Source organism: Litoreibacter albidus, from assembly GCF_900107015.1.
Taxonomy (GTDB): domain Bacteria; phylum Pseudomonadota; class Alphaproteobacteria; order Rhodobacterales; family Rhodobacteraceae; genus Litoreibacter; species Litoreibacter albidus.
In genome coordinates this window covers 2,501-58,095 of the sequence record NZ_FNOI01000001.1, presented here as the reverse complement: position 1 = coordinate 58,095, position 55,595 = coordinate 2,501, and the positions used below count along the sequence as shown (strand labels likewise).

57 protein-coding genes, 1 tRNA gene and 2 rRNA genes (1 of these 60 cut by a window edge) are annotated in these 55,595 nt (G+C 57.8%); 27 read left to right on the top strand and 33 right to left on the bottom strand.

The genetic code is table 11. From position 1 onward, the window contains the following. Positions 1 to 1,087 carry the 3' portion of an FAD-dependent oxidoreductase gene (locus BLW66_RS00315; protein WP_089943282.1) on the top strand. Its footprint begins 95 nt before the window's first position, so the window shows 1,087 of its 1,182 coding nt (coding positions 96–1,182); its start codon lies beyond the left edge, outside the window; it ends in the stop codon at positions 1,085 to 1,087. On the opposite strand, the gene BLW66_RS00310 is transcribed toward BLW66_RS00315, so the two are convergent. Further along, complete coding sequence (locus tag BLW66_RS00310) at positions 1,084 to 2,067, bottom strand: YcjF family protein (RefSeq protein ID WP_089943280.1); 984 nt, start codon at positions 2,065 to 2,067, stop codon at positions 1,084 to 1,086. The genes BLW66_RS00315 and BLW66_RS00310 overlap by 4 nt on opposite strands. Continuing rightward, positions 2,064 to 3,467 (bottom strand): YcjX family GTP-binding protein, encoded by a 1,404-nt coding sequence (locus BLW66_RS00305; RefSeq protein WP_089943276.1) that lies wholly within the window; start codon positions 3,465 to 3,467, stop codon positions 2,064 to 2,066. Before BLW66_RS00305 ends, BLW66_RS00310 begins: the two co-directional genes overlap by 4 nt. A 94-nt stretch (positions 3,468 to 3,561) precedes the next feature. On the opposite strand from BLW66_RS00305, the gene truA reads away from it, so the two are divergent. Then, on the top strand, positions 3,562 to 4,374 hold the full coding sequence (gene truA, locus BLW66_RS00300) for a tRNA pseudouridine(38-40) synthase TruA (protein WP_089943273.1): 813 nt from the start codon (positions 3,562 to 3,564) through the stop codon (positions 4,372 to 4,374). Here the strand turns inward: truA and BLW66_RS00295 are convergent. The 3 genes from BLW66_RS00295 to BLW66_RS00285 all read right to left on the bottom strand — a co-directional run bounded on the left by BLW66_RS00295 (position 4,371) and on the right by BLW66_RS00285 (position 6,929). Then, positions 4,371 to 5,054, bottom strand: a complete 684-nt coding sequence (locus BLW66_RS00295; RefSeq protein WP_089943270.1) for a hypothetical protein — start codon at positions 5,052 to 5,054, stop codon at positions 4,371 to 4,373. The two genes, truA and BLW66_RS00295, sit on opposite strands and share 4 nt — an antisense overlap. Positions 5,055 to 5,244: 190 nt before the next feature. After that, on the bottom strand, positions 5,245 to 6,006 hold the full coding sequence (locus BLW66_RS00290; protein ID WP_089943267.1) for an ABC transporter permease: 762 nt from the start codon (positions 6,004 to 6,006) through the stop codon (positions 5,245 to 5,247). Then, positions 6,003 to 6,929, bottom strand: coding sequence for an ABC transporter ATP-binding protein (locus BLW66_RS00285; RefSeq protein ID WP_089943264.1), 927 nt, complete (start codon positions 6,927 to 6,929; stop codon positions 6,003 to 6,005). The genes BLW66_RS00290 and BLW66_RS00285 overlap by 4 nt, the downstream gene beginning before the upstream one ends. A gap of 271 nt (positions 6,930 to 7,200) precedes the next feature. Here BLW66_RS00285 and BLW66_RS00280 point away from each other — a divergent pair, with 271 nt between their 5' ends. Then, on the top strand, positions 7,201 to 7,515 hold the full coding sequence (locus BLW66_RS00280) for a hypothetical protein (protein ID WP_089943261.1): 315 nt from the start codon (positions 7,201 to 7,203) through the stop codon (positions 7,513 to 7,515). Here BLW66_RS00280 and rpe read toward each other — a convergent pair. Beyond that, positions 7,512 to 8,189 carry a ribulose-phosphate 3-epimerase gene (gene rpe, locus BLW66_RS00275; RefSeq protein ID WP_089943258.1) on the bottom strand — a complete coding sequence of 226 codons (678 nt, stop codon included), beginning with the start codon at positions 8,187 to 8,189 and terminating at the stop codon, positions 7,512 to 7,514. The two genes, BLW66_RS00280 and rpe, sit on opposite strands and share 4 nt — an antisense overlap. A gap of 131 nt (positions 8,190 to 8,320) precedes the next feature. On the opposite strand from rpe, the gene deoC reads away from it, so the two are divergent. Next, a complete protein-coding gene (gene deoC / locus BLW66_RS00270; protein ID WP_244508518.1) occupies positions 8,321 to 9,307 on the top strand; it encodes a deoxyribose-phosphate aldolase in 987 nt (328 codons plus the stop codon). Positions 9,308 to 9,311: 4 nt separating this feature from the next. Continuing rightward, the gene (locus BLW66_RS00265) at positions 9,312 to 11,612 is read left to right on the top strand and encodes an aldehyde dehydrogenase family protein (RefSeq protein WP_089943255.1); all 2,301 of its coding nucleotides are present in this window, start codon (positions 9,312 to 9,314) and stop codon (positions 11,610 to 11,612) included. Between the two features lie 168 nt (positions 11,613 to 11,780). Here BLW66_RS00265 and BLW66_RS00260 read toward each other — a convergent pair whose 3' ends face one another. The 9 genes from BLW66_RS00260 to BLW66_RS00220 form a co-directional block, all read right to left on the bottom strand. Then, positions 11,781 to 12,437: a DUF1523 family protein gene (locus tag BLW66_RS00260; RefSeq protein ID WP_342027806.1), complete on the bottom strand. Its 657-nt coding sequence runs from the start codon at positions 12,435 to 12,437 to the stop codon at positions 11,781 to 11,783. Positions 12,438 to 12,450: 13 nt separating this feature from the next. Then, positions 12,451 to 12,720 (bottom strand): hypothetical protein, encoded by a 270-nt coding sequence (locus BLW66_RS00255; protein WP_342027805.1) that lies wholly within the window; start codon positions 12,718 to 12,720, stop codon positions 12,451 to 12,453. Further along, on the bottom strand, positions 12,717 to 14,081 hold the full coding sequence (locus tag BLW66_RS00250) for a DUF6638 family protein (RefSeq protein WP_089943252.1): 1,365 nt from the start codon (positions 14,079 to 14,081) through the stop codon (positions 12,717 to 12,719). Before BLW66_RS00250 ends, BLW66_RS00255 begins: the two co-directional genes overlap by 4 nt. Next, positions 14,078 to 14,317 (bottom strand): hypothetical protein, encoded by a 240-nt coding sequence (locus BLW66_RS00245; protein WP_089943249.1) that lies wholly within the window; start codon positions 14,315 to 14,317, stop codon positions 14,078 to 14,080. The genes BLW66_RS00250 and BLW66_RS00245 overlap by 4 nt, the downstream gene beginning before the upstream one ends. Positions 14,318 to 14,400: 83 nt before the next feature. Beyond that, a complete protein-coding gene (locus tag BLW66_RS00240) occupies positions 14,401 to 15,036 on the bottom strand; it encodes a toll/interleukin-1 receptor domain-containing protein (protein ID WP_089943247.1) in 636 nt (211 codons plus the stop codon). Beyond that, positions 15,033 to 16,964 carry an AAA family ATPase gene (locus BLW66_RS00235; RefSeq protein ID WP_089943244.1) on the bottom strand — a complete coding sequence of 644 codons (1,932 nt, stop codon included), beginning with the start codon at positions 16,962 to 16,964 and terminating at the stop codon, positions 15,033 to 15,035. The genes BLW66_RS00240 and BLW66_RS00235 overlap by 4 nt, the downstream gene beginning before the upstream one ends. Before the next feature lie 37 nt (positions 16,965 to 17,001). Further along, positions 17,002 to 18,132 (bottom strand): hypothetical protein, encoded by a 1,131-nt coding sequence (locus tag BLW66_RS00230; protein ID WP_089943239.1) that lies wholly within the window; start codon positions 18,130 to 18,132, stop codon positions 17,002 to 17,004. 51 nt (positions 18,133 to 18,183) lie between these two features. Beyond that, positions 18,184 to 19,260 carry a hypothetical protein gene (locus BLW66_RS00225; RefSeq protein ID WP_089943237.1) on the bottom strand — a complete coding sequence of 359 codons (1,077 nt, stop codon included), beginning with the start codon at positions 19,258 to 19,260 and terminating at the stop codon, positions 18,184 to 18,186. A 120-nt stretch (positions 19,261 to 19,380) separates the two neighbouring features. Then, positions 19,381 to 20,175: an alpha/beta hydrolase gene (locus BLW66_RS00220; RefSeq protein WP_089943234.1), complete on the bottom strand. Its 795-nt coding sequence runs from the start codon at positions 20,173 to 20,175 to the stop codon at positions 19,381 to 19,383. A gap of 60 nt (positions 20,176 to 20,235) precedes the next feature. Here BLW66_RS00220 and BLW66_RS00215 point away from each other — a divergent pair, with 60 nt between their 5' ends. Further along, a complete protein-coding gene (locus BLW66_RS00215) occupies positions 20,236 to 20,772 on the top strand; it encodes an RNA polymerase sigma factor (RefSeq protein ID WP_089945563.1) in 537 nt (178 codons plus the stop codon). Further along, complete coding sequence (locus BLW66_RS00210; RefSeq protein WP_089943230.1) at positions 20,773 to 22,698, top strand: vWA domain-containing protein; 1,926 nt, start codon at positions 20,773 to 20,775, stop codon at positions 22,696 to 22,698. Positions 22,699 to 22,765: 67 nt separating this feature from the next. Here the strand turns inward: BLW66_RS00210 and BLW66_RS00205 are convergent, their stop codons facing one another. The 5 genes from BLW66_RS00205 to BLW66_RS00185 form a co-directional block, all read right to left on the bottom strand. Next, positions 22,766 to 23,320 carry a F0F1 ATP synthase subunit B gene (locus BLW66_RS00205; RefSeq protein ID WP_089943227.1) on the bottom strand — a complete coding sequence of 185 codons (555 nt, stop codon included), beginning with the start codon at positions 23,318 to 23,320 and terminating at the stop codon, positions 22,766 to 22,768. A gap of 3 nt (positions 23,321 to 23,323) precedes the next feature. After that, on the bottom strand, positions 23,324 to 23,854 hold the full coding sequence (locus BLW66_RS00200) for a F0F1 ATP synthase subunit B' (protein ID WP_089943223.1): 531 nt from the start codon (positions 23,852 to 23,854) through the stop codon (positions 23,324 to 23,326). Positions 23,855 to 23,946: 92 nt separating this feature from the next. Next, complete coding sequence (locus BLW66_RS00195; protein WP_073142444.1) at positions 23,947 to 24,183, bottom strand: F0F1 ATP synthase subunit C; 237 nt, start codon at positions 24,181 to 24,183, stop codon at positions 23,947 to 23,949. A 46-nt stretch (positions 24,184 to 24,229) separates the two neighbouring features. Then, the gene (locus BLW66_RS00190) at positions 24,230 to 24,988 is read right to left on the bottom strand and encodes a F0F1 ATP synthase subunit A (RefSeq protein ID WP_089943220.1); all 759 of its coding nucleotides are present in this window, start codon (positions 24,986 to 24,988) and stop codon (positions 24,230 to 24,232) included. A 4-nt stretch (positions 24,989 to 24,992) separates the two neighbouring features. Next, a complete protein-coding gene (locus tag BLW66_RS00185) occupies positions 24,993 to 25,319 on the bottom strand; it encodes an AtpZ/AtpI family protein (protein ID WP_089943217.1) in 327 nt (108 codons plus the stop codon). Between the two features lie 252 nt (positions 25,320 to 25,571). Here BLW66_RS00185 and BLW66_RS00180 point away from each other — a divergent pair, with 252 nt between their 5' ends. Next, positions 25,572 to 25,895: an ArsR/SmtB family transcription factor gene (locus BLW66_RS00180; protein WP_089943214.1), complete on the top strand. Its 324-nt coding sequence runs from the start codon at positions 25,572 to 25,574 to the stop codon at positions 25,893 to 25,895. 6 nt (positions 25,896 to 25,901) lie between these two features. Here the strand turns inward: BLW66_RS00180 and BLW66_RS00175 are convergent, their stop codons facing one another. Both BLW66_RS00175 and BLW66_RS00170 read right to left on the bottom strand, forming a co-directional pair. Then, positions 25,902 to 26,777 carry a DMT family transporter gene (locus BLW66_RS00175; RefSeq protein ID WP_089943211.1) on the bottom strand — a complete coding sequence of 292 codons (876 nt, stop codon included), beginning with the start codon at positions 26,775 to 26,777 and terminating at the stop codon, positions 25,902 to 25,904. Between the two features lie 47 nt (positions 26,778 to 26,824). Then, positions 26,825 to 27,712 (bottom strand): LysR family transcriptional regulator, encoded by an 888-nt coding sequence (locus tag BLW66_RS00170; RefSeq protein ID WP_342027804.1) that lies wholly within the window; start codon positions 27,710 to 27,712, stop codon positions 26,825 to 26,827. Positions 27,713 to 27,871: 159 nt separating this feature from the next. Between BLW66_RS00170 and BLW66_RS00165 the strand changes: the two genes are divergently transcribed. The 9 genes from BLW66_RS00165 (at position 27,872) to trmD (ending at position 34,038) form a co-directional block, all read left to right on the top strand. Then, on the top strand, positions 27,872 to 28,393 hold the full coding sequence (locus BLW66_RS00165) for a hypothetical protein (RefSeq protein WP_089943207.1): 522 nt from the start codon (positions 27,872 to 27,874) through the stop codon (positions 28,391 to 28,393). A 195-nt stretch (positions 28,394 to 28,588) separates the two neighbouring features. Then, entirely contained in the window at positions 28,589 to 30,091 is a 1,503-nt protein-coding gene (ffh, locus tag BLW66_RS00160) for a signal recognition particle protein (RefSeq protein WP_089943203.1), read from the top strand. Further along, positions 30,088 to 30,600, top strand: coding sequence for a GNAT family N-acetyltransferase (locus BLW66_RS00155; RefSeq protein ID WP_089943200.1), 513 nt, complete (start codon positions 30,088 to 30,090; stop codon positions 30,598 to 30,600). The genes ffh and BLW66_RS00155 overlap by 4 nt, the downstream gene beginning before the upstream one ends. A 1-nt stretch (position 30,601) precedes the next feature. Next, a complete protein-coding gene (locus BLW66_RS00150) occupies positions 30,602 to 31,204 on the top strand; it encodes a GNAT family N-acetyltransferase (protein WP_089943197.1) in 603 nt (200 codons plus the stop codon). After that, on the top strand, positions 31,197 to 31,490 hold the full coding sequence (locus BLW66_RS00145) for a chorismate mutase (protein WP_089943194.1): 294 nt from the start codon (positions 31,197 to 31,199) through the stop codon (positions 31,488 to 31,490). The genes BLW66_RS00150 and BLW66_RS00145 overlap by 8 nt, the downstream gene beginning before the upstream one ends. Positions 31,491 to 31,536: 46 nt before the next feature. Continuing rightward, on the top strand, positions 31,537 to 31,950 hold the full coding sequence (gene rpsP, locus BLW66_RS00140) for a 30S ribosomal protein S16 (RefSeq protein WP_089943190.1): 414 nt from the start codon (positions 31,537 to 31,539) through the stop codon (positions 31,948 to 31,950). A gap of 8 nt (positions 31,951 to 31,958) precedes the next feature. Further along, positions 31,959 to 32,588 carry a 5,6-dimethylbenzimidazole synthase gene (gene bluB, locus BLW66_RS00135; RefSeq protein ID WP_089943187.1) on the top strand — a complete coding sequence of 210 codons (630 nt, stop codon included), beginning with the start codon at positions 31,959 to 31,961 and terminating at the stop codon, positions 32,586 to 32,588. A gap of 139 nt (positions 32,589 to 32,727) precedes the next feature. Next, on the top strand, positions 32,728 to 33,234 hold the full coding sequence (gene rimM, locus BLW66_RS00130) for a ribosome maturation factor RimM (RefSeq protein WP_089943184.1): 507 nt from the start codon (positions 32,728 to 32,730) through the stop codon (positions 33,232 to 33,234). Then, on the top strand, positions 33,235 to 34,038 hold the full coding sequence (trmD, locus tag BLW66_RS00125; protein ID WP_089943181.1) for a tRNA (guanosine(37)-N1)-methyltransferase TrmD: 804 nt from the start codon (positions 33,235 to 33,237) through the stop codon (positions 34,036 to 34,038). Here the strand turns inward: trmD and BLW66_RS00120 are convergent. Then, positions 34,035 to 35,063 (bottom strand): NADP-dependent oxidoreductase, encoded by a 1,029-nt coding sequence (locus BLW66_RS00120; protein ID WP_089943178.1) that lies wholly within the window; start codon positions 35,061 to 35,063, stop codon positions 34,035 to 34,037. The two genes, trmD and BLW66_RS00120, sit on opposite strands and share 4 nt — an antisense overlap. 365 nt (positions 35,064 to 35,428) lie before the next feature. On the opposite strand from BLW66_RS00120, the gene rplS reads away from it, so the two are divergent. The 3 genes from rplS (at position 35,429) to BLW66_RS00105 (ending at position 37,596) form a co-directional block, all read left to right on the top strand. Beyond that, a complete protein-coding gene (gene rplS, locus BLW66_RS00115; protein ID WP_089943175.1) occupies positions 35,429 to 35,803 on the top strand; it encodes a 50S ribosomal protein L19 in 375 nt (124 codons plus the stop codon). A gap of 11 nt (positions 35,804 to 35,814) precedes the next feature. Next, positions 35,815 to 36,036 (top strand): 50S ribosomal protein L31, encoded by a 222-nt coding sequence (gene rpmE, locus BLW66_RS00110; protein WP_089943172.1) that lies wholly within the window; start codon positions 35,815 to 35,817, stop codon positions 36,034 to 36,036. A gap of 747 nt (positions 36,037 to 36,783) precedes the next feature. Next, positions 36,784 to 37,596 carry a division plane positioning ATPase MipZ gene (locus BLW66_RS00105; protein WP_089943169.1) on the top strand — a complete coding sequence of 271 codons (813 nt, stop codon included), beginning with the start codon at positions 36,784 to 36,786 and terminating at the stop codon, positions 37,594 to 37,596. A gap of 115 nt (positions 37,597 to 37,711) precedes the next feature. Here the strand turns inward: BLW66_RS00105 and BLW66_RS00100 are convergent, their stop codons facing one another. From BLW66_RS00100 to hemP, 6 genes are all read right to left on the bottom strand, one after another. Further along, on the bottom strand, positions 37,712 to 38,782 hold the full coding sequence (locus BLW66_RS00100; RefSeq protein WP_089945559.1) for a DUF1513 domain-containing protein: 1,071 nt from the start codon (positions 38,780 to 38,782) through the stop codon (positions 37,712 to 37,714). Between the two features lie 7 nt (positions 38,783 to 38,789). Beyond that, positions 38,790 to 39,803, bottom strand: coding sequence for an imelysin family protein (locus tag BLW66_RS00095; protein WP_089943167.1), 1,014 nt, complete (start codon positions 39,801 to 39,803; stop codon positions 38,790 to 38,792). Next, positions 39,800 to 41,278 (bottom strand): di-heme oxidoreductase family protein, encoded by a 1,479-nt coding sequence (locus BLW66_RS00090; RefSeq protein WP_244508517.1) that lies wholly within the window; start codon positions 41,276 to 41,278, stop codon positions 39,800 to 39,802. Before BLW66_RS00090 ends, BLW66_RS00095 begins: the two co-directional genes overlap by 4 nt. Positions 41,279 to 41,349: 71 nt before the next feature. Further along, positions 41,350 to 42,612, bottom strand: coding sequence for an imelysin family protein (locus BLW66_RS00085; RefSeq protein ID WP_089943164.1), 1,263 nt, complete (start codon positions 42,610 to 42,612; stop codon positions 41,350 to 41,352). 13 nt (positions 42,613 to 42,625) lie between these two features. Next, positions 42,626 to 43,117 carry a hypothetical protein gene (locus BLW66_RS00080; RefSeq protein WP_089943161.1) on the bottom strand — a complete coding sequence of 164 codons (492 nt, stop codon included), beginning with the start codon at positions 43,115 to 43,117 and terminating at the stop codon, positions 42,626 to 42,628. Further along, a complete protein-coding gene (hemP, locus tag BLW66_RS00075) occupies positions 43,114 to 43,281 on the bottom strand; it encodes a hemin uptake protein HemP (RefSeq protein ID WP_089943157.1) in 168 nt (55 codons plus the stop codon). Before hemP ends, BLW66_RS00080 begins: the two co-directional genes overlap by 4 nt. Before the next feature lie 692 nt (positions 43,282 to 43,973). Here hemP and BLW66_RS00070 point away from each other — a divergent pair. The 7 genes from BLW66_RS00070 to BLW66_RS00040 all read left to right on the top strand — a co-directional run bounded on the left by BLW66_RS00070 (position 43,974) and on the right by BLW66_RS00040 (position 51,158). After that, the gene (locus BLW66_RS00070; RefSeq protein ID WP_089943154.1) at positions 43,974 to 44,177 is read left to right on the top strand and encodes a Flp family type IVb pilin; all 204 of its coding nucleotides are present in this window, start codon (positions 43,974 to 43,976) and stop codon (positions 44,175 to 44,177) included. A 75-nt stretch (positions 44,178 to 44,252) separates the two neighbouring features. After that, positions 44,253 to 45,455, top strand: coding sequence for a CpaE/TadZ family protein (locus BLW66_RS00065; protein WP_089943151.1), 1,203 nt, complete (start codon positions 44,253 to 44,255; stop codon positions 45,453 to 45,455). Further along, positions 45,452 to 47,038, top strand: a complete 1,587-nt coding sequence (locus BLW66_RS00060; RefSeq protein ID WP_089943148.1) for a TadA family conjugal transfer-associated ATPase — start codon at positions 45,452 to 45,454, stop codon at positions 47,036 to 47,038. The genes BLW66_RS00065 and BLW66_RS00060 overlap by 4 nt, the downstream gene beginning before the upstream one ends. 3 nt (positions 47,039 to 47,041) lie before the next feature. Then, positions 47,042 to 47,983, top strand: a complete 942-nt coding sequence (locus BLW66_RS00055; RefSeq protein WP_089943145.1) for a type II secretion system F family protein — start codon at positions 47,042 to 47,044, stop codon at positions 47,981 to 47,983. Beyond that, a complete protein-coding gene (locus BLW66_RS00050; RefSeq protein WP_089943141.1) occupies positions 47,976 to 48,947 on the top strand; it encodes a type II secretion system F family protein in 972 nt (323 codons plus the stop codon). Before BLW66_RS00055 ends, BLW66_RS00050 begins: the two co-directional genes overlap by 8 nt. A gap of 17 nt (positions 48,948 to 48,964) precedes the next feature. Beyond that, positions 48,965 to 49,384: a TadE/TadG family type IV pilus assembly protein gene (locus BLW66_RS00045; protein ID WP_170833347.1), complete on the top strand. Its 420-nt coding sequence runs from the start codon at positions 48,965 to 48,967 to the stop codon at positions 49,382 to 49,384. Next, complete coding sequence (locus BLW66_RS00040) at positions 49,374 to 51,158, top strand: pilus assembly protein TadG-related protein (RefSeq protein WP_170833346.1); 1,785 nt, start codon at positions 49,374 to 49,376, stop codon at positions 51,156 to 51,158. Before BLW66_RS00045 ends, BLW66_RS00040 begins: the two co-directional genes overlap by 11 nt. Positions 51,159 to 51,175: 17 nt before the next feature. Here BLW66_RS00040 and BLW66_RS00035 read toward each other — a convergent pair whose 3' ends face one another. The 4 genes from BLW66_RS00035 to BLW66_RS00020 all read right to left on the bottom strand — a co-directional run bounded on the left by BLW66_RS00035 (position 51,176) and on the right by BLW66_RS00020 (position 55,395). Beyond that, a complete protein-coding gene (locus BLW66_RS00035) occupies positions 51,176 to 51,727 on the bottom strand; it encodes a helix-turn-helix transcriptional regulator (RefSeq protein WP_089943132.1) in 552 nt (183 codons plus the stop codon). Positions 51,728 to 52,097: 370 nt separating this feature from the next. Continuing rightward, positions 52,098 to 52,174 (bottom strand) — tRNA-Met (locus BLW66_RS00030). Positions 52,175 to 52,273: 99 nt separating this feature from the next. After that, positions 52,274 to 52,388: ribosomal RNA gene (rrf, locus tag BLW66_RS00025) — 5S ribosomal RNA — on the bottom strand. A 173-nt stretch (positions 52,389 to 52,561) separates the two neighbouring features. After that, positions 52,562 to 55,395, bottom strand: a 23S ribosomal RNA gene (locus BLW66_RS00020). Positions 55,396 to 55,595 lie beyond the last annotated feature (200 nt).

The window sequence follows — 55,595 nt, the reverse complement described above, 5'->3', positions numbered from 1 at the left end:
CCAGTTCGACCGACCGCGTCCTGTTGGCTCCGGTCTGGTGATCCAGCCCGTCGGGCAAGCCGTGCTAGATGAGATCGGCGCGGGTGACGCCGCGCGCGCGAAGGGCAACGCGATCCGGCGTATGCTGGGGCACGAGGCCAACTCTGGCCGCCGCGTATTGGACGTGACCTATGACCACGACCCTGCGGGCACACACGTGGGGCTGGCCATTCACCGTGCATCGCTATTTGACGCCATATTTCAGGCGGCGCTTGGCGCGGGTGTTACCATAACCGCATCCCATCGGCTGATTGGCTTCAGGGATCGGCACTTGCACTTTTCTGACCACGCACCTCAGGGGCCGTTCGATTTGGTCATCGACAGCTCCGGCGTGTCGTCGCCGCTGTCCCAGATGCGTGCGAAACCGCTGCCATATGGTGCGATTTGGGCCACCGTTCCGTGGCGGGACTGCGGCCTCCCGAAAGACCAACTGACCCAAGTGTATCGCCGCGCCGACCGGATGATCGGCATCATGCCATCTGGCACCTTACCAGGATCGGACGTCGCACAAGCGTCTATTTTTTGGTCCATGCCGCGGGGAGCGCACGCCGCGTGGTACGCGGCCCCCATTTCGGATTGGCAGGCCGAGGTCGCGCAACTTTGGCCTGACGCAGCCCCGATTTTCGAGCAAATCACCGACCACGACCAAATGACGATGGCGCGTTATGCGCACGGCACGCTGCGCAAACCTTACGGCGAGAACCTCGCGATTATCGGGGATGCGGCGCACAAGGCGTCTCCGCAACTGGGACAAGGGGCGAATATGGCGATGCTGGATGCCGCCGCCTTGGCCCGTGCGATTGCCCAATATCCGCTGCAAGACGCCCTGCCCGCCTATGCGATGGCGCGGCGCTGGCATGTGCGCATTTATCAAGCGATGTCGTGGGCCTTCACGCCGCAATACCAATCGGACAGCCGCATTTTGCCAGCTGTCCGTGACCACATCCTGTTTCCGGCAAGCCAGATCCCACCCATCCCGCACCTGCTGACACGTCTTGTGCGCGGGAATATGATCCCGCCGATGGCGTCCCTGACACCTCGCGATTAGCCAGCGGGGAACAGCCCCGTTAGCGCGCGGCGCACCAGCCCCGTGACTGACGGGCGGTCTTGCGTCACATAGGGCAACGGGCGGCACACATCCATCGCCGCAACCCCGACGCGGGCAGTTAATGCGCCGTTGATTACGCCTTCCCCGAAGCGACGCGACAGTTTTGAGAGCACCCCGCCCCCCGCGATGGAGCCGATCAGATCGTCGCCCACCGCGACGGCGCCAGTTGCCACCAGATGCGTAAGCACAGCCCGCGTAAGGCGCCAACTGCCCAAGGTGCCTGAACGCCCGCCATAGATTTCGGCAATGCGCCGGATCATGCGCAGGTTTGAGGTCAACGCGGTCACAAGATCAGCCAGCGCCAAGGGTACGATCGCCGTGACCGTGGCGACCCGTCGCGCCGCCGCCTCCACCTCTTGACGCGCTAAGGCATCGAGCGGGGCAAGCAATTGCATCTCTGCCACGCCCAGCACCGCGTCCGCATCAAAGCCGTCGGCACTGCGCGCGGTGACCGCTGCGCGACCCGCCTCCAGTTCAGGGCGGTGCGCATAAAGCGTCATCAGCCGCGTGGATACCGCGCGTGATGCAGTCAGATCCCCCCCCGCCAGCGCCGCATCTGCGTCTTTTCGCAAACCGTCGATCTTTTTCAACCGGCCGATGGCCAGCCATTCCTTACCCGCAATCAGCAGCAAGGAGAGGACAAAAAGCCCAGTCAGCCCCACGGCGACGGCGCCCAACACGGGGCTGCGTTCAAGCAAACCGTTCACGAAGTCCCATGCCGCGACACTGGCTACAAAGCTGACCAAGGCCAGCAGCGCCGACCAGAAGAACTTGGCCAACCGAGACGGGCGATGCGCAGCTATGGCCGCCACAGATTGCATCGCGCGGCCTTGAGGCACCTCATCCGCGATGACGGGGGCTGTTGCGGGGGTGACGTCAGCGGGCGCGTCCAATTCAATCAATACGGGGCGTTTGCTCATCTCAAACGGTCTCCAATCAGGAACTCAGCGGCGCGGTCCAGCCGGATATGCGGCGGCCCCTCCCCCGGTGCCAAGTTCAGTGTGGCGGGGGCAAAATTCATCACCGAGTACTCCGCGTCCAGCCAGCCGTTCGCGCCGTCACGTGCGGCGCCGATGATCTTGGCTGGGTCTGCGGGCAACTCGCCCGGGTAAAATGCGGCTTGCTTTCCGGTGCTCATCAACCGCCCGCGCACCACGTCCAGGCCTTGGAGGTGGTCCTCCGTTGTCGCGCGAAGGGCCGCGATGGACATCGCTTGGGTTTTGGCCCCAGCGAAGTCGGCGCGGTCACGCGCATCGCGCAAAAGCGCTTCCATGATTGCCGTCAAACGTCCGTGCTGGGTGTGATGCAGATGGTCCGCTTTCGTGGCCGCGAACAGTATTTTCTCCACCCGTTTGCCGAACAGGAGCTGCGACAGCCACGCATTCGCGCCTGGCCGGAACGCGCCCAGAATATCGGCCATCGCGGTGCGCAAATCGTCCACCGCTTGCGGGCCAGAATGGATCGCGCCCAGCGCGTCTACCAACACCACCTGCCGGTCAATCCGCGAGAAGTGATCGCGGAAGAACGGCTTTACGACCTTGGATTTATACGCCTCAAACCGCCGCTCGAACTCTCGGTAGAGCGACCCGCGGCGCGCCTTCTCGGGCGCAGGCATCGGCGCAAAGGTCAATACGGGCGAGCCTGCAAGGTCGCCCGGCAATAAGAAACGCCCCGGTGTGTAGTCCGAAAACCCCGCATCGCGGATCGCTTGCAGATAGGCCGTGTAGGCCTCCGCGAACCTTTTCGCCTGTGGCTCGTCCAGCGCCACGCCGCCGTCCGTTGACCGCGCCAACGCGACAAATGCAGCGCCCGCGTCCCGCACATTAGCGCGGGTCAAAGCCTCCTCGGACCAGTCGGCGTAGGATTTATCCATCAAGCCCAAGTCCAGCAGCCATTCGCCGGGGTAGTCCACGATATCAAGATGTACCGTGCGCGGGCCAGACACCATTCCCATCAGCCCCGTGGGTTGCACCCGCATCGACAGGCGCAACTCCGATATGGAGCGGGTGGACACGGGCCAATGCGGCTCCGCCCCTGTCAGCGCCGCCAAATGCGTTTCAAAATCGAAGCGCGGGATGGTGTCATCGGGTTGCGGATGTAGATAGGCCGTCTGAATGCCGCCATCCGCCGCCGCCTGAAGCTGCCCCATGCGCGCGCGATTCATCAGGTTGGCAATCAGCGATGTGATGAACACGGTTTTTCCCGCGCGGCTTAATCCAGTCACGCCCAAGCGGATCGTAGGCTCGAACACACCCGTCACCGATTGCGTAGCACCTTCCACGGTACGGCCAATGCCGTCGACAATATCGTAAAGTATCAAGTCTGCCCCTCGGGTTGTTACCCCTTACATAAGGCGGGGACCGGCGCATGTGTAGGGTCTTGGCACCGTGCGCTAGTCAGGATAGCTGTCAGCCATGCCCCGTTACGCGCTTAAAATCGAATATAACGGCCAGCCCTACAACGGCTGGCAACGCCAAGATGGGCAACCCACCGTGCAGGGGGCCATTGAGGATGCCTTGCGCAAACTGCAGCCCGATTTTGACAAGATCGCCGCTGCAGGGCGCACGGACACTGGTGTGCACGGGTTGGCGCAGGTTGCCCATGCGGATCTGACGCGCGACTGGGAAGTGTTCCGTCTCAATGAAGCGCTGAACTACCATCTGAAACCGCACCCGATTTCCATTTTGGAAATCGCTAAAGTTCACGACGAATGGCACGCACGGTTTGACGCCAAAGAGCGCCGCTACTGGTTTCGCCTCCTGTACCGCCGCGCGCCCGCGACACATGACAAAGGCCTTGTCTGGCAGGTGAACTACCCGCTGGAGGTCGAGCCCATGCGCGAGGCCGCGCAGCATCTGATTGGCTTGCATGATTTTACGACTTTCCGCTCCTCCACATGTCAGGCGCTGTCGCCGGTGAAAACACTGGACGCGCTGGAGATTGAGGAAGTTGCTGTGCCATATGGGGCGGAGTATCGTTTTGCGATCCGCGCCCGCAGCTTCCTGCACAATCAGGTGCGCAGCTTCGTGGGGTCGTTGGAACGGGTTGGCTGCGGCGCTTGGGAGCCCATTCAGATGAAACACGCGTTGGACGCTTGCGACCGTGCGGCTTGCGGCCCCGTCTGCCCTGCCAGTGGGCTGTATCTGGCGGGTGTCGGTTACGACGATGACCCGTTCACCGGACATGCCCCCCAGCACATCTTACCGAAGCCTAAGTCGGCTCGCTAGACGTCATGGACCTTGTGGCGCGTCGCGTCAGTGGTAACGGGCGATGAGGTTTCCAGCGCCGCCGCATCTTGCCTGCACCCGTCCACGTAACGTTTCAGCAGACCCGTGTAGAGCTTGATCTCTTCTTGCTGCGCGGCCAACCGATCCAGCCGCGCCTGAATGGCGCCGGTATGTTGTTGCACGACGTCGTGCATGTGAGGCTCCGACAGGGACATCATGTCAAAAATCGGCGAGACGATGTCGCGGAGAACTTCGACAGCGATCCGCTCGCGTATCGTGGCTGGGGCAACTTCCAGGGATCGCTCCAATAGCAGAAGCTGGGTGGCATCGCCGACATAACGCTCGAACCGCAATTCCACCGCGTTAGGGCAATCATCGTCGGCAACTGGCGTGCCGTACAGCTCCGAGAGACCAATGCCTGGGCTAAAGAATTCGAACTCCGGCTCGGCCAAGGGCTGCGACGCTCGTGCGCAGCGCCTGAGGATTGCGTGGATACAGCGCGCAAAATCGGGAATGAACGTGCTGCCAACGGGCCGCCCCGCGCGAAACACATAGCTGTTTCGGATACTGCCGGACTCGATAACGACAGAGCGAACCACATAATCCCCTGCACTATCGTGAGAAAGCACCACCGCAAGGGTGTCGCCGGTCTCAGAGCTGAAGGGCAAGGCCATCGTCATTGGGGAACTCGATCATTCGTCAGAAACTAAAAGGTAAACAGCGCGCAATGCTTCACGCGGAGTATATCCTAAAAGTTTGCGGCAAAATGATTAACAAAACCTTTACCTTTTCTTAAGTAAATTTCGTTTATCACGTTTGCCCACTGTTTTCTGCCCACGAAAATGCGGACAGAAAACGTGACTGATGTTGCTAGCTTTTCAGCCGGTATCCCGACTTGAATATCCAGCCGATTACCGCGACGCAAACTGCGGTAAATATGGCAATCGCAAACAGGCTTAACCCGATTGAAACCTCCGCCGTGCCAAAGAATGCCCAGCGGAACCCAGAGATCAGATAAACCACCGGATTGAACATGGTGATCGTCTGCCACGCCGGTGGCAGCATGGAAATCGAATAGAAGGAGCCACCAAGGAACACCAAGGGCGTGATAACGAGCAGCGGGATGAGCTGTAACTGCTCGAAATTTTTGGCCCAGATGCCGATGATGAAACCCAATAGAGAGAAGCTGAAACAGGTCATCACAAGGAACGCGACCATCGCTAATGGGTGCGCTATGTTCAAATCAACGAAAGCAAAGGCCGTGGCCAGTATGATAAGGCCAACCAGCAACGCCTTTGTCGCGGCAGCCCCGACGTAGCCGATCAAGATTTCAACGTAGGACACCGGCGCAGACAGCAGCTCGTAGATTGTGCCGATAAACTTCGGGAAATATATCCCGAAGCTTGCGTTGGCGGTGCTCTGTGTCATCACCGACAGCATGATTAAGCCCGGTACGATAAATGCGCCGTAGCTGACCCCTTCTATGGTCTCGATACGCGACCCAATCGCCGTGCCGAAGACCACGAAATACAGGGAGGTCGACAAAACAGGGGAGATGAAGCTTTGCAAAAGCGTGCGGAAGAAGCGTGTCATCTCGAACACGTAGATCGCCTTGATTGCTGTCAAATTCATGTCGCGTCCTCCACCAAGCCAACGAAAATATCCTCCAGCGAAGACTGCGAGGTCGATACGTCTTTCAGCACCAGACCCTGCGCCGCCACATCGCTGAGCAGCGAGGTGATGCCCGTGCGGTCACCTCGCGTGTCGTAGGAATAGATCAAGCTACAGCTGTCCTCCCCCAGAACTAGATCATACGCGGCAAGCGCTGCTGGCACCTCGCCGATCGGGTCTTGCAATTCGATGCATAACTCCTTGCGGCCCATTTGGGCCATCAGGTCCGCCTTGTCTTTGACCAGCAAGATGTTCCCGTCATTGATGACACCGACCCTGTCGGCGATGGCCTCGGCCTCCTCAATGTAGTGGGTCGTCAGGATGATCGTCACACCGTCGGCGCGCAGGCCGCGCACGATATCCCACATGTCTTTGCGCAATTCCACGTCCACACCAGCGGTCGGTTCGTCGAGAAACAGCACGCGGGGCTCATGGCTAAGTGCCTTAGCAATCAGAACACGGCGCTTCATGCCGCCGGACAGCTCCTTAACGCGGGCGTCCTTTTTGTCCCACAAGGAGAGCTGGCGCAAAATGCGTTCTATGTGCGCGTCGTCACGCGGCTTGCCGAACAACCCACGCGAAAACGTCACGGAGTTAATCACCTTCTCGAACGGTTCTAGCGACAATTCTTGGGGCACCAACCCGATCAGGCTGCGGGCCGCGCGAAAGTCGTCCACAATATCATGGCCACCGACCGTGATGGAGCCCGACGTCGCGTTCACCATACCGCAGATGACCGAAATCAGCGTCGTTTTGCCAGCGCCGTTCGGCCCCAGCAGCGCGAGAATTTCGCCCTGTTCAATGTCCAATGACACGCCTTTCAGCGCCTTGAACCCGCTGTCGTAAACCTTGGTGACGTCTTTCGCCGATACAATTGCAGACATTAAAACCTCGTTTAAAACTTGATGCGGTTGTAAGCGGCGGGCCCGTCGAGGAAAACCCCGACTTATGTGCGCGAGATGCAACCGAGTGTGCGCGCGAGGGAACCTCTCTGGAACTCTCTAAACTTTTGAGTAGATTTGCGCTATCCGTCATCCGTGATGCAGTACCAAGTTAACGCGTCACATTGAAACTAGTTGCACTGCCTTCACGTACTGAGGGCACCGCGTTTAACGATTGGGCAAGTACCCTGTGAGCCTACAGCAGATCGACACTATGATAGACTTTGCCATAGCGCAGGTGTCGGATAAACCTGATGGCTACCGCGCGGTGGTCCGCAATCTGGCCGACAAATGGCCAGACGTGACCGGCGCGCAGATGGTGTTCGTGCTGGTGAGCGCCGCGCACGCGATAGAGCAAGTCTTTGACTCCCCGCCGGAGCCCCGCACCGACGCCCAACACACATTTCGCGTGGCGGCCTTATTGGCCAGCGACCTGTTCGCCCTGCAAAATCGCGGATATGTCACGCCAGTGGGCCGTGATCTGACGGCGTACTGGCGCGAAAACGACCCGTTCTTCCTGAACCTTTAGCTGTAGGACGCGCGGATGGCGCGGATGTTGTCGCCATATGGCGCAGGGTCGCTGACGGAGCCCCCCTTGAACACTGCGGAGCCTGCGACCAGAACGTCGGCCCCAGCCTGCACCAACCCTGGCGCGGTCGCGGGTGTCACGCCGCCGTCAATCTCTAAGTGGATCGGGCGGTCCCCGATCATGGCACGCAATTCAGCCACTTTGCTTTCCAGCGGAATGAAGCTTTGCCCGCCGAAGCCGGGGTTCACCGTCATCACACAGACCAGATCCGCGACATTAAGCAAATGCGCCACAGCCGACGCAGGCGTGCCGGGGTTCAACGCAACACCGGCTTTGGCGCCGGCACCGCGGATCGCCTGCAAGGTGCGGTGGATATGCGGCCCTGCTTCGACGTGGGCGGTAATGAAGTCGGCCCCTGCATTGGCGAATTCTTCGATGTAGGGATCAACCGGCGCGATCATCAAATGCACGTCCATCACGGTTTTGATGTGCGGGCGGATGGCCGCGCATGTTGTCGGGCCAAAGCTGATGTTTGGCACAAAATGCCCGTCCATAACGTCCACATGGATCCAGTCGGCACCTTGAGCCTCGACGGCGTCGATTTCGGCCCCAAAGTTGGCAAAGTCAGCAGCGAGTATGGACGGCGCGATTTTTACAGAACGGTCGATGGTCATGACAGAATCCCCAGATGCAATTTCACCCTTCTCCTAACGCGCGCGCTACCGCTTGGGAAGGCAGGCCGCGTCTTGCAACTGGCCCTCGCTTCTGTCACGTTTCGTGCTTCCACACCTGAAGGACGCCCGACGTGAGCACCTTAACACAGACCAAGACGCAACTTCCGCAAGTCCATCTGCCACGCAATCCTGGCATGGCGCTTGACCTTGATTGGGTCGCGCGGGTGCAAGCCAATACCTCCGCGATTGAGCGCCGCGCCGTCAGCCTTCCTGGCAGACGTAGCGTGAAGAAAGACTACCAAGCGGCTTGGCTGCTCAAGGCGGTGACATGCATCGACCTGACAACGCTATCCGGCGATGACACCGTCGGGCGCGTCAAACGGCTTTGTGCAAAGGCACGCCAGCCCATCCGCGCCGACATCCAAGACGCGCTTGGCGTCAGCGGCATGCAAACCGGCGCGATTTGCGTCTATCACGACATGATCGAGACAGCCGTAACGGCATTGGACGGCTCCGGCATTCCCGTGGCCGCTGTATCGACCGGCTTTCCTGCGGGGCTGTCCCCGTTTCACCTGCGCGTGGCAGAGATCGAAGAGAGCGTCAAAGCAGGGGCGCGAGAAATTGACATCGTTATTTCCCGCCGCCACGTCCTGACCCAAAACTGGCAGGCCCTTTACGACGAGATGAAAGCCTTTCGCGCGGCCTGCGGCGACGCCCACGTAAAAGCTATTCTGGCCACGGGTGAGCTGGGCAGTCTGCGCAACGTGGCGCGGGCCTCTCTGGTGTGCATGATGGCTGGCGCTGATTTCATCAAAACCTCCACCGGTAAGGAAAGTGTCAACGCAACGCTGCCTGTGAGCCTTGTGATGATCCGCGCCATCCGCGACTATTTCGACGCAACCGGCTTCCACGTCGGCTACAAACCTGCGGGCGGGATCTCGAAGGCCAAGGATGCGATCACCTATCTGGCACTCATGAAAGACGAGCTGGGCAACCGCTGGCTGCAACCTGACTTGTTCCGCTTTGGCGCGTCGTCCCTTCTAAACGATATTGAACGCCAGTTAGAGCATCACATCACCGGCGCCTACTCCGCCTCCTACCGTCACCCAATGGGCTAAGCACATGACCGTAAAAGACATTCTAGAGACTATGGATTATGGCCCCGCGCCCGAAAGCACCGCTGAGGCATTCGCTTGGCTGGACGGAAAATCCCGCCAGTTCGGCCACTTCATCGACGGCAAGTTCACCGCCCCGACGCAGGACTTCACCTCGAAAAACCCTGCAACGGGCGAAGTTCTGGCGGGCCTGTCCCAAGCCCGCCAAGCGGACGTTGATGCGGCCGTGACCGCCGCCCGCAAAGCGCAGAAGTCTTGGTCAAAATCGGGCCACACCCGCGCCAAATACCTATACGCGCTGGCGCGCGCGCTGCAAAAACACGCCCGCCTTTTTGCTGTCCTGGAGACCCTTGATAACGGCAAGCCGATCCGCGAGTCCCGTGACATTGATGTGCCGTTGGCGCAACGCCACTTTTACCACCATGCGGGCTTTGCCCAGTTGATGGATGCCGAGCTGCCCGACCGCGAGGCCTTGGGCGTTTGCGGACAGATCATCCCATGGAATTTTCCGCTGCTGATGCTGGCGTGGAAAATTGCCCCCGCCTTGGCCATGGGCAATACGGTGGTGCTGAAACCTGCCGAATACACCTCCCTGACGGCCCTGCTCTTTGCGGACATTTGTGAGCAAGTCGGCCTGCCCAAAGGCGTCGTGAATATCGTCACGGGCGACGGCGCCGTGGGTGAAATGATCACCGCGTCAGACGTGGACAAGCTGGCCTTCACCGGCTCCACAGAAGTGGGCCGCATCATCCGTAAGGCCACGGCTGGGTCCGGCAAGGCGTTGAGCTTGGAGCTGGGCGGGAAATCCCCCTACATCGTGTTCGACGACGCCGATATCGACAGCGCAGTGGAGGGGCTGGTTGACGCCATTTGGTTCAACCAAGGCCAGGTCTGCTGTGCGGGCTCGCGCCTGCTTGTCCAAGAAGGCATCGCCGACACCTTCTACCGCAAGTTGAAAACCCGCATGGACGGGCTACGAATTGGCGACCCATTGGACAAATGCATAGACGTGGGCGCCATCGTCGACCCTGTGCAGCGCGCCATGATCGCAGACATGGTCGCGGCCAATGACGAGGGCGAGGTCTACCAGACCGCCGCGCCGGACGGCTGCTACTACCCGCCGACGCTCATCACCGGATTGACCACATCGTCTAAGCTCATGCAGGAAGAAATCTTCGGGCCGGTGCTGGTCTCCACTACTTTCCGTACGCCGGTAGAGGCCGTCGCGATGGCCAACGACACCCGTTACGGGCTGGCGGCGACGATCTGGACCGAAAACGTGAACCTTGCGCTGGACATAGCGCCGCAATTGGTTGCGGGGATTGTTTGGGTGAACTCCACGAACCTGATGGATGCCGCAGCGGGCTTTGGCGGCGTGCGTGAAAGCGGTTATGGCCGCGAAGGCGGTTGGGAAGGCCTGACCAGCTACACCAAGGCGAAAGACGCCCCGAAACCCGCGAAAGCTGTCGTCGCATTTAAGGGTGCCGGCGGGTTGTCAGACCCGATTGATCGCACAGCAAAGCTCTACATTGGCGGCAAACAAGCCCGCCCTGACGGTGGCTATTCCCGCGTGGTTTACGGCCCGAAAGGCGACGCCTTGGGCGAGGTCTCACTGGCCAACCGCAAGGATTTGCGCAACGCGGTCGAAGCCGCGCATAAGGCTAAAAGCTGGAGCAAAACCACTGGCCACTTGCGCGCGCAAATTCTGTACTACCTTGCCGAAAACCTTGCCGCTCGCAGCGCAGAATTTGCCGACCGCATCAAAGCGATGACCGGAAAACAGGGCAAGGACGAGGTTGAGAGCGCGATCCAGACCCTGTTCACCTATGCCGCATGGGCGGACAAATACGATGGTCAGGTGCACGGTGTCCCGATCCGTGGTGTCGCTCTGGCGATGAAAGAACCCGTGGGCGTCATAGCAGCGCTATGCGACGCACGGCCGTTGTTGGGCCTTATCGACGTTCTGGCGCCCGCAATCGCTATGGGCAACCGCGTCGTCATTGCAGCGCCGGAGGCATCCCCGCTAGCCGCCACGGACTTCATCCAAGTGCTTGAGACCTCCGACGTGCCTGCTGGTGTGGTCAACATCCTAACCGGTGATCACCATGACGTCGCATCCCACATGGGCGCGCACATGGACATTGACGCCGTCTGGAGCTTCTCTGGCGAGCAACATACGGCGCCGATTGAGGCCGCTTCGGCCGGTAACATCAAGCGCACCCTGATTGCGCCGGTGCCGCCTGCGCCCAAGGGCATGTTGGAAGCCGCGACAGAAGTGAAAAACATCTGGGTACCATACGGCGAGTAACAAAAAGCGCCCAGACACATCCGTGTTTGGGCGCTTTGTTTAAATCGTTAAGACGACAAGGCGAGGTTTTGCGACCGCAGCACTGCGGCAGGCCTCCATGTTTATGGTCATCCCAGAGGGCAATCTACTGGGAGAAATCTTCACAGCTTCTCCGCCTTCACGCCACGCCTATTTACGTGGCTTGCCCTTCCACGTGTCCAACCATGCCCGAAAGCCGGAACGTTGCTCGTCAGCGTAGTCATCCACCGCGTCCCAAGTTTCGCCAACACTGTCGGTGATCGGGTCAATTTTGGACCGCTTGAACCATTGCATCATGCGGAACAGCCCAAGGCACAGGCCAGCTAGAATGATCAGGATGATAATGTTCAGCCATGGGATAAGCGTCGCATCGGGGTTATCCGTCGGCCGGATGCCAACGGCGTTCGGGAAGATGCTGTAGAATTCATTGCGCCAGCCATAATGCGTCAACACCACCCACTGCGGGTCAGCTTTGGTAGACTGCAGATCGGTGGCTTCGGTCTGCAAATTCTTGGTATCGAACTTGAAATAGGGCGGCCAACCCCAGCCGGTATCCTCGTTGCGGTAGACCATGGGCTTGCCGTTTTTCTGGATGGCTTGGATGAACAAGACATCCCTGTTCGCCCCCGTCACGTCGCTTCCGGAATCGCCTGACGCCCAGAACCACGAGTTTTCGCCATAGTCGATCCGCTGCTCGAACGTGCCGACCACCCGCACCACGTCACGTTGCGGCATGGTGTAATGAAACACCGCTATGACCAGAAGCCAGAACACCAAAACGATCGCATATTTGATCCAACGCAGCATAGCGGAAGGCTCCTTATAGAAAATTAACCACGTAGACCAGAACACCGATCACGAGATAGGGCACCACGAAGACGCCAAGAATGAGTTTGCGGCGCAGCGACGTGTCGTATTCCGCAAGCCCCTGCTCGATAAACAGGTCGCGGTCGCCAGTTTGCACCTCCTCGTCCCATTCCTCTGCCAGCTTGCCGCGCCGCACGGAGCGTGACCAAGCGGATAGGAAGAAGTACACGATCAGCATCAGAATGAACGCGATGATCGAGAGGCGCAGGACGGCGAATATCATCGTTTTCTCCTCATAGCGCCCCAAGGCCCAACCATCTTCACAACGTCGCGCGGCTCAGCCTCCCGCAGCGGTGGCTCCTCCATAGGCGCGTCCCCACTGCCAAACAAGGCCTCGCGAGCGCCAGCTTTGTCCACCTGATACTCGCGTGCAAGGAAATCCGCGACAAAAGCTTTCTTCTGATCCGGCCATGTCTTGTAACGCGCGTAGAACAACTCCTTGTGGCAAATGAACAGCTGGCGCACATCTAGGACCGACAGTTCTGCCAGCAGCATGTTGACCAAGTCGCGGTCCGCGTGCGGCTTCGCGCGCAGGGTGTAGAAGTAGGCGGGGTCGTTGGAGGAGATACGTGGCCACGCCCCGCCTCCCTCGGCCCAGCGCAGCAGCTTGCCCAACGTATGAAACTCTGGCGGCAAAATTTCGGCGTAGCGACGGGCCAAAGCCCGCAGGTCTTGGCGCCTGTAGCTGCTCAAATCCGCATCCATTGTGGCCGCCACGTCGACCACGATGAAGTCCATCTTCTGGCGCAAAATCGCTACGGCATCGACGCCGCGCGCTTTCACGATAGGCTCAACCAGATCGTTGGCGTCTAGAAATTTTGCGATCTTGGTGCGCTCCGACAGGGGAATCGCGGACGCGCCCTTGCCAACAGGCAGCTTTCCCAGATCCTCCTCAGACGTCGCAATCACTGCCGGTTTCTCGACGTCACGGAAGGCATACAGCCCGCCAAAATGCGCGGTCCAGAAATTGCCCTGCTCGTATTCCGTGTGGCCCAACTTAATCGGAACCCGCGTCACGTCACCGGTTTTATGGGCCAGTGTGATCATCTCGGCGATCAGCACGTCGTCCCACCACGCATCGTCGCGGGTGCGGAATTCTGCGATCATGCCGTCCAACTTTCCCGCCTCAGCCACGACGCCGGAGGTCGTGTCGGCCTCCACCCGTATCTTGCGAATGTCGAACAAATGCGCGGGCTTGGTCACGTTGTAGACCGAGTTCACCAGCTCCCCCGCCACCGCGTCGCGTGCGGTCAGGGCAAACAGTTGCGCCTCGTTGGCATCGATAAACTGCCGCAAAATCCCGCGCGAGGTGGAGAATTTGGCCTCTAGAAGCGGCGCGGTTTTCTGCTCGGTCGAGAGCAGGATAAACTGCCGGTTGCAGCCCTTGGGGTTGAGATACAGATGGTCGCCCAACTCCTCGCCAACCTCCGGCGCGTAGCCGGAGATATCGACGTGAAAATCCGTCAGCGCGGTCTCCTTGCCCGTCAGATGCTTGAGAGCGCGGTTGTAGCGATCCGCCATAGCCTGCCCGCTCACATGGAACAGGTTGCCATACATCAAGCCCTTTTCGATTAAGCGCATCATTGGTCAGGGCCCTCCGCGCCGTCGCCGCGGCGATAGATTAACAAATAACTAAACAGCGCGCCCACCCAGATGGCGATGCAGAACATGATCGACAAGCTCAGGAACATCTCCCCGAACCCCTCCGTATGCCCCGCATAATTCGCCCCCGTGGGCGTAAGCGCGCCGCACAGGTAAGCCGTCACCGCCCATGCGAGCAGGATGGGGGCGAGGAGGATTGGGAGGAGCAATAGCCTCATTACCAAGCAGCCTTCAGACTGAGTACCATAATGTGATTAATGGAATTGGTGTCATTCATCAGGTGTTTCCGTTTATGTATTTCTCACAGCAATGCCAGCCCCTGCCCCTTGCCAGAAATTTTTGCCTCTACAAATCTCGGCGAACGCTTCACGATATCTTCAAAATATTTTTGATCTTTTGTACCACCCGTTATTTGAATGGCCCGTTCATAAGTGATTGCAAAGAAGCCTTTGGAATTCATATAGGCAATAATGGAGTTGATCGATTTTTGGTCATCGGCAGAAAAGTCTGCGACCGTCTCTGTCGCAGGACCATCATTTGAAATTTCCCCACCTTCTTTTAGTGCGTTTTTGATTCTCTGAAGCAACATCTCCCAAGTCGAAGCCGTATGGTTTCTAAAATCTAAATACTGAATTGGCTCGATACGAGGGTGCCTATCACAGCCTTCAATCATCACGGGAATTATAGTTTTTTGTTGAGCAATACCACGAGCCCACTCATATGTGACGTATTGAGACTCACAAGCCGATTTCGACAGGATTACAATTAAAACACTTGCGGCGGTTATGCCGAGATCAATCGACTGTCGCCACTCGTCCCCAGCAATCAAAGAACTACTATCTCGCCAAACTTTTATATTGCCGTCTAAAAGTTTACTCTCAAGCAATTCAGCGAAAAACCTATCCTTACGAGAATAGCTTAAAAAAATTTCACTCACCCCTTCCCCTCCAAATACCGCCGCTTCGCCTCTTCGCTCAGCCCGAACTCCCGCACCATATTGGCAATCGCCACCTCGTCCGACTTGTCGGCATAGCGGAACTCGCTATCGGCGTAGCGGTTGATTTCTTGGATCACCATATCGACCGTGATCGGCTGGCGCAGCTCCTCGATCATTCCTTTCTTTTCGTCGTAGGATTTGAACAGGAACAGGTCCGGCTCCTCCATCCACTCGTCCGGCAGCTCGAAGTCCATCGCCCGCACCTTTACAGCGTCGGTGATGTTCTTGATTGCGCGGCCGGTGAAGCGGTGGTCGGCCTCTTGGATGCCCTTCAGATATGTCCCCAGCTTGGCGATGGTATCGAGTGCACCAATATCCTTTGATACCCTCTCATAAACCCGTAGCAGCCCGTCCTCGTGAGGCTTCGCGTGCCCTTCGAAAGACGCCGCGACGGCCTTTTTGATCTCCTGCGCGGCGAAAGGCTCGAAGTCGCCCAGCGGGATGTCGTGGTTCTTGCCCATCAACAAGTTAAGGATGTCGATGTAGTCGTCCCGCGTCTGCGGCCCATCCACCAAGAAGCGCGCACCTGCGCGTTGGCGCAGCGCGTCGTCCACATTTTCGGGGTAGTTCGAGAACATCCCGAACGTGCAGTTGCCGCGCACCACGGTGTTGGCCCCCGCGAAGCTTTCCATCAGCACGGCGGTGATTTCCAACTGCCCCGCGCTTGATTGCCGATCACCGCGCTTCCCCGCAAGCTGGTCGATATCGTCGATTGTGCCAAAGCCGATCACGTTCGGGTCGATTACATTGTTGATAAATGCCTTCGCGTTCTGGCCCGACTTGCCCTGATAGCTGTCGATGTTGTCGGTGCTCAGGTTCTGGTAGCGGAAGGGGTAGCCCGCGGTCTCGCAATAGCCCGACATCAAACCCGCCATCATCTGGATCAGCGTTGTCTTCCCCGTGCCGGGAGCACCGTCCCCCATGAAGGTGAAGATGAAGCCGCCAAGTTCCGCGAAAGGGTTCAGCTTGCGGTCGAAATCGTAAGCCATCAGCATCTTGGCCAGCTTCATCGACTGGTACTTGGCGATGTGGTTGCCGACGACCTCATTGGGCTTTTTGAAGCTCATCGTGAGCTTACTGCCCCTTGCGGCGGAGGCTGGCGTGAAGCCGTTGATCGTCAGATCGTCCGCCTCGACGCGGTAGGACGCGCCGTTAAAGGCCTCCAGACGTGGCGTGTTTTGCGCGCGCAACGCGGCTTTCTCCATCACCTGCTCGGCGTATGCCAACACGGTGGCGACCAGCGTCGCGTCATCCTTGGCGAATAGGGTCAGGTCCTGATCCAACTCCCACAAGGTGCCGTGCAGGGCCAGCTGCGCGTTGTCAGTCAGGATTTCCTCGACCGTGCCAATCTCGATGGTGGTTTCGCTGGCCTGTGATGCCAGCAGGTAGGACGTGGCGTTTGCGAAGGTGAACAGCGTGGCTACAGCCTCTGCGGCCAGCAGTTCGCCGAACTCGGCGCGGCGCGCCTCCGCGACGCGGCCAGCGAGGTTGTCCTTCTTCAGCTCCGCCAATCCGGTGGCCTCGGAGAATGCCTCCCCCACTGCCAAGGCAATCGCCAAAGCGCGGCGCATACCGTGGAGCACGCTGGCCTGCACGGCGGACGGCAACGCGTCATCGCCAACACCTTCAACGCGCTCAATCAGGCGCACGCCTTCAGGGCGCGCGGTGGAGCGTGTCACAAGGCCGGGCGTCGTGGAGCGGAAGCGGCGACGCGTGCCAAGTCCTGCGGATTTCTCGGTTTGTGCCGCCTCTTTGGCTTTGGCAATCCTTGGAGTGTGATCCACCCCTTCCAGCATGGCGACAGCCGCATCGTAATGCTTGCGAATGTCTTCTTCGGTCATTTCCATAAAATCGGCTGATTGGCTCATATTTTCTCCGATGGCGGGTTAAATCCCGCCCTACCTACTATCTATACGATACGACGCGCCCAGCGGGGCTGACGACAAATTTGCGCACATCTTTGAACCCAGCAGGGTTCTTTTCAGCCAGCACTTGGAAAGGGCGTTGGGGCAAAATGACTGCGCGTTCTATGCTGGTGGTGCCCGTCTCCGCTCCGCGCCCTGCGAATGGGTCGAGTTTGAAAATCTCCCGCTCGACCGAGCTGAACCAGCCTTTTTTCTCCATCTCCGTGCGCTCGGAATGCAGATCCTCAACGGTCCACGCCAACGTCCAGTCGTCGCCGACGGCGCCTTGCGCTTCTTCCAGAACTTCGCGGATCGGCCCCGTTTGCAGTGTGAAAGCGGATGAATACATCGGCCCCACGTGGATGCGCCGCAGCCGTTTGGGGTGCAGGTCGTCAAAGTCGCGGTCAAAGCCTTGGGCGATGGTCAACAGTTTCAGCCCCGCCGAGCCTTGCGCCGTTAGATGGGCCTGCGCGGACGGCCAGCGACGTGCGTCTTTGGGCAGGGCCACATCACCGGTATCCTCGACATCCATCAAGTAGATGGTCGGCACGTTTTGCTGGCTGTCATAGACGGCCCAGTGCAGCATGTAGGTGCGGCGATCTTCTTTGTTGCCGGTCCAGAGCGCGTGTGGATCATTGGTAGCCCAGAACAATCCACCCTCCGCCAAGGCCTCATAATAAGACCGCTGGGACATGGCGAATTGCAGTTTTGTCGGCACGGTCAAGTCGCCCACGATCTGGCGCACCATCTCGTCTTTCAGCTGCTCGCGCGTGCGCATGCCTGCCAGATGGGCTTCGGCCTGCTGGGCGTCATTGGCCATCTTCATCAGTTCCGCGAACACCGGAAAGCCGCTTTCATGGCGGTCAATCGACAATGAGCCGAAGAACACGCCCGTGTCCCGCCCCGTCAACAGGTACTTGTGGCTTAACGCCCCGAAGGTCCGCGCGATGCGGGCCACATATTCCGAGATGATGCCGACATCCGTCTTGGAGAACGTCCGCTCCACCTCCATCTCGGCGGCTACGCGGGCCAAATGGCCGGTGATCCGCTCGAACTTGGAGAAATACCGGCGCGCCGCGAGGTCGTCGGTTAGGCCGGAGTGGTCTTGGGTGAGGTTTAGGTCTTTAGTCATCCTGCTCCCGCCTCATTTCTGTCAGTCCATGTTTTCGGGAGTCAGGTTCCATCAAGCCCCATACAGGTTCTTGTCGTGCTTCTCGACGATCTTCTCGAAGCGTCGTGCAAACCGTTCGTCGGCTTTCGCCTTCTGCTCCAGCACCTTGCGGGCGAAGACCATTTGATCCTCGTGGGCTTCCATCATCTCGGTCATGCGCGCGTTGGTCGCGGCACCGATACCGGCCATGGCGGATTGCGCCTCTTGGTCGGTTTTTACGCCGATTTCGTTGATCTTGTGAGCCACATCTTGCTGTTGCGCCGTCTTCAAGGATTTGGTCAACGCATCATAGAGGACGACGCGTTGCTTGGTGTCGGTCTCCAGCTTGTTGATCAGCACCATCTGCGTTGCCGCTTGGTTCTGCAGACTGTCGATCCAAGTTTTGCCCTGCTCGATATAGCGTTCCAGCGTTTGCGATTTAGCGAGCTTCACCTGCTCCGCTTGCACCTTCTCATTGTAGAGAGAGTTCAGGCCCGCGAGTTCCGTCTCCAGCTTGGTCCGTGCGGCGGCGTCTTGCTCGACGGAGATTTTGTTCTCCAACTCAATGATCTTCGGGTCCATCGCCACGATCTCAGCACGGAGGGTTTCCAGCTCACCCACGGTGAATTCGCGGTCGTCCAGCGTGACGGTCAGGTTGCCTTCAACCTTCTCTTTCTGCTCGTTCAGCATCGCCAACTGGCCCTGCAACAGCGCGACGATGGTGTCGGACTTCCCGATCAGGTCTTGCAGTTTATCGTCAATCGACGCGGTGCGCATGCGTTCTTGGCGCAGGCTTTCGGATTTACCTTTAGAGAAAATACCAACGAAGCTTTCCCAGCCGGTCTTCTCGCGCATTGCGGAAAAATCCTCGGAAAAGCCGGATGTCACATCATCCAGCCCCATGATCAGTTCCGCGATATTTGCGTCCATGGCTGCCGTATGCGCGTGGACGTCTTCCAACGACGCGTTCTCGATATCCAACTCCAGCACGTCACCCGCTTGCAGCTTAGCGCGGGCGGTTTCAATCTTGCTGGTCATCTCGGAAATTTTTGCCTGCGCTTGGGCCACTTGCTCTTGGCTTTCGCGAACCTGCGCGTCGAAATTGGCCATACTTAATATCCCTCGTCCAAATGTTATTGCCATTTACATAATGGCGTGAATTGCTGTTTTAAAGAGTTTGCCACGCCAAACCCGCTCCACGCTACAGGAAAAGGGAGCGAAGGCCGCATTTTACGACAACGCCACTCTTAACATAGGACTTTGCGCGTCACGCAGGTCATTAATCACGTCAAAATGGTGCCGCCCGGGCAGGATCACATGCCGTGCGTCCCACGCCCGCGCCAACCATGTCGCCTGATCTAAAAATACCGGACGCTCCTGAGCGCCGACAACCACGGTCACCGGAACATCGGGCATGGGCCGCCCTAACGCGGGGCTTTCGGCGGCGGCCTCCGCCGCGTCCAAGCGCAACGTGTCGTTCATCGTCAAATTCAACAATGGCCGCAGGTCCGACACGGGGGAGATTGACAATACGTGTGAAAGCCTTGCCGTGACCTGCGCCGGCAACACGCCCTGCATCGCCATGCGCGCCACCAGATGCCCACCCGCAGAATGCCCCGCCAACACAATCGGGCCATCGACCCGCTGCGCCGCCTCGGTGATGCCGTTGGCGATATGAGCGGTAATCTCACTGATCCGTGCGTCTGGCGCCAGCGGATAGCCGAGGTGCGCAATTGACCAGTCAGCCATCAAAGCGCCTTCGCCAAAGCAGGTCCAATCGTCCTTGTGGCGCGACAGCCAGTATCCGCCGTGAACGAATACAAACAGCCCGTTGGGTCCTGAGTCTGGTTGGATCAAATCGTATATGGCGCGCGGATGATCGCCATAAGCCAGATCGTATTCGCCTGCATGTGCTTCGCGAAACTGTGCCGACGCGGCCTCCCACGCATCTGCATAGCTTTGCGCGTTCGGGATAAAGCTGCCGTTTTCATATTGCAGATCAAGCTCTTGTTGGGTTCTTGTCATTTTTTTTAAACTTTTTTCCAAGGATTGACGCCGCCAATACGTCCTACCATCACTATGCGTATGAAAACCAGCGACGAGGCCTTGGCGCAAGCCGCCAGTGACGGGGACAGTGAGGCGTTCGGCCTTCTGGTCAGGCGTCATTACGACCGCTTGTTCCGCCTGTCGTGGCGGTTAACGGGGCATAAAGCTGATGCAGAGGACCTAACGCATGATATCCTGGCGGCGCTGCCCGCCAAATTGCGCGCCTTTCGCGCGGACGCCAAATTTACCACGTGGCTTTACCGCGTGACACTGAATGCCGCTACGGACCGCGCCCGAAAGGCGCAACGGCGGTCGCGCGCCCGCGAAGGTTGGGGACAAGACTACACCCGCCGTGCGGCAGAGGCCGCGGAAACGGCAGAAGCCCAAGACTGGCTGACCAATGCGATGCGCGCGCTACCGCCCGAGTTGCGCGAGACGGTCGCGCTGACTTTGGGTGAGGACTTGACCCAAGCTCAAGCCGCAGAGGTCATGGAGTTATCAGAAGGAACAATCGCGTGGCGCATGTCAGAGGTGAAGCGTCACTTGCGCGAAATGGCCACAGAGGAGGCCAGATAGATGGATGAACTAGACAAGCTCCGCGCCGCGCTGCGTGACGCCCCCCCCGCGCCGGATGAGGCTTCAAAAGAAGCCGCTTTGCGCATGGCCGAAGAAAATTTCAAAAACTTCCAAGGATCGGCTAGTGCCGCACGTCCTACAGATATCAGCCCCGAACGGGGTGGATTTTTGAAAGGACTTGGACAGATGTTTAACAAACCAAATTTGAAGCCCATCATGTTGGCAACCACGTCACTGGTGGTTGTGGGGGTTGGCGTTGTGCTGACGACACCGCTTATGCGGCCGGAACCAGTGCCAACCGCGGCAAATGAAGTGGCCGCCCCGCCGGACATGCTGCCAGATGTTGAGCTAGTGGCACCTGAACAGGCGCCATCCCAAGCAGCGGATGCTGCCAGCATGTCTGAAGACGTCGCCGCAACCGGCAGTGCGCCAACGAGCGCCAAGCGCACCAGAGATCCTCTCGCCGTGTTTCGAGGAGGGACCAATGTGCCTTCCGCAGAAATGCGCGACCGCCTGCCCCAACCGCAGATTGCTCAGTCGCGTGACCAGTTCCCTGACGCGTCGCCCAACCCTTTGAAAGTCACCTCCGAAGACCCTGTCTCGACCTTCTCAATTGACGTGGACACCGCCAGCTACTCTTGGGTCCGTTCCAGCCTCACGCGTGGGCAAATGCCGGATTCGAAATCCGTACGGGTTGAGGAGATGGTGAACTACTTCCCCTACGCCTACGTGGCCCCCAATGGCGACGTGCCGTTCCAGCAAACTGTCACGGTAAGCGACACCCCGTGGAACCCCGACACGCAGCTGATGCACATCGCTATCCAAGGCGCACAGGTGACGGAACGTCCGCCCCTGAACCTTGTGTTCCTGCTCGATACTTCCGGCTCCATGCAGGACGCGAATAAGTTGCCTTTGTTGGTGCAGAGCTTCCGCCTGATGCTAGGTCAATTGCGCCCAGAGGATGAGGTGGCGATTGTCACTTATGCTGGCTCCGCCGGGACCGTTTTGGAGCCGACAAAAGCATCCGACCGAGACAAAATCGAGGACGCTTTGCGCCGCCTTTCCGCAGGTGGATCGACGGCAGGTGGCGAAGGGCTGCGCGCGGCTTATGCGCTGGCCGGTCAAATGAGCCGTGACGGCGAGGTATCGCGCGTGCTGCTCGCCACCGACGGGGATTTCAACGTGGGCATGCAATCGGATGCCGCGCTGAAAAGCTTCGTTGAGGAAAAGCGTAAATCGGGAACCTATCTGTCGGTCTTTGGCTTCGGGCGCGGGAATGTAAACGATGCGTTGATGCAGACGCTGGCGCAGAACGGCAACGGGCAAGCCGCCTACATTGACACATTGGCCGAGGCCCAGAAAACGTTGGTGGACCAGCTGTCCGGCGCGATGTTCACAATCGCCCAAGACGTCAAAATTCAGGTGGAGTTCAACCCCGCCACCGTCGCCGAATACCGCTTGATAGGGTACGAGACACGAGCGCTGAAGCGCGAGGATTTCAACAACAACAAAATTGACGCTGGCGAGATTGGCGCGGGACACAGCGTAACCGCACTTTATGAGGTCACGCCCGTGGGGTCAGACGCGGTCCTGACAGACCCGTTGCGCTTTGGCACAGTAGCAGAGGGCGGGAACACGTCCGACCTTGCCTTCCTGCGCCTGCGCTACAAGGAACCAGGCGCGGATGTGAGTAAGCTCTTGGAGGAAATCGTGCCAATGGCAACCGTTGAGGCAGGTCAAGAGGCTGCATTCGGGGCCGCAATCGCAGGCTTCGGGCAACTCTTGCGCGGCAACACGGCCTTGGGGGATTGGGGCTATGCAGAGGCGATTGCCTTGGCCAATGCTAACAAAGGCGATGACGACTACGGGTACCGCGCCGAGGCGGTGCAGCTCATGCGCTTGGCACAAAGCCTGTCGCAAAGATAAGCCCATTAACGCAAAAAGCCCCGAGGCATGCAGACCTCGGGGCTTTTATAAAACTGTCAGACAGTGCTTAGTGCAGCTTGTCTTTGACCTGTGCGATTGCATCGTCGATCAGGCTGTTTTGATCTGCCGCTGTCGTCTTCGCAGCAACCACATCAGCAGCAGCCGCAATGGCAACAGAGATGGCACGGTCGCGGACTTCACGAACAGCAGACGCTTCAGCGCTTGCGATCTGGTCTTCGGCAGATTGCAGACGGCGCGCGATGGAGACCTTAAGGTCTTCCTTCGCTTGCGTTGCAGCAGCTTCAGCTTCGCGTTTTGCTTCTGCAACAATGCGGTCAGCTTGCTCCGCTACTTCTTTTTGCTTGCGCTCGTATGACGCCAAAAGTGTCTGGGCCTCCTCACGCAGGGCTTTCGCCTCGTTCAGTTCTGCCTGAATGGTATCGGCGCGCTTATCAAGCAGGCCACCCAGCATGGCTGGAACCTTGAAGTAGAACAGGACCGCGATGAACAAGATGAACGCGAGCAGCACGACGAAGTTGGTGTTGTGCAGCGAGAAGAATGGACCGCTTGCCGCCAGCGCAGGCGCGGGCATCAGAGCCGTAAGAGCGAGGAGTTTCTTCATCTCTTATCCCTTCATCTTTGCAGTGACAGCCGCAGTGACCGACTTGGCGTCAATCTTGCCCGGCGACACGGCAGCTACGATATCTTTTGCAATGTCCTTGGCCACGATCGCCGCATTTTCAGATGCGCTGTCACGGATGGCCGCAATTGCTTTTTCGCCTTCAGCCGCACGTGCCGCAATCTCTGCGTCCGCTTTGGCAATGGCTTTGTCCAAATCCGCCTGAATGGTGGCTTTGGTTTCACCAACGATCCGGCCTGCTTCGGCACGGGCGTCGATGAGCGCCTTTTCATAGGCAGCTTCCGCGTCGATGGCCTGTTGTTTCAGGTCTTCGGCGGCAGCAATGTCATTGGTGATGGTGCCAGCACGCTCTGCCAGAACCGAACCGATGCGCGGCAGCGCAACGCGCGACAGCACAAAATAGATAACCACTAGTGTGATCAGCAACCAGACGATCTGGTTGTCAAAGGTCGAGAAGTCCAACTGCGGCATGCCGCCAGCGCTTTCCGTCTCTGCCCCGTGGGTTTCAGTTGCCATGATGGCCCCCAGATGTGTCTGAATAGGTGTATCTTACATCGGACGAGCCCGTAATGGACCCGTCCGACCGTAAGGATGGTATAGCGTCGTTCTTAAACAGCGAACATCAGCAGAAGCGCTACGAGGAACGAGAAGATCCCCAGAGCTTCCGCGAATGCGATGCCGATGAACAGTGTTGCAGTCTGCGAAGCAGCTGCGGACGGGTTGCGCAGTGCGCCGGACAGGTAGCTGCCAGCAACGTTGCCAACACCGACGGCTGCGCCGCCCATGCCAACCGATGCCAAGCCTGCGCCGATGAACTGACCCATTTGTGCGATATCGCCTTCCATGTCTTTTCTCCTTACGATGGAATTGAGGTGATTAGTCTTCGTAACCTTAGTGGGAAGGATGCAACGCATCTTTCAAGTACACGCAGGTCAGAATTGCGAACACGTAAGCTTGGATGCCGCTTACGAGAATTTCTAGACCATACATGGCGGTGATCGCCACGATGGACAGAGGTGAGATAGCCGCGATGGCTGCGAAGCCCGCGAATACTTTGATAACAGCGTGACCGGCCATCATGTTGCCCGCCAAACGAATGGAGTGGCTAACAGGGCGCACGAAGTAGCTGATAACTTCGATCAGGGCCAGAATTGGACGCAGGGCCAGTGGTGCGGATGACACCCAGAAGAGACCCAGGAAGCCAAGACCGTTTTTCACGAAACCCAAAATGGTCACAGCCAAGAACACGAACATCGCCAGAACGCCGGTGACGGCGATGTGGGACGTTGTGGTGAATGCGCCAGGGATCAGACCCAAGAAATTCGACACCAGAATGAACATGAACAGTGTCATAATGTAGGGGAAGTATTTCACACCGTCTTTGCCGGTTACGTCTTCGACCATCTTGTAGACGAAGCCATACATCATTTCGGCAATCGACTGGCTGCGTGTTGGAACAATCGCGCGGCGCGATGTCCCGAAAACCAGAAGCGCGATGATCGCGACGACGGTCAAAGCCATCCAGAGCGTCACATTGGTGATCGTGAACGCGCCAACTTCGCCGTAACCGAACAACGGCTTAACGATGAATTGGTCCATCGGGTGAAAAACCAGACCGCCTTCTTCCGCGCCTTGAGCTTCTGTCGCCATCTGTTCAGTCCTTCTCGTTGGCCGCTTTAGCCATTTGTTCGTTTTGGACCTCTTTGGCGGTGCGAAGCATAACGTTCACTCCGGCCGCGAAGCCCAGCAATGTGAAGATCACCAGAAAAATCGGCAAGGTGCCGAACAGCCAGTCCAGGCCGTATCCGATGGTCAGGCCGATCCCAAGACCGGCAACAAGTTCCGTCACCATCCGCCACCCCTGCTGGGCGCCCGAATAATGCTCATCCCCCCGTGGCTTCTCAGCCTGCGATGTCTTTTTGAGCCCTTCAATCCGGTCACTCAGCGCATCTAGCTGTGCTTTGTTCGGGTCGGTGGTCATCAAAAATACCCCTCGGGAGGTTTGGTGGAGGAATAGGTCGCGCGCCGCACAGAGTCAATTGCTCGTTACCGCCCGCCAAATCTCTATCAACCAACTGATTTAAATACATAATCAGGAGGGACCGATACAGACAGGCATCCTGTCGCAGTGCAATTAGGCGCCCAACCATTATTCAACCATTTGGTTGAAAGTTGTAAAGCTCGACACTGTAGCACCTGTTCCCCCGTCCCCATCGCCGCTATGACGACATCTATGACGAACGCACTCGACATCACTTTCGCGGCCTTAGCCGACAGCACGCGCCGCGCGATCCTGACCATGTTGCTTGAGGACGACATGGCCGTAACGGATGTCGCTGAACCATTTGACATGTCATTGGCCGCAATCTCCAAACACCTGATGATACTGACCCGCGCGGGCCTGATTTCCCAAGAAAAGCGCGGACGGGTTAAGTGGTGCAAGCTGGAGCCAGAAGCCATGCGCGAAGGCATTGTGTGGATCGAGAGCTTCGGCCAACTCGAAGCGATGAACTTCGACGCGTTTGAGCAGTTTTTGAATAAGGAGCTTGGCAGTTAAGCTGCGCTACTCTTTCAGCAGCATGGCCAAGGCCAAAACTGTCAACGCGATCCCTGCGACGACCAGCATCGGCGGGGCCATGCCGCCAAGCGCAAGTTGCCAAAGGATCACCCAGCTGGGCACAAGATACGTGTAAGCCATCACCTTGGATGATGGCAGGCGCAGCGACGCATATTGCAACAGTACAAAAGTCATTGAGGATGCGGCGACTGCGACATAGATGATGGTGATCCACACAATGCTTGGCAGGGACATCCAGTCGGTCGCCCACAAATCAGACCACCCCCAGACAATCAAAACGCTCAAGCTGCCCAAGATCGTGAAGAACGAAAACACCACGGGCGGCTCCCCACGGTTCAGCTTGGGGATCAGTGGCGTGTAAATCGCATGGGCCACGCAGCCAAAAAAGTAGATCACTTCGCCGCGCCCAAATTCGAACCGCAAAAGCGCCGCTAAATCTGCCTTCGATATCACCCACAGCGCGCCGACAGCACCAAGTGCCAGCGCCACCGCCATACGGGCCGTGAGGATTTGACGCAAAAGCAGGTAGCCCGCGCCCGCTGTAAGCAACGGCGTGAGCGTAAACACCGCAGCCGCGCTGACGGGGGGCGCAGTTTTCAGCCCCTCGAACATCAAAACAAAATACGTGGCCAGAAAGCCGCCAAGGACCAAATACCGCCAAGGCGCCGCAATCGCTGACCGTGGCACGCCTGTGGTTACAAATGCCGCTGTGCCGATCACCACCGCAGCAATAGCAAACCGCACCGCGTTTAACGCGGCAGGGGAGACTTCATTCGCAGCAAGGGAGCCCAAGGCAAAAGATCCTGCCACCAAGAGTGAGAACAGAGCCATTGCCGCATGGCCACGTAGTGCTGGTGTCATGTGCCGCCGCTCCGCAACCTAGATCGAAGTGCTACGCGAGCAGAGGCCTACATGTCGTTCCACGTCTTGGCCTCTTCCTTCAGGAAGGTCACGAAAGAGTGGACCTTGGCCGTGCGGTGCAAGTCCACGTGGGTCACGCACCAGAAGGTAGACGTCCAGTTTGGCTCTGGCGGCATCACTTCTTTCATGTCTGGATGCTCGTGGCCGATGTAGCCCGGCAGGAAGCCAATCCCCGCCCCTGCGATCACCGCATCTTGCACGGTTGTGGTGTCCGAGCACTTATAGACCACGTTTTCCTCAGGAACATTGTCACCCATCCACTTCATGAACGGCGCGCGTGGGTTCAGCGTGGCCATGCGGCAGAAACGGTGATTTTGGATGTCGTCCATCCCGTTCAGCGGCCCGTGGCGGAAAATGTAATCCTTATGCGCAAAAAGCCCCATTTTCAGCTTCGCCAATTCCTGCACGATGTTATCCAGATCATCGCCCGGCGCACCGGCACGAAGTGCGACATGCGCCTCACCGTATTCAAGGCGCAAGGGGCGGGTGTCGACAATCAGCTCCGCCCGTATTTCGGGATGGGCAATTTGGTACTTGGTGATCGTGCGGGCCATCAAAGGCGACATCTGCGGCAGGCACGTAATAATCAACTCCCCCGAAACGGAAGCCCCGCGGCCATGGATACGCCCAGCCAACTGCGTCAGCTGATCCTCGGTTGCGGCGGCCACCGTCAACAAATCTTCGCCCGCCTCCGTCGGCGTGTAGCCGCGCGCGTGGCGTTGGAACAGCTTCGCGCCCAACTTGCCTTCCAGACTGTCGATGTGGCGGATCACGGTGGCGTGGTGCACCCCCAAGACTTCCGCAGCGGCGCTTACCGTCCTGAGGCGCGCGACCTGATAGGCGGTTCGGTACTCATCCCAATTGTCGATATCCATGGTCCAAAACCCCTTACGTGCATTTTCGCGCAATGTTACGTGTATAATTCGCCTTATGTTCAAACTTGCAAGACCCCTTTTATCGGGCATCCTTTAAGGACGTGACGAAGCGACTATAATGGCTCGACTTATCGCCTCCCCTGTTGCTACCGTTTCAAGATGAAAGTCACACGAAATATTCCTGAACAACTGATTATTGAGAACCGTCCGTGGGTCATATCGGTTGCACTCATCGCTGGTGGCTTGCTGTTTCTAGGCATCGGTCTTTCTATATTCCTGAGCGGTGAGATGTGGGGTCTGTTCTTTATGGCAGCCAGTTTGATCCCTTTCGGATTGCTGTTCGCCTTCGCGCGGCGCACGCAGGTGTTATTCCTCAAGACAGACGGCACCTTGGTTTTCCGGCGGCGCAGCCTCATCGGGAGTTCCTCGATCACCCATCAGTTGGATGAAGTCAGCAAGGCCATCGTTGAAACCAGCCACAGCAGCAACGGCGGGCCGACACACCGTGTGGCGCTTGTGTTCAACTCAGGACAAAGCGCCGGCACGCATCCACTTACCTTGGCATACGATAACTTAGGCAATCATCACGAGACCGCGCACGAAATAAACGCTTGGCTAGCGCAGGCGCGCGGTCAGGGGCCCGACACAGGCAAGCTTGACTCTACAGGCCCCACCGCGTAAATCGCGCACAACATCCGGAAGCATCAGCCTTCCGGTCCCTGCTTTATGCTGGGATCGCCCTCCATCAGCGCGTTGCGCCCATGGGGGCAAAACTGTTTGTCCCAACCCGCTTTTAAGGGTGGTCGGGACGATTGTCGACGAGCCGGTCCATGCTTAGGTATAGACCATATGTAAGAATGAAGGAGCCGAGAGCCCATGTTTGAGAACCTGTCCGAACGCCTCTCTGGCGTCTTTGATAAACTTACAAAACAAGGCGCACTGTCCGAAGACGACGTTAAAACCGCCCTGCGCGAGGTGCGTGTCGCCCTTCTGGAAGCCGACGTTTCCCTATCCGTGGCGCGCGATTTCGTCAAAGCCGTGGCGGACAAAGCCACCGGCCAAAACGTCACCAAATCTGTGTCGCCGGGCCAACAAGTTATCAAGATCGTCCACGACGAGCTGAAACACGTTCTGGCTGGCGACAACGAGAACCCTGGTGAGCTAAAAATTGACAACGCCCCTGCCCCGATTTTGATGGTCGGTTTGCAAGGCTCTGGTAAGACCACAACAACCGGCAAGCTGGCGAAGCGCCTGACCGAGAAGAACAACAAGCGCGTTCTTATGGCCTCGCTTGACGTGAACCGTCCTGCCGCGATGGAGCAGTTGGCGATCCTTGGCAAGCAGATCGGCGTCGATACGCTGCCAATCGTCAAGGGCGAGACACCTGTTCAAATCGCCAAACGCGCCAAGCAACAAGCCACATTGGGTGGCTACGACGTCTTCATGCTTGATACCGCTGGCCGTCTGCAAATCGACGAAGTGTTGATGCAGGAAGTCGAGGACGTTCGTGACATCGTTAAACCGCGCGAAACACTACTGGTTGTTGACGGCCTGACGGGTCAGGTCGCTGTTGAAGTCGCAGAAGAATTTGACGGCAAAATCGGCATCTCCGGCGTTGTCCTGACCCGTATGGACGGCGATGGGCGCGGTGGTGCGGCATTGTCCATGCGCGCCGTGACCGGCAAGCCGATCAAGTTTGTCGGCCTAGGCGAGAAGATGGATGCGCTTGAGACGTTCGAGCCGGACCGCATTGCGGGCCGCATCCTTGGTATGGGTGATATCGTCGCCCTCGTTGAAAAAGCCCAAGAAACCATCGAGGCTGAGCAAGCCGAGAAGATGATGAAGCGGTTCCAAAAGGGTCAGTTCAATATGAACGACCTGAAGAACCAGCTTGAGCAAATGATCAAGATGGGTGGCATGGACGGCCTTTTGGGCATGATGCCCGGCATGAAGAAAATGGCTGGTCAAGCCAAAGAGGCTGGCATGGACGACAAGATGCTCAAGCAGCAGATTGCCCTGATCCAGTCGATGACCAAACGCGAACGCGCAAACCCGCAGCTTTTGCAAGCGAGCCGTAAGAAGCGGATTGCAAAGGGTGCGGGCATGGAAGTTTCCGACCTGAACAAACTTTTGAAAATGCAGCGCCAAATGGGCGATGTGATGAAAAAGATGGGCAAAATGGGAAAAGGCGGCATGTTGAAGCAAGCTATGTCCGGCATGTTCGGCAAAGGCGGCATGCCAGACATGAACGACCCCGCCGCGATGGAAGCTGCTGCCAAGAAGATGGGCGCGAAGCTTCCCGGCGGTTTGGGCGGCATGCCCGGAATGGGCGGGGGCGCATTGCCGCCCGGCCTGTCAGGGTTCGGCAAAAAGAAATGAACATCCCCACCCTTCATACAGAACGCCTGACGTTGCGCCCCTTGGCGCTGAGCGACTTCGAGACGTTGGCGGCGTTCTACGAGAGCGACCGCTCTCGGTATGTTGGCGGCCCCAAGCGGCCGGACGAGACATGGCGCACACTCGCAAGCGAGATCGGCCACTGGACGCTGCGCGGCTATGGCCGCTTCGGCGTTGACGAGACTGCCACCGGCAAGTTTGTCGGCATGGTCGGCCCGTGGTTTCCGCATGCGTGGCCGGAGCAGGAACTTGGCTGGGATTTGATGAACGGCTTTGAAGGGCGCGGCTTCGCGACAGAGGCCGGTTTGGCCACGCGCGACTTCGCCTATAAAACGCTTGGCTGGAACACGGCGATTAGCCTCGTGGCCGAAGGCAACGAGGGCTCGGCGAAAGTGGCTGAGCGTATGGGTGCCACGTGGGAGCGCAAGCTCGATCACCCGATGTTTGGCATGATGAACGTTTACCGTCACCTGAACGCGGAGGCCGTGTAAAATGGGCCACCGCGACATCCCAGTTTTGGAAACCGATCGCTTGGTCCTGCGCGGGCCACAGCCCGAGGATTATCCCGACTTCAAAGCCACGTTCACCAGCTTCCGCGCGCGCTACATGGGTGGCCCGCTGAACCCCTACGAAGCGTGGATGCTGTACGCCGCTGAAATCGGCCACTGGGAAATCCGCGGCTTTGGCATGTGGATGATCCACGACAAGGCCACTGACGCCACGCTTGGCATGGCCGGTGGTTGGCAGCCCGCCATGTGGCCGGAGCGCGAGCTGGCTTGGATCATATGGCCGGAAGTTGCTGGCAAGGGTTACGCGCTGGAAGCCGTCGATGCGGCCCGCAGCTACTTTTATGCAAACGGCTGGGGTGGTGCTGTGAGCTATCTTGACCCGTATAATCTGGATTCCGTGCGTTTGGCCGAACGCTTGGGCTGCGTGAAAGACAAAGAGGCGGCATCCATCGGCGACGAAGACGCCGTGTACCGCCACCCTGCCCCAAGCGCGTTGAACGACACGCAGCTGTCTCATGGTATCGCTATGGAGATCAGCCACTACCAAGACCCAGCCTTCAAACCGAAAGGGTTCGCACTTGACTGATGCCGTCACCAAAGCCGCCGAGATCCTGAAAGAGCATCGCGCCAGCATCGACCGCTTGGACGCAATTCTTGTCTATACGCTGGGCGAGCGCTTCAAGCACACACAGGCTGTGGGCAAGCTGAAAGCGGAGCACGATCTGCCGCCGTCAGACCTTGAGCGCGAGGCCACACAAATCACCCGTCTGGAGAACTTGGCAGAACGCGCCGATCTAGACCCCGAATTCGCCAAGTCCTTTCTGAATTTCATTATTCGGGAAGTCATCCAAAACCATAAAAAGTTTCAATAATTTCGGACATTCGTCCGATACAGCCATCCCTAAGGAGAACTACACAATGGCAATGAAAATCCGTCTGGCCCGTGGTGGGTCCAAAAAACGTCCATTTTACCGCGTTGTTGCGTCCGACAGCCGTATGCCACGTGATGGCCGCTACGTTGAGAAGCTGGGCACATACAACCCACTGCTGCCAAAAGACAGCGAAGAGCGCGTGAAACTGGACATGGAACGTGTTCAGCACTGGCTCGACAAAGGCGCAAAGCCAACTGACCGTGTGTCCCGCTTCTTGGAAGCTGCTGGCGTTCTGGAGAAGAAAGAGCGCGCCAACATGAAGAAAGCCGAGCCTGGCAAAAAAGCTCAGGACCGCGCTGAAGAGAAAGCCGCAAAAGCAGCCGCCGCTGCTGAAGCAGCTGCTGCTCCGGCTGAGGCTCCTGCAGAAGAAGCACCAGCTGACGAAGCTGCCGCAGAGTAATCTGCGCAATGCGTGAATTCGAACCGGATTTCCGGGACGAGCTTTATGAGTTGATGCGGTGGCGGCGCGATGTGCGCCGCTTCCGCACCACACCCGTGGACGAGGCACTGCTGATGCGGTGCCTCGACGCATTTTCACATGCCCCATCTGTGGGCCTGTCGGAACCTTGGCGCATTGTGCGCGTGGACAGCGCCAAAGCACGCGCCGCCGCACGCGCCAATTTTGAAATCGCCAATGCGGAAGCCCTCACCCGCTATGACGGCGACCAAGCTGACACCTACGCCAAGCTGAAACTCGCCGGAATGGACCGCGCGCCGGTTCAACTGGCTATCTTCTGCGATGATGCCACGACCAAGGGTCATGGACTTGGCGCTGGCACTATGCCGGAAATGCGGCGCTACTCCGTCGTGTCTGCGGTAACTTTGTTCTGGCTGGCGGCACGCGCCGAAGGTCTGGGGCTTGGCTGGGTATCCGTGTTGGACCCCGCACAGCTTTGCCATGATTTGGATGTCCCGCAGGATTGGGCGTTGATTGGATACTTCTGCATAGGCTACCCCGAAGGGGATCACGAAACCCCCGAGCTTCTACGCGAAGGCTGGGAGGCCCGCGCGGCCGCATTGGATATTAGGCAAGCATGATCCGGCGCATGTTCACACTGGTACTTATGGGGCTGGCCTTTTATGGCGGCCTCAAGGTAGAGCGCGGGTTAACACAAGGCCGTTGCACCCATGCGGGTGGATCTATGGTTGACGGCGTTTGTATTGGAGCACAGGCAAGATGAGCAAAGATAAGATTGTTGTGGGGGCGATCGCCGGATCGTTTGGCGTGAAGGGCGAAGTCCGCCTGAAAAGCTTTTGCGCGAACCCCGAAGACATCGCCCTCTACTCCCCGTTGATGGGCGATAACGGGGTGGAATACACCGTCAAAATCACCCGCACGGTTAAAAGCGGCTTCGCGGCGCGCTTGTCCGGCATCCGCTTCAAAGACGAGGCCGACGCGCTGCGCGGCGTAAAACTGTCGGCGGACCGCGACCTTCTCCCCTCCCTGCCCGACGACGAGTATTATCACACGGACCTCATGGGCTTGGACGTGCTCGACACAGGGGGTGAAGTTATAGGTAAAGTTGCGGCCGTCTTGAATCACGGCGCCGGTGACATTCTGGAGTTACGCGGCCCGACCTTGAAAGGCTCCGTCCTGTTGCCGTTTACCGTAGATGCCGTTCCAACCGTTGATTTGGCTGCCAAGCGCATCATCATCGACCCGCCGGAAGGCTTGCTTGATTAAATGAGTGCCCCGTCAAAATCCCATGGTCGCAAGACAATATCCGCATCGCTCACCCCGCGCGATTTGATGGCCGAACCTACGCGCCTCAAGGGCGCATGGGCCGCGAAGATCATCACCTTGTTTCCCGACGCCTTCCCGGGCGTGTTGGGCGCTTCCTTGACAGGTAAAGCCCTGCAAGAGGGCAAGTGGACGCTGGAGAAGATTGACCTGCGCATCTTTGGCGAAGGCAAGCACCGCAACGTGGATGACACGCCTTACGGCGGAGGCGCGGGCATGGTGTTACGCGCCGACATTGTTGGCAAAGCGCTGGATTTCGCCAATCGCGGCACATCGGAGCGAGCCAAATGGCCCGTCGTCTACCTGTCGCCCCGCGGCAAGCCCTTTACCCAAGCCAAGGCCGCCGAATGGGCGCAGGCTGACGGCATTACCATGCTATGCGGCAGGTTTGAGGGCGTTGATCAGCGAGTGTTGGACCACTACGAGATTGAGGAAGTATCGCTGGGCGATTTCGTCCTCACGGGCGGCGAAATCGCCGCGCAGGCTATGATTGATGCGACCGTACGGTTGCTACCGAACGTGTTGGGGAACTCTGTATCGACCGAGGAGGAAAGTTTCTCTGACGGGATCACGCTAGAGCATCCGCAGTATACCCGCCCGGCAGAATGGCGCGGGATGAGTGTGCCGGAGGTTTTGACCTCCGGCGATCATGGGAAAGTAGACGCTTGGCGGCGCGCCCAGTCAGAGGAATTGACCAAAGCGCGCCGGCCCGATCTGTGGGCCAAGCGCGAAGCGGGTGATGGCTAGACCTTCACCACCATTTTACCAAAGCTTTTGCCAAGCAGCAGATCGTTCAACGCGGCGGGGGCGTTCTCTAACCCGTCGACGACTTGCTCCTTGTACTTGATCTTACCTTCAGCAAGCCAGCCGGTCATCTCGGAAGCAAACTCCTTGTAGGTGTCCGGACCGAAGCTGTCGAAGATGATGAAGCCCTCGACCTTGACCTTCATCCGCAAAATCGTGCCCAGAATCGCTGGCCCCATGTCTGGCCCTTCGGGCAGGCCGGTCATGTTATACCAAGCGACCATGCCGCACACAGGCATACGTGCGAACGGGTTAAGCAATGGCAGCACGCCGTAGAGCACCTTGCCGCCTACGTTTTCAAAGTACACGTCGATACCGTCTGGGCATGCGTCCTTCAACTGCTCAGCAAAGTCTTCGGCCTTGTGATCGATACAAGCATCGAAACCGAGGTTGTTGACCACATGCGCACATTTGTCCGCGCCACCCGCGATCCCGACGACGCGGCATCCTTTAATCTTGGCAATTTGGCCGACAGTCGCGCCGACAGGCCCAGATGCGGCCGCGACAACAACAGTTTCACCCGGCTTGGGTTCGCCGATTTTCAGCAGACCCGCGTAGGCGGTGTAGCCCGGCATGCCCATAATACCCAAAGCCCATGACGGGTTTTCAGGGTTTGCGCCCAAGTTCAGCACCTGCGCGCCGTCAGAAACCGCATAGTCCTGCCAGCCGTTGCCTGCCAAGACGTAATCACCTACGGCAAAACCCTCCAGATCAGAGGTCACGACCTGCGCAACCACTTGCCCTGTCATGTGCTCCCCAATTTTGACGGGCTCGGCGTAGGATTTCGCGTCGCTCATTCGGCCGCGCATATAAGGATCCAGCGACAGGTAGACCGTCCGCAACAGCATCTCCCCTTTGCCAGCGGTTGGGATGTCGGTTTGCTCCAGACGCAGGGTGTTTTCATCTGGCAGACCAACTGGCCGTTCCGCGAGGACGATTTGGCGGTTGGTTTTATCTGATTGTGTCATTGGGAGGCTCCGGTTTATTTACCAACCGAGAATGGGCAGCGCCCCCTTCCACTTCAACCGCCGCGCAGAGAAACTTACGAAAAAAGGCGTTTCCGGCGATGCCCGCTTGATCTGCCCTCGGATCCCTCCTATACCCCGCCAATCTGGAATCAGAATACTGACCGGAGCCTTTGTTTCATTGAGCATCTGATGCGCTTTCTTCGGCGCCACGGCAGGTGTGGAAATAACGGCATTTAAGCAACGTCGACCTGACCTCTGGCGGGCGCCAACTCGGAAACGGGGGCGGACCCGGAAGAAGACCAAGAGCTCTTGGGACGCGAGACACATTCACCGGGTAAACCGGGATCATATAAGGAGCGTTTCAGATGAACCTGATCGCACAACTGGAAGCGGAACAAATCGCCGCTTTGGGGCACGACATCCCCGACTTCAAAGCGGGTGACACCATCCGCGTTGGTTTTAAAGTGACCGAAGGCACGCGTAGCCGTGTTCAGAATTACGAAGGCGTATGCATCGCGCGTAACAACGGCAAAGGTATTGCCGGTTCGTTCTGCGTTCGCAAAATCTCCTTCGGTGAAGGCGTGGAACGTGTGTTCCCACTGCACTCCACCAACATCGACAGCATCACCGTAGTTCGTCGTGGCCGCGTTCGTCGCGCCAAGCTGTACTACCTGCGTTCGCGTCGCGGTAAGTCCGCTCGTATCGCCGAGGATTCCAACTACAAAGCGCCTAAGGCGTAAGGGGAACTGTCATGAAAAAAGATACACACCCAGAATACCACACCATCAACGTCAAAATGACCGATGGTACAGTACTTGAAATGAAATCCACTTGGGGTGCCGAAGGCGATCAGATCGCTTTGGACATCGACCCTTCCGTGCACCCAGCATGGACCGGCGGCAACCAGCGTCTGATGGACACTGGCGGTCGCGTTTCCAAGTTCAAAAACAAATACGAAGGCCTGGGCTTCTAAGCACCACTTCTATTTGCGAAACATCGAAAGCCGCTCCTGTTTGGGGCGGCTTTTTTCGTGGCCAGGTGGGTTTGAGGCAGCATGAATCACAATTCGGCCACGGAACAAACACACTGACGTATCATGACGTTCAGCAGTAATAATAGGCACTGCGGAGATCACCTGAATGCGCCAAATACTTCTTTGTCTACTTGGCCTATCGTCCCTATCCGCGTGCGGACCTACGCCACAGCAACAGGCCTTTGCTGCCCAAGTCGAAACCCAGTGCCGCGCTGGCGATATTGTTGCCTGCCATCAAAGGGACGGCGATCCAGTGGAGGTGGCGCGCCTTGAAGTCGCTTGCGCCAGCCAGAACCTACAAGCCTGCCAAGCCGTCTCTCATTACCGCCTCCAGCAACAGAACTTGCGAAACCAGCAAGCAGCGGCCACGCAGGCCAACCTCAATGCAATGGCCGCACGCCCGGCACCGCAATACCCGACATATACAACACCGCAGGTACAACCGGTTCAACTGAGCAGTGGCACCAACTATTACTACTGCAACCAGCTGGGCAGCTACGTCGTGACGTGTCGATAACCGCTAAGCTTGGCAGGCTCGGGGAGGAAAGTAGAGCCGCTCCGGTTAAGGCGGCCCTTAAGCCTGTAGACTGCAAAGTTGACGGCGGTTTTGCTTCCCCTCACCTCGCCCCACCATTATAAGCGCTGCAAACCCCAGCAAGGGGCACGCACTAGAATACGGGACAGAACATGGCCGCGCATATTATCGTCTTTGGCAACGAAAAAGGCGGATCCGGAAAATCCACCAACTGCATGCACGTCGTGACAGCCTTGATCCGCGCCGGATTCTCGGTTGGGGCGCTGGATCTAGACTTACGGCAACGCAGCTTTTCGCGGTATTGCGAGAACCGTTTGCGGTTTGCGAAGAAGAACGGTTTAGACGTGCCAAACGCCGAAGTTGTAGAACTTCCTGAAATTGATCCGTCACAACTCGCCGCAGGTGAGAACATCTACGACCGGCGTCTGACAGAGGCTGTCGCCAGCATGGAGGGACGTTTCGACTTCATCGTCATCGACTGCCCCGGCTCCCACACACGGCTGAGCCAAGTCGCACACTCGCTGGCCGATACGCTGGTGACGCCGCTAAACGACAGTTTTATCGACTTCGACTTGCTGGCCCGCGTAGAGCCGGAAACGCAAAAGATCATCGGGCCGTCGGTCTACGCCGAAATGGTCTGGCAAGCCCGACAGCTTCGCGCGCAGGCGGGTCTCTCCCCGATTGACTGGGTCGTTGTGCGCAACCGCGTCGGCACCCAGCGCATGCACAATAAGAAGAAGATCACCGACGCGGTGGAAGCCCTTGCGAAGCGCATCGGCTTTAGGGTCGCACCCGGTTTCTCGGAGCGGGTGATTTTCCGCGAGCTGTTCCCAAGCGGGCTGACCCTGCTGGATCTTGGCGATATCGGCATCAAGAACCTGAACATCTCAAACATCGCCGCACGGCAGGAAGTGCGCGAGCTGATGAAGGCCCTTCGCCTACCAGGTGTCGAAATCACGTTCTAGCGATTGATGACAGCCAGCTAAAACGTGGCACTGGCAACGGCTTTCGCTGTGTCGCGTTTCTCTACGCAACAAAGACTCGGATCTGGCTTAGGCCAGATCAACCACGCCCGCGACCTCAGATCGCCACGAGGTGATTGTCCCAGATGATGGGCCCACTGGCACGGCGGCTAATTCTTGTCTCACCGATCGTCAGAAGATCACCCATTCCCGTTGTCACAGCGAAGCCGTCCGGATGGGCCGCCACACCGCTAACGTCTGCTGCAGCGTGAACCGCCGCAAGTGTACCGGACGCTGCACCGTATATATGGACCAGCCCACCGCGCGGGGAGGTCACCGCGATCGATGCGCCATCGTCACTGACAGCAATGCTGCCGATATACCCCTGCATATTGCGCAGGTCGTCAGGCGGGCACTCAAGCAGCTGCGGCGTCTGCCCCATGCTGTGAATGCCTACCAATGATGAAGGGGCGGCCTCGCCTTGCCATTGCATTCCGAATGCGACTTCGCCTTTGCGCCCAACCGCGAGATGGCGAATAGAGTTTTTGTGCGCGTCAGGGTTCAGTTCCACCGCATTGATAATTGTCCCCGCCTCGATATAGCTCAGGTTCGGGCGCATGGTGGCGAGGTTCAACTTCGAACGCCCCGTGTCAGGGTGGGTGTCTATTCCCCCGTTCGCCACGACCAGTGTATCCCGTTCTGGCAGACGTTTGATGTCATGCGGCCCAATTCCGCCACTGGCAAACTCACCAACCCGCCGGTATCCGGCGGTGGCGTCCCACACACCAATGCGGCCTTCACCAGCGTCAAAATCGTTCTCTGTCGTATAAAGCAAGCGACCGTCTGCCGAGAATGTACCGTGCCCATAGAAGTGACGCCCCTGCGGCGCCTCCATCCAAGCCGTGGGCTCCCCTGTTGCGCAGTCAATGACGACAGCGAACGTCCCGGGCCTGCGCGCGAAGGCAACGGCCTCAGGTCGCTTCGGATGTGCCGCCGCCGCGTGCCCACGATCCGGTAGTGGTATCTGAAAAAGGACCTCTAACCGCCCCGTAAGACCGCAAAGCACGTAGCTGCCATCGGCCAGCGCCCCCGCCGATAGATACGCCGGTGCGCCCACGTCAGCCCATGTCGGTCGTGGGATCAGGCTAGCCGCCATGAAGCCTGCGAGGAACCCGCGCCGGTTGGGCATCACCATTCTAGTCGCCGTCCATAGAGTTAAAGCCCGCCGCAACACCGAGCGCTGGCCCCAACGCTTCGCGGACAAGGGTGCGGATGCGTCCGACTGACTGCTGTACGACTTCAAGCCTGAGCCGCCCGCGCGGCTCCGTGATGCTCGCAAAAACAGGATCATTCAAACCAGTCAACTGAGTGCTTGCCCGAGTGAATTCTTCACCCAGCTTGCGCGAAAGACCCTCATCTGTCCCCGCGAGCATCCGTGATAGTTCGTTTAGCGATTGCAAACTCAGGGCCACATGGCGCGCGGAGCGCCCCGACCGCCACGCCTCCGCCCGCTTGGGGCGTGGCTTGGTGAATGACCCCAATGGGCGACCTATACGCGTATCGCCGGTGAACTGCAGACCAGCGCTCAAGGCTTTCAGCAACTCCTGGAGGGCCTCATCATCAGATCGGTAGTGCCCGTCACCGGATGGGGAGAGCAATTGCGCCGCGTAGTCTGTTCGCCAGTCGTCCTCGATCGCATGGCTCATCGCTGCGATGTCAGCTGTGATCGTCTGCGTAAGCGTGCATCGGTAGGTTTCATCCCCTAGGGCGCGAATTCCCTCGTCGAACAGCAAGTACTCCAGCGCATAAAATCCGCGCGCGGCAATAGAAACCTCTTGGTAGTCAGATGCACTCATGGCAACCGGATCGCGCGCCGATATGATTTGGCGAAGTCCTTTTGGTGTCGCACCGCGGCTGTCGGGCCAAAATGCCAGCGCAAAAGCGCGGTTTTCTATTTCTGTCGGACCAAACCGCAGATGGCTGGCAGACACCCATGCATCGAAGGCATCAAAGTAGGCCGCTCGCAAAGCATCTGATGTGGCTGTGCATTCCGCCCGCGCGCTGTTGGCCAAGGTGTCTGATGCATCGGCCAGCGTCTCGAACCGTGGAAGAATATGATCTTGTACGATATGTGCTACGCGCGGGTCTTGTTCGGCGAAGCCAGTCACGGGCGCGACTGTCGCCAATATGGTAAACAGCATATGTCTCATAGGCTCTCCAAAAACTTGATAAGCGCATCACGGTCCGTCTTCGCCATCTCGACGACCGCATCGCGATGTGGTGCGGCCTCGCCGCCATGCCACAACACGGCTTCCAGCAAAGACCGTGCACGCCCATCATGTAGAAAGTTTGTGTGGCCGTTGACGCGTTCCGTCAAGCCAACGCCCCATAGTGGCGGTGTGCGCCATTCCTGTCCCGTCGCGCGGGCCTCCGGCCTGTTGTCGGCCAACTCTGGCCCCATGTCGTGCAGCAACATGTCGGTGTAGGGCCAGATGAGTTGAAAGCTCTGCTCGGCGTGGTCATTTAACCTGTGCGTGACGAAACTGGGCTGATGGCACGACGTACACCCCACCTCATAAAACACCTGTTTACCGCGCAAAACTTCGCGCGCATTCACGTCGCGACGTGCGGGCACTGCAAGATTGCGGCTGTAGAAGGTGACAAGATCCAGCCCCTCTGCGTCAATTTCCGTCCCCCGATCATCTTGATCTCCGTGGATGGCAGTCTGACACGCCGTCTGTGCTAGAGTACATTCGCCAGCCGCATTGGGCATGAGTGGTGTAGAAATGCCGATGTCACCCGCGAACGCAGCGGCAGACTGCTCGCGAATTGTGGGGGCCCCTGCTTTCAGGCCAAAGCGCCCCAACATGGGAATGCCAAACTCCGCAGACATGACAATATTCGCGCGTCCTGAGATCCCATCGCCATCAGCGTCTTCGGGATCGCGGCGCGATAAAATATCGGCGGCTGGGATTGCCTCCAGCAACCCCAGCCCGATCATCTGTGGCGTGACACGCGGGCTTAGCATCGCATCAGGATGCAAAGGGCCGTAGCCAAGGTTCAGGGCTTCGTAGGTTGGGTGCCGCAGGTGCGCGACCTCCCCACCGGATAAGGTGACGGATTCTTCCGTATAAGTAACACCCAGCTTGTATTCCGCAGCATGCCCCTGCACGGCGAAATCCTGCAGCTGGTTGCCGTAGTTCGGGTCTGGTGCGGTGGCGAGGTAGTCTTCGATCTCTGTCACCGTATCGGCAACAGTGCCAGGAACAGATATCCGCAAGAACATTGAAGTCGCGTTATCGTCACCCGCGCTTGGTGGGTGTCCGCGCCCGTCTTTGATATGACATCGCTGACACGACCGCGCGTTAAACAGCGGCCCAAGACCATCTGACGCCAAAGTAGAGGACGGTGACGACACCCATAGCTTGCGAAACAAGCCGTTCCCGACTTTGAAGTTCAACTCGTCTTCAAAACTCAGATTTGCAGACGGCTGGGAGAACGCATCAGTGTTCTCACGGGCCCGCACCGTGGCGCGCCCCGCGGACAATTCCTCAAAGCGTGTTGCCTTGGAAAAATCCGTGGTGAGCGACGTCACAGAAGAAACGCGCGACGCCTCTTCGGCGGTACGCGGGATAACGTTCAGATGCGGCTCATCAAGAGGCCCCGCGTTTGCTGCGGGGCCCATAACCCCAAGCACAACCATAAGGCAGCTTGGGGAAATCCAATTCAAGCAAGATGGCTTAGACATCGATGTCGTTACTGGAAGACGGCGTTTGGATCATCAAGGCTGTCGGAACCTTCAAAGTCGATACCGTCAAGGTTCAGGGCCGTGACAACACGCTCAATAGAGCGGGTCTGATCAATCAGGCCGTTCACACCGCCCATGACCAAAGCCTCACCGGCCTTATTCCCACGCTCCAACATCTGATCATAGGCGAATCCCGCTTCCGCTGCCGTCTTGATCCGTCCCAGCGCCATCATGGTGGTACTGAGCTTACTTTTCATCTCCGCGTCCAGGTCCGCGTCGTTGGCCGCCACCATGTCGGAGAGAGACGGCCCCGCTACGAGCGTTCCGTCCACGCGAACGTATTCCCCCAGATAAACATTCTGCACGCCTAGGCCGTCAAAGTAGTGGCTGTTGTGGGTGTTGTCGGAGAAGCAGTCATGCTCTTCTTCTGGGTCATTCAACATTAGCCCAAGACGCATCCGCTCTCCGGCTTGTTCCCCGTAGGACAGTGACCCCATGCCGGTGAGCATCGCGGACAGGCCCGCATCTGCGTCGGCCAAAAGGTCGGTGCGGGCCGCGCCGCCATCCGACCATTGTTGCGCCATCCACTCCAAGTCGGAAACCAGCAAGTCTGTTGCAGCGGTCAAATACTCGGCGCGTCGGTCGCAGTTATCATTGGTGCAGCTATCGCCGCTTGCAAAGTCTGTCCAAGGACGATTGCCCGCGCCGTCCCCATGCCCGTTGAGGTCTTGCCCCCACAAAAGGAATTCGATCGCGTGATAGCCCGTGGCTACATTGGCCTCAACGCCGTCAGCCTCTTGAAGCGTCTCAGACAACAGCTCTGGCGTGATGGTCTTTGCATCGATTTGCGCACCAGACAGCGTGAAACTGGGGTTCGCGATAACATTGAGCCCTGCAAACGCGTTTTCATCCGACGGACCGCCGTAAGACGCGTCGACGTAGTCAATCAGCCCCTCGTCCAGCGGCCACGCATTCACCTTGCCCTCCCAGTCATCGACGATGGCATTGCCGAAGCGGAACACCTCTGTCTGCTGGTAAGGAACCCGCGCACTGATCCACGCCGCCTTCGCAGCTTGCAAGTTCTCTGCCGAAGGTGTCTCGGTCAATGTTTTGATCGCCGCTTGTAGGGCCTTCGCTGTAATCAAGCTATCACCGTAAGCTGCGGCAGCAATGTCCGCGTAGTTATCAACGACAGCCGACTTATCAATGGCAAATGCAGGACTAGAAAACGCGAGCAGCAAAGCTGTGGTGGAAAGGAATGGTCTTGTCATGAAATTCATCCTGTTAGTGAAGTGTTGTGGGTTGGGCGTGAGGTGCTTTGGCGCCGCTTCCATAGAATTTAGGCGCGCGAAGCTTCATCCGCTTGAGCGCCAGCCCAAAGTCCGCAGCAAGTGACGTAATCAACGGCGCGACGTCGGGGCGCACAAGAAGGGTCGCGATCAGCATGGCATCGTTGCGATCACCCGTCGTCGCGGTTGCTATGAAATTCGCGAAACATGACTCATCGGAGCCCAAACATTTGCAGTGGACGGAATGACGCATCAGCGGCCTGCGCCCATATTGCGCGCACGTACGGCAAAGGTCTTCGAAGCCCTGCACGGCCTTTGCACCCTGAACGCGCCCAAGGCTCGCCGCGAAATCATTCAGCACAGCTTGGCGGCTATCGGGACCATCAGACCACAGCCGAAGATATATGACAGCCGCGGCCTCGATACTGTCTAGGTCGGTGATGAAACCGACCGGCGCGCCACCGCGTGATTCCTGCGCGCTGGTCATTTTGTTAGGATCAACTTGCCCGCACGGGTTATCCGCAGGGTGTAAACTTGCTCCCCAAGAACAATCTGCGCCTGATCCCCGTTCATTGTCAGGTCCTTCGCCGCATATGTTGGGAGCGTGTTGGAAGATGGTGCCATCGTTTGCTTTATGGAATGGAAACTCATTGCCCCCGCCCTCCGTCGTGCAGCCGGCCTTGGAAGCGGCCACGATACGTTCGCTTTCTCGAAGTCAGTATTGCCCGGTACATGTCCCGTCCTTTCAAATGTCGCGTTCGGGCTTCCCTGTTGACGTTCAGGGTGGCTAGATTCCCCCTATACCTGAGTGTTTCAGTAAGTTTAGTCAACCTGATTATTTTACTAAGGTATAGCCAGCGTCAGAATGGGCATGTCCCTGCCCTAAAGAAAGGCGAGTGGTCTACGCAGAGGTTCATGGAGTACTTTGGTGCTGCTAGCCTCGCCACATTTGACGCCTGATCACTGCTGTGGCCGCTACAAGTCCAGCAAGTCGAATCTTTCGAGGTGACGTTAGGGTAACTGTCTCTATCGAGGCAACGTTAGCGACTCGAAGCGGCATAATGTCGTGAAGTTTGGGTTAATAGCGTCGCGATTCTTGGTCGGCCTTTGCTCAAAACCCGACATAAAAATCACATCACCACACCTCCGCCACATTCGGCTCCATGGCGCGCCACATTGCCGACTTGAACGCGTACGACCTTGGTCTGACGCAGCTACATCCTATGGTTGTACGGGCCCCTTTGCTACCTTTGGTTTATATCGGATAAATCCCGCTGCAGTCAGTTTGCCCTCATCCTCGGTCAATTCCGACCTATGCAACTTTTCAAGAGTGAGACTACGAAATGAACCTGACACGCACCGCCATCAAATCCATCGCCCGCGCCTTCTCGAAAGACGAAGACGGCGCCACCGCAATCGAATACGGCCTCTTCGCAGCCCTGGTTGGCGCGGTGATCGTTGCGACCGTAGCGTCGTTGGGCCAGGAAACTAACAAGGGCTTCCAAGCAATGGAAACCGCTCTGAAAGAGCAGAACAGCTCCAGCTAAGCACCATACTTCAATGCGGTGCGCCTTGTTCCGGCGCACCGCTCTCTACTTTTCACACGTTCAAGGTTACCAGTAATGCCGTTTGATGCTTCCTCTCAAAAGACAGCGCAATTTGTCGCCTATGTCTGCACCGACCAAGGCGCTGCCGTTGCACGCACTGTGGTTGAGCGTACGGGCGGAGACAATGCGGCACTACATGGCGGCGGCCTGAGCGGCGCGGCGCGGCTTTGCGCCGATACACCCGTAGCACAAGTCCTTCTCACAGAGATTGGCAGCATTCCCGTGGACATGGCCTGCGAATGCGTAACAGAAATCCGCCGCACTGGCGCGGACGTCATCGTGCTGGGCGAACAGACCGACATCAATACGTACCGTGCGCTGCGCAAAGCAGGCGCGCTAGAATATTTCACATTCCCCGTCAGCGCTGACGACATCCTCAGCGTGCAGCGCGATGAGCCGGTCGAAGTTGCGGCAGCACCTGCCGCCCCGACCCTAAGCCCATCCATAGCGATCGTCGGAAGTAATGGCGGGGTCGGTGCCAGCTTGCTTGCCCAAAACCTCGCCTTTTATGCGTCAGACCCGAAAGGTGCGAACACTCGCACCGCGCTGCTAGACGCCGATCTTATGTTCGGCTCGCAAGCGATCGACTTGGACCGCGACGAGACCCCAGGTCTGTTCGAGGCCCTAAAAGCCCCCGACCGTGTCGACAACACCTTCATGGGGGCGACTATGGATCACTTCAGTGATCACCTGTCGATCTACTCGCACCAGATCCGCGTCGGCCAAGACGCCCGATCCTATGAGGCCGGTATGCCGCGGCTGTTTGCGGCCTTGCGCACAGAATTCGACGCGGTGGTTACAGACCTGCCGCGAAACGCACTGATGCAAAACCCCGACCTTGCGGAGCACATCGACGCGCTCGTCTTGGTTGTGCCAGCCGGATTCTCGGGCGTAAATGCCGCCAGCCGGTTGGTCGAACGCTTGAAGGTTCAGGCTCCGGCATTGCGTATCCTGCCTGTACTGTCGGAGCTGCGCCGTGATGCGGCATTGACGCGCAAAGACGTCGCAACGACCGTCGGGCACGACGTTGTCGCAACGCTGCCCCGCTCCGATGCAGGCCTGCTGCGCGCTCACCGCGCAGCGCGCCCGTTCGTCGAAAGCCAACCGCGCAGCCCCTACGCCACCGCCGTGCGCGCCATTTGGAAGGCCGCCAACACCAAAGCCAAGCCTGACAGCCCTGCCGCTCGTCCGTCGTTGGTGAAAAGGATCTTCGGATGACCCTCCACGTCGCCCAAACATCCCTGCGCGAAGCCCTTTCGCAAGTTTTAAACATCGCCAAACAGATCGACGCAGAAGGATTGTCCGCGGCGGAACGTGCGAACGTTGCTGTCTCCTACGTTGTTGAGAATTCCAAGGCCCCGTGGCCACTTGCCCTGCAACGGCAAATCCTCTCAAGCGCGACCGACGCGTTGCAAGCGGACATGCCCCCACCACCTGCCGCCGCGAAGCAGGAGCCCGCACCCGTACCAAAGCCCGCGCCGAGCGTTACACCCGCTCCCGCCGCCCCCCCTGTAGCCCGTGCCCCCGTCGCGGAGATCTCCGCAGACCTGATGGCCATGTCCAACGAGGTCGTTCAGGCCCTCTCAGAGATTTTGGACTTCTCTGACTTGGCGGGACAACCCCGCGCGGAGCAGGAAAAGCTGATCCGCGACGCCATCAGAGAGCTATCCGAAGACCGCAAGATGCACCTGAATGGTCGCGAAGTGGCCGATCTGGTCAACGCGGTTCTGGCAGATATGCTTGGTCTTGGTCCGCTAGAAGCGCTTCTTGCGGACGACCGTGTGAGCGACATTATGGTCAACGGCCCGCACCAAGTCTACGTGGAGCGCGGCGGCAAGCTAGAGCTGACCGCAATCAAGTTTCGCGACAACGCCCATGTATTCGCGGTGGCAAGTCGCATCGTGTCGGCAGTCGGTCGCCGCATTGACGAATCCCAGCCGATGGTCGACGCCCGCCTGAAGGATGGCAGCCGCGTAAACGTCGCCGTGCCGCCCCTTGCTATTGATGGGCCAACGATCACGATCCGGAAATTCCCCACGAACCCCGTTAAGCTTGATGCCCTTGTCGAAGGCGGAAGCCTGACGTCGCAGATGGCAGGTTTCCTTGGTCTCGCCGCGTTGATGCGTCTGAACATCCTGATTTCTGGTGGCACGGGGTCAGGCAAGACGACGTTGATGAACGCAATGTCGCAGTATATTCCGGCAGGTGAACGCATCGTAACCATCGAGGACGCGGCCGAGTTGCGCTTCCAGCAGCCGCACGTGGTGCGCTTTGAGACCCGCCCCCCGAATGTTGAAGGCACCGGCGAAGTCACTATGCGTACGTTGGTACGTAATGCGCTCCGCATGCGTCCCGACCGTATCATCATTGGTGAAATTCGTGGTGACGAGGTTCTAGACCTTCTACAGGCTATGAACACCGGCCATGACGGGTCGATGAGCACTTTGCACGCCAACACCCCGCGCGAGGCGCTGACCCGCGTGGAGAGTATGGCAGCACTGGCAGGCTTTGCCCCTGGAAACGGCGTTGTGCGCCGCCAATTGACCGATGCGGTGCATCTTATCGTACAAGTTTCGCGTATGCGGGACGGCAAACGGCGAATTACGTCCATCTCGGAAATCGCGGGTCTGGATGGTGACGCGGTGACATTGCAGGAACTGTTCAGCTTCCACACTGATCCTTCGAGCACACGGGCTGAAGTGCGCGGTGAATTCCGGTACTCCGGCTATCTGCCAAAATTTGCAAAACGTGCGGCTGAATACGGCTTGGGCGACGAGCTTGACGCCCTGCTGGGGGGATAGCCTATGTCGCTTGTCATTTTGCTGTTCGCCGCAAGCTTCGCCGTTTTTGCTGGGCTAGCCTTGGCCGGTCTCGTGCATGCTGATCGCCTGCGCCGTCGTCATCAAGCCCGCCTGAAGCGTGTGCGGCCTGAGGTTTCGCGTCTGCCAGTCAAAGCATCCAAAAAAGCTAAATCCAGTAAGCCGGACGAGCAGAGCCTCTTTGCTAGAATCGAGCGTGCCTTGGCACAGACCAACCTCCGACTGAGCGTCGTTGAACTACTCGTCCAAATGTCCTTCGCGGTTCTGGGCCTGTACGCGGTTTCGGTGCTGGTTTTGGGTCTACACCCTTTACTGGCGTTGCCGATTGCCATTGCCGTACCAGCCCTCGGCGCGCACCTTTTCCTCAACATCGCCAAAAACCGTTACCGCGCCGCATTCACGGCGGAGTTGCCGGAGGCCCTCGATATATTCGCCCGCGGACTGCGGGCGGGCAGACCCGTCTCGGATTCCTTGGCTATTGTTGTCGATAACGCGAAGGGTCCGATCCTTCGTGAGTTCACCAAATGCCGCGATGAAATGCGCATGGGCACAACACTGCCGGAAACACTGTCCCGTCTGGAGACGCGAATTCCTACACCAGAAGTCAGCTTCTTTTCCGTCGCCACGTCCTTGCAGTCTGAAACAGGCGGCAATCTGATCGAGACGATGGAGGGCTTGGCCAACCAACTTCGCGAACGTCGCAAGCTGCGTCGTAAAGCACGTGCGCTATCGTCAGAAGCACGCGCCAGCGCTATGATCCTCGCCGCCCTCCCCTTCGCCGTCGCCCTTTCGATCGGCCTATTGAATGGCGCCTATCTGGAGCCGCTATACACGGACACGCGCGGACAAATCATGTCACTGGTAGCGATCACCAGCATCGCGGTCGGCGTAGGCGTTATGGCCCGTATGGGGAAACTCGATGTCTGATCAATTTGCACAAAACGTATTTTGGGTGGCTTTCGCAGGCTTGGTGTTAGCAATGCTCGCATTCGCCGCGCTCTACCAGACCGAGCGGCAGCGCGCGCAGCTTGCAACACGGCTGAAGCGCGCAACGGGCACCGGTCCGTCGCGGCATGAGATGGCGAAGGGCGTGCGCGGTGGCAGCCTTGCGCACGCAATGGCCAGCGCGCGTAAAGTAATCGCCGTGATGGGGGAACGGGTATCCGTTGTTCTTGGCGGAGAAGCCCACGATACGGCAGCGCTATTGTCCTCCGCTGGCTACAGAAGCCGCGATGCCTTGCTGATCTACGCCTTCCTTAAAACCGTACTACCGCTTGTCGCGGTGGTGGGCGGAATGGCTTGGGTTTTTGCGACGACGGCGGTCGACCTCTCAATGCTGAAACGCTCCGCAACTGTGATAGCCATAGCGCTCGCCCTATCAAAAGGCGTGGACATGGTTGTCGATGCCAAGCGGAAGAAGCGCCTTGGCAGCATCCGCCGCAGCTTCCCTGATCTGTTGGAGCTTTTGGTGATTTCATCCGAGGCAGGACTGGGGCCACAACCGGCCTTACATCGTGTCGCGCTGGAGTTGGCCAGCACCAGCCCCGAATTGGCCCGCGAAATTCTGCAGATGGTGTCCGAGATGCGTATGACCAATGATCGCCGCAACGCGTATGAGCGCCTGAACACCCGCGTGCCGCTGCCGGAAATCGGCGTATTCACACAAACGCTAGACCAATCCGACACCTACGGCACCCCGTTCTCGCGCGCGATGCGGACATTAATATCGGAGCAACGTGCCAATCGGATGATGGCCGTTGAAGAGCAGGCCGCACGCCTACCCGTCATCATGACTATACCGCTGATCTTTTGCATCATGCCCGCCGTATTCGTCGTGCTGATCGGCCCCGCGGTCCTTAGCGTTTTCGATAACATTATTTCCGGAGGATGAGCACGATGCCCCACTCTATGCAACATATCCTCACCCGCTTTCGGCGCGATGCCTCTGGCGCGGTCGCGATTGAGTTTGTGCTCATTGCGCCAATTCTATTCATGCTTCTGTTTGGCACCGTTACGCTGGGCTATTTCGTCGGCATCAACCATTCTGTCAGCCAACTCGCCGCTGGTGCCGCGCGGGCGTCTGTCGCGGGTTTGGACCAAACGGAACGCCGCGAGATCGCAGAGGCTTACCTTGGCGAAGTCGGCTCGCGCTACCCGCTTTTGGCCGCAGATGCAGTCGCCTCAACGGTTACGTTCTCAGGATCGGATCCAGAAGGCGTCACCATCCAGGTCAACTATGAAGTCGACGGTTCCTTGTTGGGCATCGCCAATGGCTTCTTAGGCCTCGATATGGAGACTATTGATGGGAGTGCATACCTTGCCTATTAACCCCCTCCCACGCTTCTTACACACCGAAGACGGCGCCGTGGCGATCATCGTATCGTTGTTGCTAACGGTGCTGTTGGGCTTTGTAGCTCTCGGCATCGACGTCGCGTTCCTGTACCGTGAACGCGCGCATCTACAATCGGTCAGCGACCTGACAGCAATAAGCGCAATGGCGCAGCCAGACAACGCGACGCAGCGCGCCGACCTCGTACTGTCCAGAAACGCGACGCATGCCGATGCCGTGGATGATATGCAAATGGGGCGTTTCCTGCGCAATCCAGAGATAGATCCCGAGGACCGCTTCATCCCACTCGCCGATGGTAGTCCGGGTATAAATGCGTTGCGCGTGGTCCTTCAGGACGACGCTGCGCTTCACTTCGCACGCATTTTCACGGACGACACTCACGTCGAGCTTAGCAGGACGGCGATGGCGACGCGTACGGGCGCTGGCAGCTTCTCACTGGACAGCCATCTCGTGAACCTTGATCTGGCAAGCTTGAACCAAACCCTGACACAAAGTTTTGGCGTCAATGCGTCACTCACCCTTGGTGACATAAACGTACTTGATACATCTGACATCGATTTGGGCGCGCTTTTAGACGCTCTCAACGCTCAATCTGAAGACCCCTCGCGCAACCCCGCTGAGATATTGAATCAAGTTACAACGGCCGGTGACATGATTGCCGCGCTCCAGTCCATTCTGCCGGCCGGCGCAGCAAGCCGTTTGGACGGCCTCGCAGGGGCCGCAGGGTCTACGGCATTTTCCGTTTCAGATCTGGTGGGTGGGATAGACACAGACTTGGGCCTGACGGCCACCGACTTCCTGTCGGAAATCGACATCTCCGCACTCGACGTCGTGAAAGCACTGGTCGCAGCAGAGTCCGCGGGCCAAGGCTTGACCCTTGCGGCTGATATCTCCGTCACTGGCGTTATCAGCGCGACAAATACACTGACTATGGCAGAACCTCCTGCGCAGTCTGGTTGGATCGCCCTTGGCGAAGAGGGCGTACAACTAAACCGCGCGGCCGCCAGATTGGCAACAGAAGTCACGATTGAGCCGTCACTCGTAAGCAACGTTCTTGGGGGCTTGGGCGTTAACCTGCAAATCGCAAAGGTGAACCTTCCAATCTACACAGAGTTGGCCGGATCGACTGCAACCCTAACAGAACTGGGATGCAACGTAACATCCCCTAATGGTATCGCCGCCGAGTTTTCGACCGCGCACACACCGCTCCACCCAAACAACGGCACGTCCGTCGCCGCTCTTTATCTAGGTGAGCTAGCTGCGGCAGGCACAGGCGCGATCGATCCGAACAATCTTGATTACGCGGATGTCATAGATCTTTCTGTCGAGATCAGCGTGCCTATCCTTGGTTCCTTGTTTCCATCAATAAAGCTGGCAGACGTGACTGTTCAGGCGAAATCGCATGTCGCCGTAGGTACGTCGATGGCGGAAACTGTTAGCTTCACACATGCAGAAGTGGACGCGGGTGCTACAACAAAAACCTTTGGCTCCGGAAGTCTACTATCATCGGCGTTGTCTAGCCTTCTGTCATCAGAAAATACTGATATCCGCATCAAACCGGGACAAGAAGGCCTTCTGCCTACCTCTATCCTGAACACCTTGCTACAAGCGTTACCGTCCGGCTTGGCAAACTTGGCCGCACCCGTCGATGGCCTTCTCGACGCGACCTTGGCAGGAGTTGGTTTGGAGTTAGGCGCCGGGGAACTCACATTGACAGGGCACCACTGTGAACCAATCCGGCTGGTCAACTAACCCCGAATACCGAAATCTTAAGACGCGTTTTTGGCCCGTCCGGATAGGGGAAGCATCTTGCGCGTATTGAGCTGCGACCGCCCGTCGTCGGGTTCGTTTACCATTGCCAGAACCTCATCAGTCACAAATGCGATCAATTGATAGCGAGAGTCTAAACCGGTTTTGTTGTAAATTTTACCAAGCTGGGACTTCACCGTTGCAATCGCACATCCGCGCATGTCCGCGATCTCACTGTTGGAGAAGCCTTTCGCGACGAAAATCGCCACATCCGCTTCAGCCTGCGACAGCCCCCAGTCGGGCGCGTAGCGCAAAATTACAGTCTCTTTGGCAACGGGCTCACTCACCCCTGGTGCGAGTCTGTCTTTGCGTTGCCGCCCCATATAGGCGCGCAATTGAGTAAAGCTCACGTAGGCCACCAGCGAGGTCAGCGCGAAGAACAGCGTGTAGAACCCTAGAATGATCGGCAGGCTGGCTGCACCGCTGGGAATAGCGAAGTACACAACAATGAACGTTTTCAGCGCGGCGACCAATGCGATCAAACCAATCCCTGAAATCCAGATGCGTGACATTAACCCATTTTCCTTTGCTACACAGCGGTGACGCCTCAAAATCGGCAACCAATACGGCAGAAGTATGTCTCCGCCATACGGCGGTGGTGTGTGCTTGCTGGCCGAAAGTCGCCCTCAGTCACTACATAGGAGCGAACAGCCAGCAAACACCCAACTACCCCAGCCTAGATCTTTGAACAAGATACCGCGCGCGTAACTCTAGTCCCCTGCCGCTCGTCTGTTACCGATATAGCGCTATAAACCCAGTCAAACAGCTTGGTTGTGGTTGCGATTTGGTGGCGCGTGTTGTGGGGTTACAGGATTTTGGGGGCTTGATCTGGCCTTAAAACGCAAACGCCCACCGTTTTACGGGTGGGCTGTTTTCTAGGTTTGGTTGCGGGAGTAGGATTTGAACCTACGACCTTCAGGTTATGAGCCTGACGAGCTACCGGGCTGCTCCATCCCGCGCCATTTGGCCTGATTAGAGGCCTGTTCTGCGCTTGCCTCTAGAACTAAATTTAGGAGAGGCGCATCGGTTAGAGAGATACGATTGATGTTGCTTGTTAGGTTTGGCGGTGACCTACTCTCCCACGTCTTAAGACGCAGTACCATCGGCGCGACGGCACTTAACGGCCGAGTTCGGGATGGGATCGGGTGTTTTGCTCGCGCTATGACCACCAAACCAAACAAACAACATCAGTTTAAACACTCAGATGTTTAAACTGTGTGGCAAAGTCATATTCGTAAGAATGTGACAGCCACCCAGTAGTTATAAACATCTAAGTGTCCAAACAAATTTCTAATCCAAGTCACTTACACATATGTGTAGCTTTTGAAGTCCAGCTTCTACTGGATCAAATCAAGCCTATCGAACAATTAGTACCAGTCAACTGAACGCATTGCTGCGCTTACATCTCTGGCCTATCGACGAGGTGGTCTACCTCGGTTCTCAGGGATACCTTGTTTTGAGGGGGGCTTCCCGCTTAGATGCCTTCAGCGGTTATCCTTTCCGAACATAGCTACCCAGCACTGCCATTGGCATGACAACTGGTCCACCAGTGGTTCGTTCACCCCGGTCCTCTCGTACTAGGGGCAACTCCTCTCAAGTATCCTACACCCACGGCAGATAGGGACCGAACTGTCTCACGACGTTCTAAACCCAGCTCACGTACCTCTTTAAACGGCGAACAGCCGTACCCTTGGGACCTGCTCCAGCCCCAGGATGAGATGAGCCGACATCGAGGTGCCAAACGGTGCCGTCGATATGGACTCTTGGGCACCATCAGCCTGTTATCCCCGGCGTACCTTTTATCCGTTGAGCGATGGCCCTTCCACTCGGGACCACCGGATCACTATGACCGACTTTCGTCTCTGCTCGACTTGTCAGTCTCGCAGTCAGGCTGGCTTCTGCCATTGCACTCAACGACCGATTTCCGACCGGTCTGAGCCAACCTTCGCGCGCCTCCGTTACTGTTTAGGAGGCGACCGCCCCAGTCAAACTACCCGCCACACAGGGTCCCGGATCCGGATAACGGACCGCGGTTAGACATCAAGCAGAACAGGGGTGGTATCTCAAAGGAGGCTCCCCAGAAACTGGCGTCTCTGGTTCAAAGCCTACCACCTATTCTGCACATGTTGTGCCTGATGCCAGTGTGAAGCTGTAGTAAAGGTGCACGGGGTCTTTCCGTCTAACCGCGGGAAGCCTGCATCTTGACAGGCAATTCAATTTCGCTGAGTCGATGTTGGAGACAGCGGGGAAGTCGTTACGCCATTCGTGCAGGTCGGAACTTACCCGACAAGGAATTTCGCTACCTTAGGACCGTTATAGTTACGGCCGCCGTTTACCTGGGCTTCAATTCGGAGCTTGCACTCCTCCTTTTAACCTTCAGGCACCGGGCAGGCGTCAGACCCTATACGTCGTCTTACGACTTCGCAGAGCCCTGTGTTTTTAGTAAACAGTCGCCACCCCCTGGTTTGTGCCCCCAGTCAATACTTGCGTAGAAACTGGGCCTCCTTCTCGCGAACTTACGGAGGTATTTTGCCGAGTTCCTTCAACATCGTTCTCTCAAGCGCCTTGGTATTCTCTACCAGTCCACCTGTGTCGGTTTAGGGTACGATCTTATAGAGGGGCTATTTCCAGGAACCTCTAAGCAGCCCATTCAATCCGATAAGGATGAACTACCTTCGAGATCCGTCACCACCTCATGGCCCAGGAATATTAACCTGGTTCCCATCGACTACGCCTTTCGGCCTCGCCTTAGGGGTCGGCTTACCCTGCTCAGATTAGCTTTAAGCAGGAACCCTTGGACTTTCGGCGACAGGGTCTCTCACCCTGTTTGTCGCTACTCATGTCATCATTCTCGCTAGTGATCTCTCCACCGGATGGCTCACGCCCCGGCTTCACAGAAAACTCAATGCCTCCTATGCACTACAAGTAGTGCAAAAGAGGCGTAGAGTTATGTCACACTACGCTCCGCTACCATGCCTTACGGCATCCTAAGCTTCGGCTCATGGCTTGAGCCCCGTTACATCTTCGCCGCAGGACAACTTAAATTAGACCAGTGAGCTGTTACGCTATCTTTAAAGGATGGCTGCTTCTAAGCCAACCTCCTGGTTGTTTTGGTCGTCCCACCTGCTTTCCCACTTAGCCATGAATTAGGGGCCTTAGCTGTAGGTCAGGGTTGTTTCCCTCTTCACGACGGACGTTAGCACCCGCCGTGTGTCTGCCAGATATTACTCCCGGGTATTCGGAGTTTGGTTAGGATCAGTAAGACGGTGAGTCCCCATTACCCATCCAGTGCTCTACCCCCCGGGGTATTCGTCTGACGCTCTACCTAAATAGATTTCGCGGAGAACCAGCTATCTCCGAGTTTGATTGGCCTTTCACCCCTAGGCACAATTCATCCCGACCTTTTTCAACAGGTGTGGGTTCGGACCTCCAGTTAGTGTTACCTAACCTTCATCCTGATCATGCCTAGATCACTCGGTTTCGGGTCTGATCCATCTAACTCATTCGCCCTATTAAGACTCGCTTTCGCTGCGCCTACACCTAACGGCTTAAGCTTGCTAGATAGACCAAGTCGATGACCCATTATACAAAAGGTACGCTGTCACCCCTCAAGGAGGCTCCAACTGTTTGTAGGCGACCGGTTTCAGAAACTGTTTCACTCCCCTTGTCGGGGTGCTTTTCACCTTTCCCTCACGGTACTGGTTCACTATCGGTCAGTAAGGAGTACTTAGCCTTAGAGGGTGGTCCCCCCATGTTCAGACAGGATTTCACGTGTCCCGCCCTACTTAATACGTCCGATCATGCTTCTTATACGGGACTGTCACCCACTATGGTTGGCCATTCCAGACCATTCTAATCACAATCACAGCTCGGCTGGTCCCCGTTCGCTCGCCGCTACTAGGGGAGTATCTATTGATTTCCTTTCCTCCGGGTACTTAGATGTTTCAGTTCCCCGGGTTTGCCTTTTTAACCCTATGTATTCAGGTTAAAAATACCTGGTTTACCTCATTATTAGCTACCCCGAAGGGTAATAATAACAAAGTATCAGGTGGGTTGCCCCATTCGGAAATTCGTGGGTCAAAGCCTATTCTCGGCTCACCACGACTTATCGCAGAGTATCACGTCCTTCATCGCCTCTTACTGCCAAGGCATCCACCAATCGCCCTTCTCGCGCTTGATTTGATCCAGAAGAAGACGGACCCGTGCAGGTCTGCTTCCTCCGCGCCCCAAAAGCCCTTTTGTAAGCTCTCGGGGTGAGGCCCTTTTCAGGAACCTCTTAATCAAAAGAGTAAATCTTTCCCATCGCAACAGTCTGGTTCAAAGCCTGCTGCGATATATCTTGTAGGTTAGTTTACTTGACTTGGATTGTGTTCGTACTTC

Coding starts and splice junctions, on each gene's coding strand:
- BLW66_RS00235 (WP_089943244.1), bottom strand. CDS start 16,964: ATGAGCCAATCAGCCGATTTTATGGAAATGACCGAAGAAGACATTCGC.
- BLW66_RS00265 (WP_089943255.1), top strand. CDS start 9,312: ATGACCGTAAAAGACATTCTAGAGACTATGGATTATGGCCCCGCGCCC.
- bluB (WP_089943187.1), top strand. CDS start 31,959: ATGCGTGAATTCGAACCGGATTTCCGGGACGAGCTTTATGAGTTGATG.
- BLW66_RS00215 (WP_089945563.1), top strand. CDS start 20,236: ATGAAAACCAGCGACGAGGCCTTGGCGCAAGCCGCCAGTGACGGGGAC.
- BLW66_RS00150 (WP_089943197.1), top strand. CDS start 30,602: ATGGGCCACCGCGACATCCCAGTTTTGGAAACCGATCGCTTGGTCCTG.
- BLW66_RS00045 (WP_170833347.1), top strand. CDS start 48,965: ATGCAACATATCCTCACCCGCTTTCGGCGCGATGCCTCTGGCGCGGTC.
- BLW66_RS00185 (WP_089943217.1), bottom strand. CDS start 25,319: ATGACCACCGACCCGAACAAAGCACAGCTAGATGCGCTGAGTGACCGG.
- BLW66_RS00060 (WP_089943148.1), top strand. CDS start 45,452: ATGACCCTCCACGTCGCCCAAACATCCCTGCGCGAAGCCCTTTCGCAA.
- BLW66_RS00165 (WP_089943207.1), top strand. CDS start 27,872: ATGAAAGTCACACGAAATATTCCTGAACAACTGATTATTGAGAACCGT.
- BLW66_RS00285 (WP_089943264.1), bottom strand. CDS start 6,929: ATGTCTGCAATTGTATCGGCGAAAGACGTCACCAAGGTTTACGACAGC.
- rimM (WP_089943184.1), top strand. CDS start 32,728: ATGAGCAAAGATAAGATTGTTGTGGGGGCGATCGCCGGATCGTTTGGC.
- BLW66_RS00155 (WP_089943200.1), top strand. CDS start 30,088: ATGAACATCCCCACCCTTCATACAGAACGCCTGACGTTGCGCCCCTTG.
- BLW66_RS00080 (WP_089943161.1), bottom strand. CDS start 43,117: ATGACCAGCGCGCAGGAATCACGCGGTGGCGCGCCGGTCGGTTTCATC.
- rpe (WP_089943258.1), bottom strand. CDS start 8,189: ATGACCATCGACCGTTCTGTAAAAATCGCGCCGTCCATACTCGCTGCT.
- BLW66_RS00295 (WP_089943270.1), bottom strand. CDS start 5,054: ATGACGATGGCCTTGCCCTTCAGCTCTGAGACCGGCGACACCCTTGCG.
- BLW66_RS00230 (WP_089943239.1), bottom strand. CDS start 18,132: ATGACTAAAGACCTAAACCTCACCCAAGACCACTCCGGCCTAACCGAC.
- rpmE (WP_089943172.1), top strand. CDS start 35,815: ATGAAAAAAGATACACACCCAGAATACCACACCATCAACGTCAAAATG.
- rpsP (WP_089943190.1), top strand. CDS start 31,537: ATGGCAATGAAAATCCGTCTGGCCCGTGGTGGGTCCAAAAAACGTCCA.
- BLW66_RS00220 (WP_089943234.1), bottom strand. CDS start 20,175: ATGACAAGAACCCAACAAGAGCTTGATCTGCAATATGAAAACGGCAGC.
- BLW66_RS00310 (WP_089943280.1), bottom strand. CDS start 2,067: ATGAGCAAACGCCCCGTATTGATTGAATTGGACGCGCCCGCTGACGTC.
- BLW66_RS00225 (WP_089943237.1), bottom strand. CDS start 19,260: ATGGCCAATTTCGACGCGCAGGTTCGCGAAAGCCAAGAGCAAGTGGCC.
- BLW66_RS00050 (WP_089943141.1), top strand. CDS start 47,976: ATGTCTGATCAATTTGCACAAAACGTATTTTGGGTGGCTTTCGCAGGC.
- BLW66_RS00250 (WP_089943252.1), bottom strand. CDS start 14,081: ATGATGCGCTTAATCGAAAAGGGCTTGATGTATGGCAACCTGTTCCAT.
- BLW66_RS00065 (WP_089943151.1), top strand. CDS start 44,253: ATGCCGTTTGATGCTTCCTCTCAAAAGACAGCGCAATTTGTCGCCTAT.
- BLW66_RS00095 (WP_089943167.1), bottom strand. CDS start 39,803: ATGAGACATATGCTGTTTACCATATTGGCGACAGTCGCGCCCGTGACT.
- BLW66_RS00200 (WP_089943223.1), bottom strand. CDS start 23,854: ATGGCAACTGAAACCCACGGGGCAGAGACGGAAAGCGCTGGCGGCATG.
- BLW66_RS00175 (WP_089943211.1), bottom strand. CDS start 26,777: ATGACACCAGCACTACGTGGCCATGCGGCAATGGCTCTGTTCTCACTC.
- BLW66_RS00100 (WP_089945559.1), bottom strand. CDS start 38,782: ATGCCCAACCGGCGCGGGTTCCTCGCAGGCTTCATGGCGGCTAGCCTG.
- ffh (WP_089943203.1), top strand. CDS start 28,589: ATGTTTGAGAACCTGTCCGAACGCCTCTCTGGCGTCTTTGATAAACTT.
- BLW66_RS00205 (WP_089943227.1), bottom strand. CDS start 23,320: ATGAAGAAACTCCTCGCTCTTACGGCTCTGATGCCCGCGCCTGCGCTG.
- truA (WP_089943273.1), top strand. CDS start 3,562: ATGCCCCGTTACGCGCTTAAAATCGAATATAACGGCCAGCCCTACAAC.
- hemP (WP_089943157.1), bottom strand. CDS start 43,281: ATGAGTTTCCATTCCATAAAGCAAACGATGGCACCATCTTCCAACACG.
- BLW66_RS00255 (WP_342027805.1), bottom strand. CDS start 12,720: ATGATATTCGCCGTCCTGCGCCTCTCGATCATCGCGTTCATTCTGATG.
- BLW66_RS00280 (WP_089943261.1), top strand. CDS start 7,201: ATGATAGACTTTGCCATAGCGCAGGTGTCGGATAAACCTGATGGCTAC.
- BLW66_RS00120 (WP_089943178.1), bottom strand. CDS start 35,063: ATGACACAATCAGATAAAACCAACCGCCAAATCGTCCTCGCGGAACGG.
- BLW66_RS00195 (WP_073142444.1), bottom strand. CDS start 24,183: ATGGAAGGCGATATCGCACAAATGGGTCAGTTCATCGGCGCAGGCTTG.
- BLW66_RS00180 (WP_089943214.1), top strand. CDS start 25,572: ATGACGAACGCACTCGACATCACTTTCGCGGCCTTAGCCGACAGCACG.
- BLW66_RS00260 (WP_342027806.1), bottom strand. CDS start 12,437: ATGCTGCGTTGGATCAAATATGCGATCGTTTTGGTGTTCTGGCTTCTG.
- BLW66_RS00245 (WP_089943249.1), bottom strand. CDS start 14,317: ATGAGGCTATTGCTCCTCCCAATCCTCCTCGCCCCCATCCTGCTCGCA.
- BLW66_RS00190 (WP_089943220.1), bottom strand. CDS start 24,988: ATGGCGACAGAAGCTCAAGGCGCGGAAGAAGGCGGTCTGGTTTTTCAC.
- BLW66_RS00090 (WP_244508517.1), bottom strand. CDS start 41,278: ATGGGCCCCGCAGCAAACGCGGGGCCTCTTGATGAGCCGCATCTGAAC.
- BLW66_RS00085 (WP_089943164.1), bottom strand. CDS start 42,612: ATGACAAGACCATTCCTTTCCACCACAGCTTTGCTGCTCGCGTTTTCT.
- BLW66_RS00170 (WP_342027804.1), bottom strand. CDS start 27,712: ATGGATATCGACAATTGGGATGAGTACCGAACCGCCTATCAGGTCGCG.
- rplS (WP_089943175.1), top strand. CDS start 35,429: ATGAACCTGATCGCACAACTGGAAGCGGAACAAATCGCCGCTTTGGGG.
- BLW66_RS00070 (WP_089943154.1), top strand. CDS start 43,974: ATGAACCTGACACGCACCGCCATCAAATCCATCGCCCGCGCCTTCTCG.
- BLW66_RS00105 (WP_089943169.1), top strand. CDS start 36,784: ATGGCCGCGCATATTATCGTCTTTGGCAACGAAAAAGGCGGATCCGGA.
- BLW66_RS00055 (WP_089943145.1), top strand. CDS start 47,042: ATGTCGCTTGTCATTTTGCTGTTCGCCGCAAGCTTCGCCGTTTTTGCT.
- BLW66_RS00035 (WP_089943132.1), bottom strand. CDS start 51,727: ATGTCACGCATCTGGATTTCAGGGATTGGTTTGATCGCATTGGTCGCC.
- BLW66_RS00210 (WP_089943230.1), top strand. CDS start 20,773: ATGGATGAACTAGACAAGCTCCGCGCCGCGCTGCGTGACGCCCCCCCC.
- BLW66_RS00290 (WP_089943267.1), bottom strand. CDS start 6,006: ATGAATTTGACAGCAATCAAGGCGATCTACGTGTTCGAGATGACACGC.
- trmD (WP_089943181.1), top strand. CDS start 33,235: ATGAGTGCCCCGTCAAAATCCCATGGTCGCAAGACAATATCCGCATCG.